This window comes from Nocardiopsis sp. CNZ308, assembly GCF_004217075.1.
The window spans coordinates 4,655,838-4,712,674 of sequence record NZ_SHKJ01000001.1; the positions used below are offsets into that span (position 1 = coordinate 4,655,838).

48 protein-coding genes and 1 tRNA gene (2 of these 49 cut by a window edge) are annotated in these 56,837 nt (G+C 74.1%); 23 read left to right on the forward strand and 26 right to left on the reverse strand.

Annotated elements, in window-relative coordinates:
* The 4 genes from EV372_RS20095 to EV372_RS20110 form a co-directional block, all read right to left on the reverse strand.
* Positions 1–2,972 carry the 5' portion of a pyruvate carboxylase gene (locus EV372_RS20095; RefSeq protein WP_130397251.1) on the reverse strand. Its footprint begins 409 nt before the window's first position, so only the first 2,972 of its 3,381 coding nucleotides appear in the window; the start codon lies at positions 2,970–2,972; the stop codon falls past the left edge of the window.
* A gap of 306 nt (positions 2,973–3,278) precedes the next feature.
* On the reverse strand, positions 3,279–3,866 hold the full coding sequence (locus tag EV372_RS20100) for a DUF488 domain-containing protein (RefSeq protein WP_130397252.1): 588 nt from the start codon (positions 3,864–3,866) through the stop codon (positions 3,279–3,281).
* 5 nt (positions 3,867–3,871) lie between these two features.
* Complete coding sequence (locus tag EV372_RS20105) at positions 3,872–4,093, reverse strand: hypervirulence associated TUDOR domain-containing protein (RefSeq protein WP_130397253.1); 222 nt, start codon at positions 4,091–4,093, stop codon at positions 3,872–3,874.
* A 94-nt stretch (positions 4,094–4,187) separates the two neighbouring features.
* Positions 4,188–4,859 (reverse strand): TetR family transcriptional regulator, encoded by a 672-nt coding sequence (locus tag EV372_RS20110; protein ID WP_130397254.1) that lies wholly within the window; start codon positions 4,857–4,859, stop codon positions 4,188–4,190.
* A 122-nt stretch (positions 4,860–4,981) separates the two neighbouring features.
* Between EV372_RS20110 and EV372_RS20115 the strand changes: the two genes are divergently transcribed.
* The 3 genes from EV372_RS20115 (at position 4,982) to EV372_RS20125 (ending at position 6,756) form a co-directional block, all read left to right on the forward strand.
* Complete coding sequence (locus EV372_RS20115) at positions 4,982–5,455, forward strand: hemerythrin domain-containing protein (protein WP_130397255.1); 474 nt, start codon at positions 4,982–4,984, stop codon at positions 5,453–5,455.
* 156 nt (positions 5,456–5,611) lie between these two features.
* Complete coding sequence (locus EV372_RS20120; protein WP_130397256.1) at positions 5,612–6,094, forward strand: hypothetical protein; 483 nt, start codon at positions 5,612–5,614, stop codon at positions 6,092–6,094.
* Between the two features lie 89 nt (positions 6,095–6,183).
* Positions 6,184–6,756, forward strand: a complete 573-nt coding sequence (locus EV372_RS20125) for a suppressor of fused domain protein (RefSeq protein WP_130397257.1) — start codon at positions 6,184–6,186, stop codon at positions 6,754–6,756.
* 67 nt (positions 6,757–6,823) lie between these two features.
* Here EV372_RS20125 and EV372_RS20130 read toward each other — a convergent pair whose 3' ends face one another.
* From EV372_RS20130 to EV372_RS20140, 3 genes are all read right to left on the reverse strand, one after another.
* Positions 6,824–8,479, reverse strand: coding sequence for a glycoside hydrolase family 10-like protein (locus EV372_RS20130; protein WP_486484005.1), 1,656 nt, complete (start codon positions 8,477–8,479; stop codon positions 6,824–6,826).
* Between the two features lie 233 nt (positions 8,480–8,712).
* Positions 8,713–9,807, reverse strand: a complete 1,095-nt coding sequence (locus EV372_RS20135; RefSeq protein ID WP_165436008.1) for a hypothetical protein — start codon at positions 9,805–9,807, stop codon at positions 8,713–8,715.
* A 141-nt stretch (positions 9,808–9,948) separates the two neighbouring features.
* Positions 9,949–10,992 (reverse strand): LacI family DNA-binding transcriptional regulator, encoded by a 1,044-nt coding sequence (locus EV372_RS20140; RefSeq protein WP_130397258.1) that lies wholly within the window; start codon positions 10,990–10,992, stop codon positions 9,949–9,951.
* 440 nt (positions 10,993–11,432) lie between these two features.
* Here EV372_RS20140 and manD point away from each other — a divergent pair, with 440 nt between their 5' ends.
* The gene (gene manD, locus EV372_RS20145; RefSeq protein ID WP_130397259.1) at positions 11,433–12,647 is read left to right on the forward strand and encodes a D-mannonate dehydratase ManD; all 1,215 of its coding nucleotides are present in this window, start codon (positions 11,433–11,435) and stop codon (positions 12,645–12,647) included.
* A gap of 214 nt (positions 12,648–12,861) precedes the next feature.
* Here manD and aztD read toward each other — a convergent pair whose 3' ends face one another.
* From aztD to aztB, 4 genes are all read right to left on the reverse strand, one after another.
* Entirely contained in the window at positions 12,862–14,064 is a 1,203-nt protein-coding gene (gene aztD, locus EV372_RS20150; RefSeq protein ID WP_130397260.1) for a zinc metallochaperone AztD, read from the reverse strand.
* A 79-nt stretch (positions 14,065–14,143) separates the two neighbouring features.
* Positions 14,144–15,109 carry a zinc ABC transporter substrate-binding protein AztC gene (aztC, locus tag EV372_RS20155; protein WP_130397261.1) on the reverse strand — a complete coding sequence of 322 codons (966 nt, stop codon included), beginning with the start codon at positions 15,107–15,109 and terminating at the stop codon, positions 14,144–14,146.
* Positions 15,103–16,302 (reverse strand): ABC transporter, encoded by a 1,200-nt coding sequence (locus EV372_RS20160; protein ID WP_130397262.1) that lies wholly within the window; start codon positions 16,300–16,302, stop codon positions 15,103–15,105. The genes aztC and EV372_RS20160 overlap by 7 nt, the downstream gene beginning before the upstream one ends.
* Positions 16,292–17,188, reverse strand: a complete 897-nt coding sequence (aztB, locus tag EV372_RS20165; RefSeq protein ID WP_130397263.1) for a zinc ABC transporter permease AztB — start codon at positions 17,186–17,188, stop codon at positions 16,292–16,294. The genes EV372_RS20160 and aztB overlap by 11 nt, the downstream gene beginning before the upstream one ends.
* 63 nt (positions 17,189–17,251) lie before the next feature.
* Here aztB and aztA point away from each other — a divergent pair, with 63 nt between their 5' ends.
* The 4 genes from aztA to EV372_RS29485 all read left to right on the forward strand — a co-directional run bounded on the left by aztA (position 17,252) and on the right by EV372_RS29485 (position 21,240).
* Complete coding sequence (gene aztA / locus EV372_RS20170; protein WP_130397264.1) at positions 17,252–17,941, forward strand: zinc ABC transporter ATP-binding protein AztA; 690 nt, start codon at positions 17,252–17,254, stop codon at positions 17,939–17,941.
* 217 nt (positions 17,942–18,158) lie between these two features.
* Complete coding sequence (locus tag EV372_RS20175; protein ID WP_165436009.1) at positions 18,159–19,412, forward strand: MFS transporter; 1,254 nt, start codon at positions 18,159–18,161, stop codon at positions 19,410–19,412.
* A 248-nt stretch (positions 19,413–19,660) separates the two neighbouring features.
* Complete coding sequence (locus EV372_RS20180; protein ID WP_130397265.1) at positions 19,661–21,028, forward strand: L-lactate MFS transporter; 1,368 nt, start codon at positions 19,661–19,663, stop codon at positions 21,026–21,028.
* A gap of 83 nt (positions 21,029–21,111) precedes the next feature.
* On the forward strand, positions 21,112–21,240 hold the full coding sequence (locus EV372_RS29485; RefSeq protein WP_275101188.1) for an MFS transporter small subunit: 129 nt from the start codon (positions 21,112–21,114) through the stop codon (positions 21,238–21,240).
* Between the two features lie 159 nt (positions 21,241–21,399).
* On the opposite strand, the gene EV372_RS20185 is transcribed toward EV372_RS29485, so the two are convergent.
* The 5 genes from EV372_RS20185 to EV372_RS20205 form a co-directional block, all read right to left on the reverse strand.
* Positions 21,400–22,293, reverse strand: coding sequence for a shikimate dehydrogenase (locus EV372_RS20185; protein WP_130397266.1), 894 nt, complete (start codon positions 22,291–22,293; stop codon positions 21,400–21,402).
* Positions 22,290–24,359 (reverse strand): TIM barrel protein, encoded by a 2,070-nt coding sequence (locus EV372_RS20190; RefSeq protein WP_130397267.1) that lies wholly within the window; start codon positions 24,357–24,359, stop codon positions 22,290–22,292. The genes EV372_RS20185 and EV372_RS20190 overlap by 4 nt, the downstream gene beginning before the upstream one ends.
* Positions 24,360–24,393: 34 nt before the next feature.
* A complete protein-coding gene (locus EV372_RS20195; RefSeq protein WP_130397268.1) occupies positions 24,394–25,386 on the reverse strand; it encodes a DctP family TRAP transporter solute-binding subunit in 993 nt (330 codons plus the stop codon).
* Between the two features lie 85 nt (positions 25,387–25,471).
* On the reverse strand, positions 25,472–26,746 hold the full coding sequence (locus tag EV372_RS20200; protein WP_130397269.1) for a TRAP transporter large permease: 1,275 nt from the start codon (positions 26,744–26,746) through the stop codon (positions 25,472–25,474).
* Entirely contained in the window at positions 26,743–27,297 is a 555-nt protein-coding gene (locus EV372_RS20205) for a TRAP transporter small permease (protein ID WP_130397270.1), read from the reverse strand. Before EV372_RS20205 ends, EV372_RS20200 begins: the two co-directional genes overlap by 4 nt.
* A gap of 148 nt (positions 27,298–27,445) precedes the next feature.
* On the opposite strand from EV372_RS20205, the gene EV372_RS20210 reads away from it, so the two are divergent.
* Positions 27,446–28,447, forward strand: a complete 1,002-nt coding sequence (locus EV372_RS20210; protein WP_130397271.1) for a LacI family DNA-binding transcriptional regulator — start codon at positions 27,446–27,448, stop codon at positions 28,445–28,447.
* A 119-nt stretch (positions 28,448–28,566) separates the two neighbouring features.
* On the opposite strand, the gene EV372_RS20215 is transcribed toward EV372_RS20210, so the two are convergent.
* Entirely contained in the window at positions 28,567–30,039 is a 1,473-nt protein-coding gene (locus EV372_RS20215; protein WP_197044284.1) for a potassium/proton antiporter, read from the reverse strand.
* A 47-nt stretch (positions 30,040–30,086) separates the two neighbouring features.
* Between EV372_RS20215 and EV372_RS20220 the strand changes: the two genes are divergently transcribed.
* Complete coding sequence (locus tag EV372_RS20220) at positions 30,087–30,911, forward strand: universal stress protein (protein ID WP_130397272.1); 825 nt, start codon at positions 30,087–30,089, stop codon at positions 30,909–30,911.
* 129 nt (positions 30,912–31,040) lie between these two features.
* Here the strand turns inward: EV372_RS20220 and EV372_RS20225 are convergent, their stop codons facing one another.
* The 4 genes from EV372_RS20225 to EV372_RS20240 all read right to left on the reverse strand — a co-directional run bounded on the left by EV372_RS20225 (position 31,041) and on the right by EV372_RS20240 (position 34,003).
* Positions 31,041–31,520: an SRPBCC family protein gene (locus tag EV372_RS20225; protein WP_130397273.1), complete on the reverse strand. Its 480-nt coding sequence runs from the start codon at positions 31,518–31,520 to the stop codon at positions 31,041–31,043.
* Positions 31,517–31,846 carry an ArsR/SmtB family transcription factor gene (locus EV372_RS20230; protein WP_130397274.1) on the reverse strand — a complete coding sequence of 110 codons (330 nt, stop codon included), beginning with the start codon at positions 31,844–31,846 and terminating at the stop codon, positions 31,517–31,519. Before EV372_RS20230 ends, EV372_RS20225 begins: the two co-directional genes overlap by 4 nt.
* Before the next feature lie 126 nt (positions 31,847–31,972).
* Positions 31,973–33,202, reverse strand: a complete 1,230-nt coding sequence (locus tag EV372_RS20235) for an MFS transporter (protein ID WP_130397275.1) — start codon at positions 33,200–33,202, stop codon at positions 31,973–31,975.
* A gap of 204 nt (positions 33,203–33,406) precedes the next feature.
* The gene (locus EV372_RS20240; protein WP_130397276.1) at positions 33,407–34,003 is read right to left on the reverse strand and encodes a TetR/AcrR family transcriptional regulator; all 597 of its coding nucleotides are present in this window, start codon (positions 34,001–34,003) and stop codon (positions 33,407–33,409) included.
* Positions 34,004–34,204: 201 nt separating this feature from the next.
* On the opposite strand from EV372_RS20240, the gene EV372_RS20245 reads away from it, so the two are divergent.
* From EV372_RS20245 to EV372_RS20305, 13 genes are all read left to right on the forward strand, one after another.
* Positions 34,205–35,206, forward strand: a complete 1,002-nt coding sequence (locus tag EV372_RS20245) for an aldo/keto reductase (protein WP_130397277.1) — start codon at positions 34,205–34,207, stop codon at positions 35,204–35,206.
* A 153-nt stretch (positions 35,207–35,359) separates the two neighbouring features.
* Positions 35,360–35,725 carry a VOC family protein gene (locus EV372_RS20250; protein WP_130399015.1) on the forward strand — a complete coding sequence of 122 codons (366 nt, stop codon included), beginning with the start codon at positions 35,360–35,362 and terminating at the stop codon, positions 35,723–35,725.
* Between the two features lie 139 nt (positions 35,726–35,864).
* A complete protein-coding gene (locus EV372_RS20255; protein WP_130397278.1) occupies positions 35,865–36,647 on the forward strand; it encodes a phosphoribosyltransferase in 783 nt (260 codons plus the stop codon).
* Between the two features lie 84 nt (positions 36,648–36,731).
* A complete protein-coding gene (locus tag EV372_RS20260) occupies positions 36,732–37,391 on the forward strand; it encodes an alpha/beta family hydrolase (protein WP_130397279.1) in 660 nt (219 codons plus the stop codon).
* Positions 37,388–38,686, forward strand: a complete 1,299-nt coding sequence (locus tag EV372_RS20265) for an erythromycin esterase family protein (RefSeq protein ID WP_130397280.1) — start codon at positions 37,388–37,390, stop codon at positions 38,684–38,686. The genes EV372_RS20260 and EV372_RS20265 overlap by 4 nt, the downstream gene beginning before the upstream one ends.
* Positions 38,687–38,974: 288 nt before the next feature.
* Entirely contained in the window at positions 38,975–40,807 is a 1,833-nt protein-coding gene (locus EV372_RS20270; RefSeq protein ID WP_130397281.1) for an outer membrane protein assembly factor BamB family protein, read from the forward strand.
* A gap of 111 nt (positions 40,808–40,918) precedes the next feature.
* Positions 40,919–40,992 (forward strand) — tRNA-Pro (locus EV372_RS20275).
* Between the two features lie 581 nt (positions 40,993–41,573).
* The gene (locus EV372_RS20280; protein WP_130397282.1) at positions 41,574–43,013 is read left to right on the forward strand and encodes a GntT/GntP/DsdX family permease; all 1,440 of its coding nucleotides are present in this window, start codon (positions 41,574–41,576) and stop codon (positions 43,011–43,013) included.
* Between the two features lie 133 nt (positions 43,014–43,146).
* The gene (locus EV372_RS20285; RefSeq protein ID WP_130397283.1) at positions 43,147–44,322 is read left to right on the forward strand and encodes a CaiB/BaiF CoA transferase family protein; all 1,176 of its coding nucleotides are present in this window, start codon (positions 43,147–43,149) and stop codon (positions 44,320–44,322) included.
* Positions 44,322–45,191, forward strand: a complete 870-nt coding sequence (locus EV372_RS20290; protein WP_130397284.1) for an HpcH/HpaI aldolase/citrate lyase family protein — start codon at positions 44,322–44,324, stop codon at positions 45,189–45,191. Before EV372_RS20285 ends, EV372_RS20290 begins: the two co-directional genes overlap by 1 nt.
* 16 nt (positions 45,192–45,207) lie before the next feature.
* Positions 45,208–46,221: a LysR substrate-binding domain-containing protein gene (locus EV372_RS20295; protein ID WP_130397285.1), complete on the forward strand. Its 1,014-nt coding sequence runs from the start codon at positions 45,208–45,210 to the stop codon at positions 46,219–46,221.
* A 615-nt stretch (positions 46,222–46,836) separates the two neighbouring features.
* A complete protein-coding gene (locus tag EV372_RS20300) occupies positions 46,837–47,403 on the forward strand; it encodes a type I-E CRISPR-associated protein Cas6/Cse3/CasE (RefSeq protein WP_130397286.1) in 567 nt (188 codons plus the stop codon).
* Positions 47,404–47,903: 500 nt separating this feature from the next.
* On the forward strand, positions 47,904–48,752 hold the full coding sequence (locus EV372_RS20305; protein ID WP_130397287.1) for a SigB/SigF/SigG family RNA polymerase sigma factor: 849 nt from the start codon (positions 47,904–47,906) through the stop codon (positions 48,750–48,752).
* 126 nt (positions 48,753–48,878) lie between these two features.
* Here EV372_RS20305 and EV372_RS20310 read toward each other — a convergent pair whose 3' ends face one another.
* The 5 genes from EV372_RS20310 to EV372_RS20330 all read right to left on the reverse strand — a co-directional run.
* Positions 48,879–52,187, reverse strand: coding sequence for a right-handed parallel beta-helix repeat-containing protein (locus tag EV372_RS20310; protein ID WP_130397288.1), 3,309 nt, complete (start codon positions 52,185–52,187; stop codon positions 48,879–48,881).
* A 66-nt stretch (positions 52,188–52,253) separates the two neighbouring features.
* The gene (locus EV372_RS20315) at positions 52,254–53,948 is read right to left on the reverse strand and encodes a hypothetical protein (RefSeq protein WP_130397289.1); all 1,695 of its coding nucleotides are present in this window, start codon (positions 53,946–53,948) and stop codon (positions 52,254–52,256) included.
* A gap of 72 nt (positions 53,949–54,020) precedes the next feature.
* Positions 54,021–54,371 (reverse strand): hypothetical protein, encoded by a 351-nt coding sequence (locus EV372_RS20320; RefSeq protein WP_130397290.1) that lies wholly within the window; start codon positions 54,369–54,371, stop codon positions 54,021–54,023.
* A 47-nt stretch (positions 54,372–54,418) separates the two neighbouring features.
* A complete protein-coding gene (locus EV372_RS20325) occupies positions 54,419–54,757 on the reverse strand; it encodes a YbaB/EbfC family nucleoid-associated protein (protein WP_130399016.1) in 339 nt (112 codons plus the stop codon).
* Positions 54,657–56,837: the 3' portion of a hypothetical protein gene (locus EV372_RS20330; RefSeq protein WP_130397291.1), read on the reverse strand. It continues 1,287 nt past the right edge of the window; only the last 2,181 of its 3,468 coding nucleotides appear in the window; its start codon lies beyond the right edge, outside the window — the gene reads right to left on this strand; the stop codon is at positions 54,657–54,659. Before EV372_RS20330 ends, EV372_RS20325 begins: the two co-directional genes overlap by 101 nt.

The window sequence follows — 56,837 nt, forward strand, 5'->3', positions numbered from 1 at the left end:
AGGCCGTAGAAGAAGTCCGCGCTGGAGAGCACGCTGGTGTCGCCGTAGGCCGCCCGGTGCTCCTCGAACTCCCGCGTCGGACCGGGGAAGAGCAGCCGGTTGAGCGTGGCCCTCCGGTCCTCGGCCAGCCCCGCGCGGTCCTGCTCGCTCAGCTCCTGGGCGGGCCGCGCCTCGGAACGCCCCTGGAGCGCCCGCGTGCGGAGGGGCTCGGGCCACCCGCCGGGCGGGACGCCCAGCTCACCGCGCAGGAACCCCACCACCGAGTCCGGGACGTCGAAGCGCCCGGGATCGGCCTCGAAGTCGGCCGGGGAGACCCCCGCGCCGACCAGGTGCAGCGCCAGGTCGCCCACGACCTTGGAGGAGGGGGTGACCTTCACCAGGTGCCCGAGCATCCGGTCGGCGGCGCCGTACATCGCCTCGATCTCCTCGAAGTGCTCGCCCAGCCCCAGCGCGACCGCCTGTGTGCGCAGGTTGGACAGCTGCCCGCCCGGGATCTCGTGGTGGTACACCCGGCCCGTGGGGGAGGACAGCCCGGCCTCGAAGGGCGCGTAGACCCGGCGTACCGCCTCCCAGTACGGCTCCAGCTCGTTGACCGCGTCCAGGCTCAGGCCCGTGGCGTGCTCGGAGTGGTCGAAGGCGGCCACGATCGCCGACAGCGACGGCTGGGAGGTGGTGCCCGCCATCGACGCCACCGCGCCGTCCACCGCGTCCGCCCCGGCGTTGACCGCCGCCAGGTAGGTGGCCAGCTGCCCGCCCGGGGTGTCGTGGGTGTGCACGTGCACCGGCAGGTCGAACTCGCTGCGCAGCGCCGTGACCAGCTTCGCCGCGGCCGGAGCGCGCAGCAGGCCGGCCATGTCCTTGATCGCGAGCACGTGCGCGCCCGCGTCCACGATCCGCTCGGCCAGCTTGAGGTAGTAGTCCAGCGTGTAGAGCTTCTCGCCGGGGTCGGACAGGTCCGAGGTGTAGCACAGCGCCACCTCGGCCACCGAGGTCCCGGTCGCGCGCACGGCCTCGATGGCCGGACGCATCTGCTCGACGTCGTTGAGCGCGTCGAAGATCCGGAAGACGTCCACGCCCGTCTCGGCGGCCTCGCGCACGAACGCGTCGGTCACCTCGGTCGGGTAGGGGGTGTAGCCCACCGTGTTGCGCCCGCGCAGCAGCATCTGGAGGCAGATGTTGGGCACCGCCTCGCGCAGCGCCGCCAGCCGCTCCCAGGGGTCCTCGGCCAGGAAGCGCAGCGCCACGTCGTAGGTGGCGCCGCCCCAGCACTCCAGGGACAGCAGCTCGGGCAGGGTGTGCGCGACCGCGGGCGCCGCGGCCAGCAGGTCGCGGGTGCGCACCCGGGTGGCCAGCAGCGACTGGTGGGCGTCGCGGAAGGTGGTGTCGGTGACGCCCAGGTTCGGCGACTCGCGCAGCCACCGCGCGAACCCCTCCGGACCCAGCTCGGCCAGGCGCTGGCGCGAACCCGGGGGCGGCGGTCCGGCGGGCTCGGGCAGCGGCGGCAGCTTGGTGGCGGGGTCCACCAGCTGGGGGCGCTCCCCGTGCGGCTTGTTCACCGTGACGTCGGCCAGGTAGGTGAGCAGGCGCGTGCCGCGGTCGGCGGAGGGCCGCGCGGTCAGCAGGTGCGGGCGCTCCTCGATGAAGGAGGTGGTGATCCGCCCCGCCTGGAAGTCGGGGTCGTCCAGCACCGCCTGGAGGAAGGGGATGTTGGTGGCGATGCTGCGGATGCGGAACTCGGCCACGGCCCGGCGCGCCCGGCTGACCGCGGTGGCCAGGTCGCGGCCCCGGCAGGTGAGCTTGACCAGCAGCGAGTCGAAGTGCGGGCTGATCTCGGTGCCCGCCGCGGAGGTGCCGCCGTCCAGGCGGATGCCCGAGCCGCCGGGGGAGCGGTAGGCGCTGATGGTCCCGGTGTCGGGGCGGAAGCCGTTGGCGGGGTCCTCGGTGGTGATGCGGCACTGGAGCGCCGCGCCGCGCACGTAGACGCCCTCCTGGGAGATGCCCAGGTCGGACAGGGTCTCGCCGGAGGCGATCCGCAGCTGGGACTGCACCAGGTCCACGTCGGTGATCTCCTCGGTCACCGTGTGCTCGACCTGGATGCGCGGGTTCATCTCGATGAAGACGTGGCTGCCGTCCGCGCCGACCAGGAACTCGACCGTGCCCGCGTTGCGGTAGCCGATCCGGCGGGCGAAGCGCACCGCGTCCGCGCAGATGCGGTCGCGCAGGTCCGGGTCGAGGTTGGGCGCGGGGGCCAGCTCGATGACCTTCTGGTGGCGCCGCTGGAGGGAGCAGTCGCGCTCGTAGAGGTGCACGACGCCGCCCTCGCCGTCGGCGAGGATCTGCACCTCGATGTGGCGGGGGTCGACCACGGCGCGCTCCAGGAACACGGTGGCGTCGCCGAAGGCGGCGGAGGCCTCGCGCATGGCGGCCTCCACCGCCTCCCGCAGCCGCTCGGGCTCCTGGACGCGGCGCATGCCCCGCCCGCCCCCTCCGGCCACGGCCTTGACGAAGAGCGGGAAGCCGATCCGCTCCGCGGCGGAGACCAGGGCCTCCACGTCGTCGGAGGGTTCGCTGGACTCCAGGACGGGCACGCCCGCCTCCCGGGCGGCGGCCACGGCGCTGGCCTTGTTGCCGGTCAGTTCCAGCACGTCGGCGGGCGGGCCCACGAAGGTGATCCCGGCGCGCTCGCAGGCGCGGGCCAGTTCGGGGTTCTCCGACAGGAAGCCGTAGCCGGGGTAGACGGCGTCGGCCCCGGCCCGGCGGGCGGCGCCCACGATCTCGTCCACGGACAGGTAGGCGCGCACCGGGTGGCCGGGCTCGCCGATCTGGTAGGCCTCGTCGGCCTTGAGCCGGTGCAGGGAGCCGCGGTCCTCGTGGGGGAAGACGGCGACGGTGCGGGCGCCCAACTCGTAACCGGCGCGCAGCGCGCGGATGGCGATCTCGCCCCGGTTGGCCACGAGCACTTTGCGGAACATGGCGCACTCCTCCTGGTCGGTCAGGCGTGGTGCCGTGGGCGCAAGAACCGGCACCGTCGCCGGGGGCCCGCGGCCGGGTGGAACACCCGTACGTTAACCAGAAGAGGGTTCGGCGCGACCCACCGGGGCCGTCCTTCGCGCCGAGTACGGCTTCCGGCGGGCGTTCCGGGGCGTCGGCGTGTCGCGCGGGACGGGGCGCGGGGAACCCCGGCGGGTGTTCCGTGCCGTTCGCGTGCCCGACCGGGTCGTTCCGCGTGCGCCGGTGACGCCTCGGCGCGGCGCGCCCTTCCTCGGGCCGGGCTCGCGTCACGCCCGGGGGGACCCGTCCTCCCGGGCGTCCCCGTCGCCGTTCGCGTCCGAGGACCGCGCCGGGTAGGTGACGGTGCGGTCGGTGTGCACGACGGCCCCCGGAGTGAGCCGGGCGGCGTCCACGCGGTGGGCGGCCATGACGTGGAGGACCTCGTGGCCGCGGGCGAGCAGGTGGTCGGCGATGATGCGCCGGTGGCACCGCCACCACACCGCCTCCGAGCACATCACGGCGGCGCGGTGGTCCGCGCCCGCCTCGCGCAGCCGGGCGAGCCCCGATCCGAACTCGGCGGAGAGCCCGTGGTCGGCGTAGTTGTGGAAACCGCGGTTGCGCCAGAACCCGTTGACCTCGGGGGCCACGTCCCTGGCGACCGGGCGCCGACCGCCGAGTTCCGCGACGCGCGAGTAACGTACGCCGACACGGCGCAGGGATTCGGAGAGGACGTCCTCGTCGAACTGCGGGTTGCGGCGTGAACCCGGGAGTTTGCGCACGTCGACCACCACGTGCACGCCGTTCTCGTGCAACAGTGCGGCGAACTCCCCGAACGTGCGGTCGGAGTGGCCGACGGTGAGGAACGGCGGCGCCATCGCGGCTAGCCGTCGCCGGACACGCGGGTCAGGGCCCCGTCCTTGTGCGCGGCGACGTGGTCGGTCCTGTCGCTCTTGATCTCGTACTGGGGCTCGTCCTCGGAGGCGCGGCGTGTACGGCCCCTGAACGCGAAGTCGCTGGTGTGGACCCTCGTGATCGTGCCGGACACCCGTCCTGCCTCGGAGTTCCAGCTGACATGGTCACCGACGTGGAAACGGCGTGTCATCTCCTGCGCCCTCCCTCCGGTCGTGGTGGGACGGGTCCTCGCCTACCCCGGACGGCCTCGGTGTATGCGGGCGGGGCTCCCGGCGCCCGCCGGTTCAGTCGAAGGGCGCGAGCGTGTCCGGTGACAGCGTCAGCGCGCGGGGCAGGGCGTCGAAGGCGGCGGTGACCTCGGCGACGAGCGTCGCGGCGTCGCCGGTGCGGTCGCTGTGCCGGTAGGCGCGCACCCAGTTCATGCTCCCGCAGCGCACCGCGGCCAGGGCCATCTCACTGACCAGCCGCAGCCGCACGTCCGCCCGGCTGTCGGCGCCGGTCTCCTCCTCCAGCAGTTCGGTCAGCCGCACCCGGAGGGCCTGGACGGCGCCAGCGTGGTGCGCGTTCAGCACCGGATTGTGGGCGACCAGCTTCCGGGTGGCCAGGTAGCGCTCGGTCCAGTCGTCCGGCAGGCCGCGCACCGCGTCCGCGTAGCAGTCGCGCAGGAGGGGCAGGACGGGGCCGGTGACGCTCATGCGCTCCACCTCGGCGGCGTAGGCCTCCCACAGTTCGCCCTCGGCGGCCAGGGCGACCTCCTCCTTGGAGGAGTAGTAGCGGAAGAAGGTGCGCACCGACACCTCGGCCGCGGCCACCAGGTCGTCCAGCGTGGTCTGGTCGAAGCCCCGCTCCAGGAACATCCGAAGCGCGGTGTCGGCGAGCACTCGCCGCGTGCGCAGCTTCTTGCGTTCGCGCAGGGGGAGCGCGGACTCCTCGTCGTGGAAGGGCTCGGCGGTCATCGGGCCAGGATACGGCGGTCTCTCCTGGGCCGGGAAAAACCCGTTGCCTGATGTGCCAGTCACTGGCATTATGCCATCACTGGCATTTTTCGGATGCCTTCCCCTCCACCGAGAGAGAGCACATGAGCGACCGGACCGCCGCCCCCGTCCCCGAGGGACAGCGCATCGAGGCGCTGGGCGACCAGCTCGTCAAGATCCACGACATGCTGCGGGGCGAACTCGCCTCGCTGCGCCGCGACCTCGCCGGGGGAGGCGCCCCCTCCGGCGTCCCGGCGCCCCTGGACGAGCAGCTGCGCAAGAAGTGCCTGTCCTTCTGCGACTTCCTGCACGGCCACCACACCGCCGAGGACGAGGGCGTGCTGCCCGGACTGGCCAGGAGCCACCCCGGGCTCGCGCCCGTCCTGGAGCGCCTGACCCGGGAACACGTGCTCGTCAGCCGGTCGCTGGACCGCATCCGCGCGCTCCTGGAGGGCGGGGAGGCGGCCGGGCTCCGCGACGAGGTCGAGCGCCTGGCCGCCGAGGTGGAGGCGCACCTGGACTACGAGGAGCGCCAGATCGTGGAGGCGCTGAACTCCTACGGCCCCGTCACGCTCTGAGAACCGCCCCGTCGCGCGACGCGGGGTCGGCCGCGTCCCCGCCGACCCGTGCGCGCACCCGCGGGGCCGGCCCCGGATCGGCCTCCGCTGGAGCCGGGTCTAGTCTTCCCACCAGAACGGGGCGCTCACGCTCCGCCCAGGAGAGGGAGACCGCTGGTGCGGAACACGGTACGGGTACCCCCCTGGCTGAGGACGACCCTGTGGGCGACGCGGTGGCTGATCGCGCTCGTGGTCCACTTCGCGGTCCTGGTGGCCCTGCTGATGGCGTGGGGGACGGTCTTCCCGCACCTGCACTACGGGACCATAGTGCTGACCACGGGCTCCGGGATCGTCTACGCGCCCTTCCACCTCCTGGCCCTGGTCGTACCGCTGTGCACGGCGGGCGAGTACATGGCCGACACGCGCGGCGGCAACCGGGTGGGGTGGTCGCTGCTGCTGGCGGTGGTGCCGCTGCTCCTCGGGGCCGTGGTCCTGTACCTCCTCGTGCCCCTGGTGTGGGTGGTCTACATCATGTACTTCGCTTCCGGGATGCTGTTCAGCGTGACGGCCGTCTACTCGGCTCTGCCCAACCGCTCCGGCCGGGACGCGGAGGAGCGGGCGGAGGCCGCCGACGCCAGTGACGGCGTCGGGACGCCGTAGTCTGGCCGTTCCAGATGTCCGTATACCGGGTGCTTCGGGAGGGCGACGCCCCCCCCGGCGGCCGGAGGCACAGCGAGGGGTCGGGTTCCTTGGCGACCGGGGAGGACGCGCGGATCGCCGCGCTGGAGCGGCACGTTCGGGAGTTCTGGCGGGGGCACGCCGTGGAGCCCGTCACCTGGGAGGACAACCCCGTCCTCGACCTGGTTCCCGGCTTCGCCACCTACCGGGTCGCGCCCAGGAACGAGGGCGAGGGCTGGACCTACGTGACGGTCGGCTCGTCCGTCCACGAGGCCGGGGGCGGCACCGAGTTCTTCCTCGTGGCGCCGACCGCGGAGCGGGCCCACGCCGAGACCCTGGGCATGGTGAGCCACCTGCACTCCTTCGAGGAGTACCGCCTCGACGTCGGTTCCGTCATCGACCTCGGCGGCCCTTGGACGGACGGCTCCCGCATGGACCACCTGCTGGTGAGCCCGCCCTATCCGTACGGACCCGCGTTGGAGTGGGCGCCCGAGGAGGCCGGGGGAGCGCGGTTCCTGTGGTTGCTGCCGATCCACCGCAGTGAGGCGGCCCTCATCGGAACCGAGTCGCTCGACGCCTTCGAGGAACTCCTGGAGGCGGAGGGCGTCAACGTCCTGGACCTGGACCGCCCTCCTCTCTTCTGAACGCCTTCAAGAAGCGCGAGGACCCGCCGCCCCTTCCGGGCGGCGGGTCCTCGCGGAGGGTCTCGGGTCAGCCGCGCGGGTCGGCGACCCCGCTCACGGGCCCCTCGACCCTGTAGTCGTCCAGCGCCGTCACCACGTACGCGGAACCGGCCTCCTCGCCGCCCTCCTCGGCCTTCGCGGCGTCCTCGGCGGTGTGGCCGGAGTCCTCCAGCGAGGTCCCGCCGGTCACGCCCACGAGGTTGTCGGACGAGAGCACGCCGCAGTACTCCTCCGGGTCGCCCGAGTCCGCCCGCGCGGCCTCCCGCGCGTCCAGGCGGTAGACGGCGTAGAAGCGCGCGTCCTCCACCCGCTCCCACTCCACCGCGGTGTGCTCGTCCGCGACCTCGGCGGTCACGTCCTCCACGGCGCCCGCCAGGGACCGGCCTCCGCGGTCCCCTCCCGCCAGGGGCGGCAGGGCGGGGTCGCCGTAGTGCTCGTCGGCCAGGCGGGCGTAGGCGTCCTCGGCCACGCCCGTGAGGGAGGTGAAGGAGAAGTAGACGTCGCCGTCCACCTCGGGGTGGTCGGAGGAGTAGTCCAGCTGGGTGCTCAGCGCGTCCTCGCCGGTCCAGCCGCGGTCACCGACCCGGTACGCGCCCTGGCCGACGTACAGGTCCACGTCCGTGCCCTCGACCTGCTCGGCCCACCACGGCAGCAGCTCCTCGTAGTCGGCGGCGTCGAAGCCCCGCTCCCAGTACAGCTGCGGGACGACGTAGTCGACCATCCCCTCCTGGATCCAGGCGCGGGTGTCGGCGTGCTGGGCCTCGTAGGACTCCAGGCCCGAGGTGTCGGACCCGGCGGGGTCGTTCTCGGCGTTGCGCCAGATGCCGAACGGGGAGATTCCGAAGCGCACCCAGGGCTTGGCCTCCTCGATGCGCTCGTGCACACCGCTGACGAAGTCGTTGACGTTGTCGCGCCGCCAGTCCTCGCGGTCCTCGAAGCCGTCGCCGTACTCCTCCCACGTCTGGTCGTCGTCGAACTCCTCGCCGTCCTTGGGGTAGGGGTAGAAGAAGTCGTCGAAGTGCACGCCGTCGATGTCGTAGCGCTCCACCACGTCCATGATCACGCGGGTCACCCACTCCTGGACCTCGGGCCTGCCCGGGTCCAGGAAGCCCTCGCCGCCGTAGCGGACCAGCCAGTCGGGGTGCTCCCTGACCGGGTGGTCCTCGGCCAGCTCCCCGATGTCGGAGTCCATGCCGACCCGGTAGGGGTTGAACCAGGCGTGCAGCTCCAGGCCGCGCTCGTGCGCCTCGGCCACCGCGTACTCCAGCGGGTCGTAGCCGGGGTCGCCGCCCTGCTCGCCGGTGAGGTACTTCGACCACGGCTCCAGGTCCGACTCGTAGACGGCGTCGGCGGTGGGCCGCACGTGCAGGAACACGGTGTTCAGGCCGAGGTCCACCGCCTCGTCCAGGCGCTGGTCCATCTCCGCCCTCTGCTCCTCGGCGGACAGGCCCGGCTCGGAGGGCCAGTCGATGTTGCCGACCGTGGTCAGCCACGCCCCGCGCATCTGCCGCTTGTCCTGGGCGGCCTCGCAACCGGCCGCGCCGGGGCCGGGAAAGGAGCCGGTGGGGGAGTGGGCGGCGCCGACGAGGGCGTATCCGGAGATCATGATCCCCGACGCGGCGGCCGCGGCCACCCACCGGGAACGCCAGCGCGGTGAGAGGCCGACTCGTCGTTCAGGGGTCAAGGAAACTCCTCTGAGCTGCGTTGACATCCGTTTGACGTCACGTCGGGCATCAGAGTAGGCGAAGAAGTAACGTTTTGGACAACATGGGCGGTTTTGGTGGTTTGAATCTCACCTGCCGGGGAAAAGCAACCACCCCCATCGGGAGCGGTGACTCGACCCGGTCCGTCCGCCGGGACCGCCCGCGGGGAAGGCCCTTCCGCCGTGGGCCGGAACCGCCCGCCCCCGGGCACGCCTCAGGCGGGGACGAGCGCGCCCGCCAGCAGGAGCACGGACACGAGGGCGACCACGGCCCCGACCGCCACCAGGTAGTGGCGGGGCCGGGTGGTTCCGGGCATCCACGCCAGGACCGCGAGCACGGCGACCAGGGCCGTGGCCCCGATCGGCAGCAGCAGCCGCCAGGCGCGGTCGAGGGAGTCCAGCGGCAGGTAGGGGTTGGCGCCGTACAGCGCCAGCACCAGGGCCGGAAGGCCGATCACCGCCGCCCCGGCCCCGACGGCCAGGGTGAACCGCTCCTGCGCCTCGGCCCCCTGGGCCACCGCGAAGCTCGACATGCCGCCCAGCAGCGCCTGGAGCCGGTCCGCCTCCTCGGCCAGCTCGCGCTCCATCGCCTCGCAGTGCCGTACGCCCGCGCGCAGCCTCGGCATCCACGCGGGCCCCTCGTCCGGCTCGGGGGCCGACTCCTCCCGCAGGCGCAGGTAGGCCGCCCTGTCCCACGTCCAGACCCCCAGCCCCGCGCGGACCGCCTCCAGCGCCTGGTCGCGCGCCCGGCCGACGGCGGTCGAGAGTTCCACCGCCGCCGCGAGCAGGGGCCGCAGCTGCCCGCCCGCCCGTCCCGCGAGGTGGTCGGCCATGTGCTGCTCCAGCTCGTAGCGCAGCTCCCGCAGCCGCAGCACCTCGTTGCGCGAGGACTCCGCGAACGCCTTGGCCATGGTCACCGCCCGCGAGCGCGCGTCCCCCGCGATCCCGTGGGCGGGTTCGGACAGCGAGGCGGCGAGCGCGTCGTCGGGGCTCCCGGCGGCGGGCCGCTCCTGGCGCCAGCCGCCCTCCTCCGACCACACCGCCCGCACGGCCAGGGTGACCACGGGCACCTCGTCCTGCCCGGTGCGGACCCGGATCCGGCCGACGACGACCCGCCGCCGACCGAGGGGGCCGACCACCCGCAGCAGCGGGACGGTCAGGGACGTCCCGGAACGCGGGGAGGAACCGTCCGACTCGGGTGAGTCCCCGGCGGCCCTGGCCCGCGCGTGCAGGATCCGCGCCTCGATCCCGTGCCCCTCCCGGCGGGGTTCGCCCGCGAGCACCCTCCGCCGACCATGCCTGGATTCCATGGCAGGAGACACTAGTGACCCGGCCTGTCGGCGTTTCCCCCGGCCCTGGAGGAACACCCGGGTCCGTTGAGGGACGTCCCCGCTCCGGTCCGGGAACGTCCCTCCCGGTGCGGGTCGGCGCCCTGCCCCCCGAGTCCGCGCTCAGGCTCCGGGCGGCGCCGTGGACTCGCGCACCACGAGCCCGGGAGGGGCGATCGCGGGCACGTCGGCCGGCGCCCCGTCCAGCGCGGCCACGAGCGTCAGCGCGGCGGCCCGCCCGAGCCCCACCAGGTCGTGGCCGACCGTGGTCAGCCGAGGCTGCACGAGCGCGCCCAGGGGCAGGCCGTCGTGGCCGACGACGGACAGGTCCCGGGGCACCTCCAGCCCCCGCCTGCGCGCGGCGCTGATCCCGGCGATCGCCATCATGTCGTTGGCGAACAGGATCGCGGTGGGACGCTCGGCCGCCGACAGCGCCTCGTCGGTGGCCGCGGCCGCCCCCTCGGTGGTGAAGTCGGGGACCGTCAGCACGACGGCGGACAGCCCGTGCCTTCGCACCTGCTCCTCCACGATCCGGCGGCGGAACCCGGTGTGCACGCGGTCCTCGGGGCCGCACACGTAGGCCACCCGCCGGTGCCCCAGCGAGGCCAGGTGCCGGACCGCCTCGACCAGCCCCCGTTCCTGGTCGGGGGCGAGCACCGAGGCGACCGGGTCCTCGCGCCAGGGCATGCCGATCAGCACCGAGGGGAGCCCGAGCCGCCGCAGCAGGTCGAACCGGGGGTCGCGGACCAGGCTCTCGGTGAGGATGACGCCGTCCACCCGGCGCTCCTCGGCCAGACGCCGGTAGGCGCGCCGTTCGGCGTCCTCCTCCTCGCCCACGATGTGCAGCAGCAGACCGTAGTCCAGGGGGGCGAGTTCGCGCTCGATGCCCGAGATCAGCACGCCGAAGTGCGGATCGTAGGACAGCAGGTCGGGGGAGCGGCGCGAGACCATGCCGATGGCCCGGGTGCGGGCCCCGCGCAGGGCCACGGCCGCGGCCGAGGGCGACCACTGGAGCTTGTCCACGGCGTCGAGGACCCGCCGGCGGGTGGGCTCGGCGATGCGTCCCTTGTTGTTGACCACCTTCGACACGGCCGAGACCGACACCCCCGCCAGCGCGGCGACGTCGGAGATCGTGGGGCGGCCGGTGGATCCGCGGACGGCAGTCATGGCGCCTTCCTACCGGACGGGGCGCCGGGGGCTTGCTCGCGCACCAGTGCCGCTCCCTTCGCTGTGGCGGACCTCCCCGTGCCCGCGCCGCCGTTCCCGGGGGTCGCGGGCACGGGCGGGACCGGGGCGCGGACAGGTGGCCCGTGGGTGTGTGGAGGGCTTCCCCGCGCGTGCCGGGGAGCCCTTGGGAAAACGATGAACCCGAACGTTTCGGCGGACCCTACCGCAGTAGAAGCGGTTTTTCCAGGTCTCGACACCCCAGTGGGAAAACGATATACCTACGACGTCAGGCACAGCGCGGGGAGTTGACGGCAAAGCGCGGCGCGACTCCGCCGGGCTCACCAGGGCCCCGGTCCGCGGGGGCGTGCCACCGTCCGGCCGCCCCCGCGGCCCGGTTACGCCGGGTGTCGCGGTACACCCCCACCCACGAGGAAGCACCCATGAGGATCACCTCCGCCGACGTCATCGTGACGTGCCCGGGACGCAACTACGTCACCCTCAAGATCACCACCGAGGACGGGACCACCGGCCTCGGCGACGCCACCCTGAACGGCCGCGAACTCTCCGTCGCCTCCTACCTGCGCGACCACGTCTGCCCGCTGCTCGTGGGCCGCGACTCCGGCCGCGTCAACGACATCTGGCAGTACCTGTACCGCGGCGCCTACTGGCGGCGCGGCCCCGTCACCATGACCGCGATCGCCGCCGTGGACTGCGCCCTGTGGGACATCCTCGGCAAGCAGGTCGGCAAGCCCGTCCACCAGCTGCTCGGCGGCGCCGCGCGCGAGGGCGTCATGGTCTACGGCCACGCCAGCGGCCAGTCCGTGGACGACCTCCTGGAATCGGTCGGCGGCTTCCTGGACCAGGGGTACCGGGCGGTGCGCGTGCAGGCCGCCGTCCCGGGCCTGGAGAGCACCTACGGGCTGCACCACCCCGGCACCGGCCACACCTACGAGCCCGCCGACGCGGCGATGCCCACCGACAACGTCTGGCACACCCCCGCCTACCTGGACTTCGCGCCCCAGATGATGAAGGCGGTCCGGGAGAGGTTCGGCTACGGCTTCCACCTGCTGCACGACGTGCACCACCGGCTCTCCCCCCTGGAGGCCGCCCAGCTGGGCAGGTCGCTGGAGCCCTACCGCATGTTCTGGATCGAGGACCCCACCCCGGCCGAGGACCAGGAGGCGTTCCGCACGATCCGCCAGCACACCACCACCCCGCTGGCGGTGGGGGAGGTCTTCAACACGATCTGGGACTGCCAGCACCTGATCACCGAGCGGCTCATCGACTACATCCGCATGTCGGTCTCGCACAGCGGGGGCATCACGCACCTGCGGCGGATCTTCGACCTGGCCGACCTGTACGGGGTGCGCACCGGCTCGCACGGCGCGGGCGACCTGTCGCCGGTGTCGTTCGCCGCGGCCCTGCACCTGGACCTGACCGTGCCCAACTTCGGCATCCAGGAGTACATGGGGCACCTGGAGCCCGCCAGCGAGGTGTTCCGGACCTCCTACACCTTCGCGGACGGCTACATGCACCCGGGCGACGCGCCGGGTCTGGGGGTGGAGATCGACGAGGAGGCCGCGGCCCGCTACCCCTACGAGGCCCGGTACCTGCCGGTCAACCGCAGGCTCGACGGCTCGATGCACGACTGGTGAGGCGTCGGCCCCGGCCCGGTGGGTCCCGGTCCCGTTCCCTGGACCGGCCCCAGCTCGCGGGGGTCCGGTTCGGGCGCGCACGGGTCCTCCCCGTGTGCGCCCGGCGCCGCCCGGCATCCGGCAGCCGCGCTGCGCCCGACCGGTGCGTTCCGGTACCGGGACACACGCCGGGGCGGGCGCGCGGGGAACGCGCGCCCGCCCCGGACAAGGGCGTCTAGGACGCGACGCCGCTGAGCTCGTTGGGCTCGGCGTCCAGGGTCACCGAGGCCGTGACCTCACCGGACTCCAGGTCCAGGGCGTGGACCCGCTTCGTGGCGGGGTCGCTCACGTAGGCGGTGGCGCCGCGCACGAACAGCGCCGGGCGGGGCTGCTGCCACTCCAGCGGCTCCTGCCACTCGTCCATGACCTCGATGCTGTCCACGACCTCGCCCGCCTCGGGGTCGATCACGTGCAGGCTGCCGTCGGTGCCCAGGACCAGGGCCTCCCCCTCGGGGCCGCGGCCCAGGGAGCGGAAGGTGTAGCTGGCGGGCAGGTCCACCAGGGTCAGGTCGCCCGCGGCGGTGTCCACGAGCGCGACCCGCTCGGGGCGCTCCAGCTCGGCGTCGGGGTCGGTCTTGTAGTCGCCCAGCACGATCGGCGACTCCTCGCTCCCGGCCTGGTTGCCGATGCGCCCGTAGTCGTCGGGGCTGTCCACCTTGGTGAACCCGCCGTCCTGGTAGACCAGGACGCCGTCCTCGCAGCCGATGACGACGGCCTCGCCCTCGGCCGTGGTCTCGCCGTGCACGCCCGGGCACTCCTCGCTGCGGGCGACCTCCTCGCCGGAGGCGTCCAGGACGACGGCGCCGACGCGCTCCTCCTCGTCGCCCAGGGTCAGCAGCATCTCGCCGTCGGCCAGCTCCACGGCCACGCCGTGGTGGGCCTCCTCCGCGTTGGTCACGTCGGTCTCGGGCAGGCCGTCGCCGAGGGAGCCGGTGTCGAAGGCGGTGATCTCGCCGCTGCCGTCGGCGAACAGCACGGTCCGGCCCGCGTGCCGGACGACGTGGCCGGGGGTGTCGGCGGGGAAGACGGTGTCGGTCAGCTCCGCGCCGGCCGCGTCCAGGACCTGGAAGCCCTCCGAGGTGGAGACCAGCACGTGCCGGTCGTCGCCCGCCGGGTTGATCCGGTTGAAGCCCTCCAGGGCGATGTCCTGGACGACCTCCAGGGTCTGGCCGTCCAGGACGTACAGGCCGCCGTCGTAGGTGGTGACGACCGGGTTCTCCACCACGGCCTCCGCGGCGCCCTGCTCCTCGCCGCCCTGCTCCTGCGGGGCCTCCTCTCCGGTGCCGCAGGCGGTCAGCAGCAGTCCAGCGGACAGCAGCGCGGGCAGCGCCGCCCGCGCGGGGAACCGCGTCGTCGCGTTGTTCGTCGGGGTGTTCACGTTTCTCTCTTTCGGGGTGGAAGGGTCCGCCGCGGGCGGGGGGAGGGACCGCCGCGGTCGTGCCGGGACTGGGGCCCGGTCACTCGCCACGCAGTCCGGTGGCGATGGCCTCGGTGTTGGAGCGCATCATCTCCAGGTAGGTGGCCGCGCCCCCGCCCTCCTCGCTCAGGGACTCGGAGAAGAGGGGGACGACCTCGATGCGTACGCCCGCCTCCTCCGCCATGGCCGTGGCCAGGCGGTCGGGCTGGGAGGAGTCGGCGAAGACGGCTTCGACGCCCGCCGCGCTCACGGCGTCGGCCAGGGACTTGAGGTCGGAGCTGCTGGGCGAGGCCAGGGTGGTGCCGCTGGGGATCACGGCGCCCACGACCTCGAACCCGTAGCGTTCGGCGAGGTAGCCGAAGACGTGGTGGTTGGTGACCAGGTTGCGGTCCTCCTCCGGGACCGCGGCGAACTCCTCGGCCATCCACGCGTCCAGCTCCTCCAGCTGCGCGGTGTAGGCCTCGGCGTTGGCGCGTACGGCCTCGGCGTCCACGCCGTCCACCTCGGCGACCACGTGTTCGGCGATCAGCTCGACGGCCCGGACGACCCGCCGCGGATCGGTCCAGAAGTGCGGGTCGGGCTCGCCCTCGTCCTCGTTGTCCGCGGCGTCACCGCCGGGGGAGAAGGCCAAGGGGTCCACCTGGGCGCCGACCTCCAGGGCGGGTATCCCGGCCTGCTCGGCGGCGGCGACGTTGCGCAGCACGCCCTCCTCCAGGCCGAGCCCGTTGTAGACCACGAGCGCCGCGTTCTCCACGAGCGCGGCCTCCCGCGCGGAGATGCCGAAGGAGTGCGGGTCGGCGTTGGGCTTCATCAGGACGGTGACCTCGGCCTCCTCGCCCACGACCTCCCGCGTGAGGTCGCCCAGGATGTTGGTGGTCACCACGATCCCCTCGCCCCCGTCCTCCTGCGAGGAGCAGGAGGACGTGCCGAGCAGGACCGCCCCGGCCAGGGCGGACGCGGTCGCGGCGCGCAGGAGCGCCTTCGGAGCCGTCACGGCGGTCACCATCCCGTCTCGACCATGAGGTGCGGCGCGATGCCCGGGTCGAGGGTGCGCGCCACGCGCAGGTCGTCGTTGTAGTCGATCTCGTGCACCACACCGCGCCCGGTGTCGTTGACGTAGGCGCGGCTGGTGTCCGCGCGGATGACGGGGGCGTGCGCGGTGCCGGTGCCGTCGAGCAGGTCGGCGGAGGCCAGTTCCCCGCCCGAGGCCGGGTCCAGGGAGTGCAGGGTCCCGTCGCCGGTCAGGGCCAGGACGGGGGCGCCCTCGCCGACGGCCGTCGCGGTCACGGCTCCCTCCAGCTCCAGCGCGGTCCACCCGGGTTCGGCCAGGTCCAGGACCCACAGGTCGCCGCCGGTGGAGACCGAGGCCAGGGTCGCCGAACCGGGACGGTGCCCGAACTCCTCGACCCGTTCATCGGAGCCGCCGGGGTAGTCCACCACGTCGCCGGAGAACACCCCGTCCTCCTCGGTGACGTGCAGGGCGCCCTCGGCGCAGCCGATGACGGCTCCGCGCCGGGTGACGGCCTGGCCGAGGGGGTCGGTGCAGGCGGCGTCGAGCGTGGCGACGGGGGAGCCGTCCCGGTCACGCACCTCGACCCCGCCCCCCGAGCCGCCCCCGACCACCAGGAGGTGCTCGGCGAAGGGCAGGACCACCGCGGCGCCGTCGGGGAGGGCCGCGGCCTCCTCGACCGACCCCTCCTCCAGCGCGGACCGGTCGAGCACGGCGGCGCCGTCCGGCCCGGTCAGCGCGGTCAGGGCGGTGTCGGAGGCGACCCGGCCCGCGGCCAGGCCCTCCACCGCGCCCGCGAGTCCGACACCGGTCCGGTAGTAGTGCTTGTGGTCCCCGTGGTCGACGGTCCACGCCCCGCTGTCCACCACGGTGGTCATCCGGTGGTCGGATGAGTGCAGGTACGCGAAGCGGCCGTCCCCGGCGATGCCGTCGAGGCCCTCCACCGGGTCGAGCTCCGTCGTCTCCTCGGTGATCAGGTCGAGCACCCGGACGTCTCCGCTGGCGGGGTCGGCGACCACGAGGCGGGACTGGGGCTCGGCGGTCTCCTCGGCGCCCTCGACGTAGCCGTGCGGGACCTCCTCCTCCGGCTGCTGTTCCGTGCCCTCCTGCGCGGCGCCGCAGCCGGTCAGCAGGACGAGGGCGGACAGTCCGGCCGCGCCCAGCGCGCCTGTGCGGTGTTCACGCCTCATGTGTCATCGGCCTCTCCATCTGTACGGGGTGGTCGGGGGTGGTGTCGGGGATCGGGTCGGGGGAGCCGCGCCCGCGGGAGCGCACGGCCGCCGCGAGGGCGGAGGCGAAGAAGAACGCTGTGGCCGTGGCGGCGATCGTGGCCCCGGCCGCTGTCTCCCAGTGCCAGGAGACGAGCAGGCCGAGGAAGGTCGCGGCGCTGCCCAGTACGGCCGCGCCGAGCATGATCGCGGGCACGCTGCGCGCCCACAGGGCCGCCGCCGCCGGGGGCGCGATGAGCAGCCCGAACACCAGCAGCGTGCCGACCACGTGGAACGAGGCGACCACGGCCAGGGTGACCAGGCCGAGCAGGACGCCGTGGGCGGCCCGGGGCGCCAGCCCCAGGGTGGCGGCCTTGCGCGGGTCGAAGGCCAGGGCGAGGAACGCCCGGTGCCCCGCGACGGCGACGACCAGGGCCGCGGCCAGTGCCAGGCCCAGGTGGACCAGGTCCTGTTCGCGCACCGCCAGGACGTCCCCGAACAGGAAGCCCGTGAGGTCGACCGCGAAGGAGGACGAGTGCGAGACCAGGATCACGCCGAGTGAGAGCATCCCGACGAAGAGCAGTCCGATGCTCGTGTCCTGGGACAGCCGGGACGAGCGGCCCAGCGCGGTGACGCCCGCGGCCATCGCCCCCGCGGCCAGGGCCGCGCCCAGCATGAGGTTCTGGCCCAGCAGGGACGCCAGGGCCACTCCGGGGAGCATCCCGTGCGACATCGCGTCGCCGAGGAAGGCCATGCCGCGCAGCACCACCCAGGTCCCGGCGACGGCGCAGATGAGGGAGACCAGAATGCCTCCCCACAGCGCACGCTGCACGAACACGACCCCGAACGGGTCGAACAGAGCTTCCATAGTGGGACACTGTATAACGATAACCATTGTCATTTGCACATCGGGGTGAGCGTGAGGAACGGGATGAACCGTCTGGAACTGGACGGTGTGTACGCCGGATACGGGCGCGAGGACGTCCTGCGGGGCGTCGACGCGGCCGTCCCGGAGGGTGCGGTCACGGCACTCGTGGGACCCAACGGGTCGGGCAAGTCCACGCTGCTCGGCCTCATGGCGGGCACGGTCAGGGTCCGCCGGGGCGGGGTCCGGGCCTCGCGTCCGACCCGCCCCGCCTTCGTGGTCCAGCGCAGCGCCGTCCCCGACGCCCTGCCGGTCACCGTGCGCGAGGCCGTCTCGATGGGGAGGTGGGCCCACCGGGGGTTCTGGCGGCCGCTGACCCGGCGCGACCGCGCCGTGGTCGCGGAGTGCCTCGACCGCCTGGACGTCGCCGACCTGGCCGAACGCCGCCTGGGGGAGCTGTCGGGCGGTCAGCGCCAGCGGGTGCTCATCGCCCAGGGCCTGGCGCAGGAGGCCGACCTGCTCCTGCTGGACGAGCCGTCGGCCGGGCTGGACCACCGTGCGCGCGAGTACGTGCGCCGCGTCCTGGAGCGGGCCCGCGCCGACGGGGTCACCGTCGTGCACGCCACCCACGCCCCCGACGAGGCCTTCGACGCCGACCACTGCCTGGTGCTCGCGGGCGGGCGGATCGCGGCCTCGGGGCCGCCGGAGGAGGCCGCCCGGGCCTGGGAGGGCGCGCGGGGAGCCGGGTTCCGTTAGGGGGACCGGGAGGACGCGGCCGGGTGGCGGCGGGAAGGCGTCATCCCAGGTCATGAGGGCGTGGGCTCCGGAGGCCGGGGGCGCGGCCGTGTCCGGGGAGCGCACGGCGCGGAGCCCCGGGGCCGCGGCCGGGTGCGGGGGAGGACGCCCCCGGGACCGGGCGGTCGCGGTCCGGGGCGGTGGACACCGCGGACGCCGCCTTCCCTAGGCTGGCCGGGTGCTCGTACGGAACCGTTGGGCCGTCCTCTCGGTCAGCATGGTGGCGCAGGTGGCCAGTGTGTCGGCGATGTTCGGCGTGCCCGTCGTGCTGCCGCAGCTGAGGGAGGCCTTCGGCGTCACCACCGCGCAGGCCGGGATGCTGGCCGGTCTGCCCTCGCTCGGCCTGCTCCTCACGCTCCTGGTGTGGGGCCTGGTGATCGACCGGTTCGGGGAGCGGCCGACGATGGCGCTGAGCCTGGTGCTCACGGCGTGCGCGCTCGGCCTGCTCTGGGCGGTCTCGGGGCTGTGGGGGGCCGTCGCGGTCCTGCTGCTGGTGGGCGCGGTCGGCGGCCCGGTCAACGCGGCGAGCGGACGGCTGGTGCTGTCCTGGTTCTCCGAGCGTGAACGCGGCCTGGCCATGGGCGTCCGCCAGTCGGCGCTGCCGCTGGGCGTGGGCGTCTCCGCCCTGGCGCTGCCCTGGGCGGCGGGCGCCTGGGGGTTCGTCGGCGCGATGACCCTCCCTGCCGTGCTCGCGCTCCTGGCGGTCCCGTTCGTGCTGGCGATGCCCGCCTCCGCCCCCGGGCGGCCCCCGGCACCGGAGGAGACCGGGGACGCCGCCGCCGACGCCGCGCACGCCGTGCACGCCGAGCCCTCCGCGGGCGCGGACGCCGCTGACACCGGTGAAGCCGCCGCGCGCCCCGCGGCCGGGTCGCCCTACCGGCACGGGCACATCTGGCGGGTGCACGGGGTGAGCATGCTGCTCGGCGTCCCGCAGATCGCGCTGATGACCTATGCCGTCATCTACCTGGTGCAGGAACAGGGGTGGAGCCCGCCCGCCGCGGGCGCGGTCGTCGCGGTGGCGCAGGTGCCCGGGGCGGCCGGGCGGCTGCTGCTGGGCGTCTGGTCCGACCGGACCGGGGACCGGATGCGCCCGGTGCGGTGGCTGGCGGTGGTCTCGGGGGTCTGCCTGGTGCTGCTCGCGGCGCTGCCGTGGGCCTGGGCGTGGACGGCCGTCCCGCTGCTCCTGGCCTGCCTGGTCCTGACGATGTGGCACAACGGCCTGACCTTCACCGCCGTCGCCGAGACGGCGGGGACCTCCTGGGCGGGGCGGGCCCTGGCCGCGCAGAACTGGCTCCAGGCGGTCAGCACCACTCTGACGCCGGTGCTCATGGCGGCGGTGATCACCCTCGCGGGACTGCCCTTCGTCTTCGCGGTGAGCGCGCTCTTCTCCGCCGCGGCCGTCGCCGTGGTCCCGGTGGCGCGGGGGCGTTGAGGGAAATGGGGTGTTTGACCGGTTTGTGGCCACTGAGGGCTTGATCATGACGCGTTCATCACATAAGTTCGCTTCCGGCACAGACGTTCGACATTCGCACGATCACTCTCCGTGAGGGGGCTGCTCTCGACAGGGTGGAACACCCCGCCCAGCCCGGTTCCCGGCAACCCCGGGAGGATCCCGGACCGGCAGGAGCGGCCCCGGCGTCCGCGCCCCCACCGCGACAAGCAGAACACGAAGCGGGATCCATGACGCGCACCAGTCCCCTGACCTCGTTCCTCGACTACGAGAGGAGCATCGCGCCACCCGGCTACAGCCGGTGGCTCATCCCGCCCGCGGCCCTGGCGGTACACCTGTCCATCGGCCAGGTGTACGCGTTCAGCGTCTTTCGCAACCCGCTGGTCGAGCGGTTCGACACCTCGCTGACCGCGATCGGGATCATCTTCAGCATCGCCATCGTCATGCTCGGCCTGTCGGCCGCGTTCGGCGGCAAGTGGGTGGAGCGCAACGGCCCGCGCAAGGCGATGTTCGTCTCCGGCCTGTTCTGGTCCGGCGGGTTCGCGGTCGCCGCGCTCGGCGTGGCGACCGGCCAGCTCTGGCTGGTCTACCTCGGCTACGGCTTCCTCGGCGGGCTCGGCCTGGGCATCGGCTACATCTCGCCGGTCTCCACCCTCATCAAGTGGTTCCCCGACCGGCCCGGCCTGGCCACGGGCATCGCGATCATGGGCTTCGGCGGCGGCGCGCTCATCGCCTCGCCGCTGTCCTCCGAACTCCTCCGGCGCTACGCCGACACCCCCGCGGACGCCATCGCGCCAGCGTTCCTCACCCTGGGCGCGGTCTACTTCGTGGTCATGATGCTGGGCGCCTTCACCGTGCGCGTCCCCCCGGCCGGCTGGCGGCCCCCGGGGGCCGCCGCCGAGGAGCCGAAGGGCGCCTCCGCTGGAGTGTCCCCGGCGCTGGAGGGGGTGTCGGTGGAGACCGCCGTGCGCACCCCGCAGTTCTGGCTCCTGTGGACCGTGCTCTTCTGCAACGTCACCGCGGGGATCGGGATCCTGGAGCAGGCCTCGCCCATGGTGCAGGAGTTCTTCACCGGGGTCGGCCCGGCCGAGGCGGCGGGTTACGTCGGCTTCCTCTCCCTGTGCAACATGCTCGGGCGGCTCGTGTGGTCCTCGGCCTCCGACGCGATCGGCCGCAAGCGCGTCTACATCGGCTACCTCGGCCTGGGCGGGCTCCTCTACCTGCTGATCGCCGTCGCCGGAACCAGTTCGATCGTGCTGTTCGTGGCGCTGACCGGCGTCATCCTGTCCTTCTACGGCGGCGGCTTCTCCACGGTGCCCGCCTACCTGAAGGACCTGTTCGGCACCTTCAACGTGGGCGCCGTCCACGGCAGGCTCCTCACCGCCTGGTCGCTGGCCGGGGTCGCCGGACCGATGATCGTCAACGTCATCGCCGACGCCCAGATGGCCGCCGGACGCGACGGGGCCGAGCTCTACGGGCTCTCCCTCTACGTCATGGTCGGCGTCATGGCCGTGGGCTTCCTCGCGAACATGCTGGTCCGGCCCCTGCCCGAGCGGGTCCACCAGCGCGACCGCGAACGCGTCGCCGGGCGGAGCTGAGCCCGGGCCCGGGGGCGGGTCCGCGACGGATCCCGCCCCGGAACCCCACACACGCCTCACCGGTCACCGAGGAAGGGCCACACATGTCAGGCAACCGGACCACCAACGCCTCCACCGTCACCGCGATCCTGCTGTGGGTGATCGTGCTCGCCGCCCTGGCCTACGGGGTGGCGCAGACCGCGGTGGACGCCGCGGCGCTCTTCGTCTCCTGAGGACCGACGCCGCCCCCCGTTCCCACCAGGCGGTACGCCGCCGCGTCGGCCCGCCCACCGCCCCGCCCCCGCGGGGAGCGGTGGGCGGCGGTCGTCGTGCACGCTCCCCTCCGGGAGCCCCGGCGTTCCGCCCGCCGCAGGGTCAGGGCCGAGCCCGGTTCAGGACTCCGCGAGCAGGGTGTGGAAGTGCGCGAGCATGCGCCCGGCGTCCGCCTCCAGGCCCGTGAACAGCCCGAAGGCCTCGCTGGCCTGGAACACCGCCATCTCCCCGCCCGTCAGGGTCGGGCACCCCCGCTCCGCGGCCCGGCGCAGCAGTTCGGTGCGCAGCGGCCGGTAGACGACGTCGGCCACCCACATCGACGGGCGCAGCAGCCCGGCGGGGACCGGGCTGCCCGGGTGGTGCGCCATGCCCGTCGGCGTCGCGTTGACCATGCCGTCCGCCGCCGCCAGGAGCGGGCCGAGCCCGTCGGTCCCGTACGCCGGGCAGCGCGCCCCGGGGAAGCGCCCGCCCATCCGCGCGGCCAGGTCGCGGGCGCGGTCCACCCGCGTGTCGACCACGGCCACCTCCCGCGCGCCCGCCACGAGCAGGGCGTAGACCACGGCCGCCCCCGCCCCGCCCGCGCCCAGCACCACGACCCGGTCCAGGGGAGCCCCGGGCAGGCCGCGCTCCAGGCAGCGCGCGAACGCCGACCAGTCGGTGTTGTGCCCGACGGCGGAGCCGGACCGGAACACCACCGTGTTCACCGCGCCCAGGGTGGCCGCCTCGGGCGTGAGGCCGTCCAGCGCGGGCAGCACCAGCTGCTTGCACGGGTGGGTGATGTTGAGGCCGTTGAAGCCCAGGTGGCGTGCGGAGGCCACCAGGCCGCCGACCGCCTCCGGGGCCAGGCCCAGCTCCGCCAGGTCCACGGTCCGGTAGATCATGCGGTGCCCCAGCTCGGCGGCCTCGCGCTCGTGCATCGCCGGGGTCAGGGAGGGGCCCACGCCCGTGCCGATCAGCCCCACCAGCGAGGAACGGGCGCGCGCCCGCGTCTCCCGGGCCGTCGCCGCGGTCACCGGTCCGCCTCCGCCCGCCGGTCAGCCGTGTGCCGGGCCTCCGCGCGCCGGTTCTCCGTGCGCCGGGCCTCCGCGCGCTGCGCCGCCATGCGCGGGGAGCTGTTGGCGGCGCCGTAGCCCCGGTACCCGCCCCCGCGCTGCACCACCTCCAGGAAGAGCCGCCCGTCCAGCATCGGCGTGTAGAAGTGCCAGAACTCGCCCTCCCCCGACCGGTCGTACAGGATGCCGGACTCGCGCATGAGTTCGAGGGTCACCGGCTCCAGGTCCGTGCGGCAGGCCAGGTCCGCGTAGTAGTTGTCGGGGATGCGCAGCGGCTCGGCTCCGCCCCGCCTCATCGCCCGCGCGACCGCGAACACGTCCTCGCACCCGAAGGCCACGTGCTGGGGTCCTCCCCGCGCGTCGTCGGGGCCCCGCCCCAGAAGCGGGGCGTTGAGGGCGATGCGCGGCGCCGCCCCGCCCAGGCTCAGCGCGCGGCTGCGCACCAGGCCGTCCGGGGCGGCCAGCTCGGTGCCGTCGTCGGGGTCCAGTCCCAGCACCGAGCGGTAGAACAGCGAGGCCTCGTCGAAGTGGTCCAGGTGCTGGAACAGCCCCACGTGGTCGATGCCGGTCAGGGCGGCCTCCCCGCCCCCGCCCGGCTCGCGCGCCGGGACGGAGAAGTCGGCCAGCCAGTCCTCCCCCTCGGCGGGCCCGCCCGGACAGAAGAACACCGAGGTCCCGTCGGGCGCGGCCACCGCGTGCAGGACCGACTCGGCCGGGTCGCGGCGCCGGGGCAGCGGCGGCGCCAGCAGGCGCTCGGCCCGCCGCATCGCGCCCTCGGCGTCGGCCACGTCCACGCCCAGGGCCGTCACCGCGGCGTCCCCGCTCCAGGTGTGCCCCAGCTGGGGGTCGGTGGCGCTGAGCAGGACGCGCGCCCGCCCGTTCTCCCACAGCTGCACCGGCTTGGACCGGTGGTCGCGGGTGTGCGCGAACCCCAGTCCCCGCAGGGCGTGGCGCACCCGCGGCGCGGAGTGCTCGGGGGCCGCGACCTCCACGAAGGCGTAGCCCCGGGTCCGTGCGGGGCGGGGCAGGCGGAGCAGTTCCACCGTCGCACCGCTTCCGCGCGACGGGGGCGCGCCCGAGCCGGTCCGCGCGCCGCCTCCCCGGGGCGGGGCCGTGGCCGTGCCGCCTGCTCGGGACGGAGCCGGACCGCTGCCGCTTCCGGTGTCCGGAAGGGTGACCGCGCCGTCCCCGGCACCCGGGACCGGTGCCGGAATCCGCCTACCGGCCTCGTCCTCCAGCACCGCCAGCGACCGCAGCGCGTCGGCGGCCGTGCGCCGCGGGTCCGAGGCCCGGAACACGTCGTTGAACACCTCCAGCGACAGCGGCCCGGTGTAGCCCGCCGCGAGCACGTGCCCGGTGAACCCCGTCAGGTCGAAGGCGCCCTGGCCGGGGAAGCACCGGTGGTGGCGGCTCCAGTGCAGCACGTCCATCGGCATCAGCGGCGCGTCCGCGAGCTGGAGGAAGAAGATCCTCTCGCCCGGGATCGCGCGGATGCCCGAGGGGTCGTGCCCCCGCGACAGGATGTGGAAGCTGTCCAGGCACACCCCGAGCCCGGGGTGGTCGGCCATCCGGACCAGCCGCCAGGCGTGCCGGTAGTCGTTCACCCGGCGCCCCCACGCCAGGGCCTCGTAGGCGATGCGCACCCCGAACGGCGCCGCCGCCTCGGCCAGGCGGTGCAGCTGCGCGGCCGAGCGCGCGTCGTCCCCGGTCGCGGCGGGCGCGACGCTGGAGCACACCAGCAGCACGTCCACGCCCAGCTCCACCATGAGGGCGAACTTGGCCTCGGCGCGCCGGAGGTTGCGCTCCAGCTGCGCCTCGTCCACCCCCTCGAAGTCGCGGAAGGGCTGGTAGAGGTCGATGCTCAGGGACAGCGAGTCGGCCAGGGCCCGGACCTCGCGGGGCGGCAGCGCCGACCCCACCAGGTCGTTCTCGAAGATCTCCACACCGTCGAACCCGGCCCCGGCCGCGGCTTCGAGCTTCTCCTCCAGGGTGCCGCTCAGCGACACGGTGGCTATGGAGCGCCGCATGGTCGTGCCCTCCCCTCCTCGTCGTTCGCCGTGCCTACTCGGTCTCCTGGAAGGACTCGTAGAGCGCGAGCTGCTCCCCGTCCAGGTTCTGCGCGAAGTGGTCCTGGACCCGGGAACGGAAGGCCTCCACGTCCACGTCGTCGACGATCTCGATGGTTCCCTCGGCCCGCCACTCCTCCAGGATCCGCTCCTCGGCCTCCTCGATACAGGCCCGGTTCTCCGCGCGGACCTCGCTGACGGCCTCCTGGAGCACCCGCCGCTGCTCCTCGGTCAGCGCGTCCCACGTCTGCCCTGAGACCACGATCATCTGCGAGCCGACCTGGTGGCCGGTGAGGCTGATGTGCGACTGGACCTCGACGAAGTTGTCGCCCTCGATGGTCGGGACCGGGTTCTCCTGGCCGTCGGCGGTGCCCTGCTGGAGGGCGAGGTAGACCTCCTCGAAGGCCACGGTGGTCGGCTCGGCGCCCAGCGCCTCGGCGTTGGCCAGGTAGATGGGCGAGTCCGGGAAGCGCATGCGCAGGCCCTCCAGGTCCTCGGGGCGCCGGATGGGCTGGTTGGCGGTGAAGTGGCGGTCGCCGAAGTACCACACGTCCAGGATCCGGGCCCCGGTCGCCTCGGCGAAGCCGTCCTTGAGCTCCTGGGAGTTCTCTGAGTCGAAGTAGGAGAACAGGTGGTCGGCGTCGCGGAAGGCGTAGGCGGCGTCCAGGGCGCCGATCGGCCCGTAGGAGGAGCCCAGGGCCGCGGAGCCCTGCACGTCCATGTCGATGTCGCCGGACATCACCGAGGCGAAGGTCTCGGTGTTGTTGCCCAGTTGGCTGTTGGGGAAGGTCTCGACCGTGAACCCGGCGTCCGCGCCGTTCACGCGCTCGGCGACCAGGTCGATGCCGCAGCGGGTGTGCGGGTGGTCCTCGGGGTAGCTGTTGGCGAAGGTCAGGGTGGTCGCGTCGTCGGAGCCGCCGGCGCCGCAGGCGGTCAGGGCGAGCGCGGCCGCGGGGAGCAGCGCCGTCCAGCGGGTGATGGTGCGCATGGGGTTCCCTCCTCGGGAGTGGGGGTCGTGGCCGGTCCGTCCGCGGCGGTCGGGTGCCGACCGGGTGACGCGGGACCGGCGGGCGTCACAGGTCCAGGAGCGCGGGCAGGAACAGGACCAGGTCGGGGGCGAGCGTCAGCAGCAGCAGGATCGCCAGCAGCGGCAGCAGGAAGGGCGCGGTCCCGCGGAACACCTCGTGCATGGGGGTGCGGGTGGCCGAGCCCAGGACGAACAGCACGCCGCCGATCGGGGGAGTGAGCAGGCCGAGCATCAGGCTGACGATGGCGATCACGCCGAAGTGGACGGGATCGGCACCCACCTGGACGGCGACGGGGAGCAGGACCGGGACCGTGATGACCAGGGCGGCGACGGGTTCGAGCACCGTGCCGACCAGGAGCAGGATCAGGGCCACCAGCAGGAGCAGGACGGTCGGGTTCTCGGTCAGGCCCAGCAGTGCCGAGGCCACCCGCTGGGGCACCTGCTCGCGGGCGAGCACCCAGCCCAGCAGGCCGGAGGCGGCCAGGATGACGGCGATGGAGGCGGCCGTGGTGGCGGTCTCCACGCCGATGCGCCACAGCGTCCGCGGGCTCAGGGTGCGGTAGCACAGGCCCAGGACCAGCACGTAGGCGACGCCGACCGCCGCGGCCTCGGTGGGGGTGAACAGGCCGCTGAGGATGCCGCCGAGCAGCAGCACGGGCGTGCCCAGCGGGCCCAGGGCCCGCACGGTCGCGGTGCGCACCTCGCCCCGCTCCGCGCGCTGCCCCGCGAGTTCCGGTCTGCCCCGCGTCCACAGGAACACGGCCAGGGTCAGCCCGCCCGCCATGAGGAACGCGGGCACCACCGCGGCGGCGAACAGCGCGGCCGTGGAGACGGCGGCCACGGAGGCGTACACGATCGCCGGGATGCTGGGCGGCATGACGGGGCTGATCAGGCTGGTGGACGCGGTCAGCCCCAGGGTGAAGCGCCGGGGGTAGCCCGCCCTGTTCATCGCCGGGACCAGCATCTTGCCCATGCCCGCGACGTCGGCCAGGGCCGACCCGCTGATCCAGGAGAAGCCCACGCTCACGCCGATGTTGACGTAGCCGAGGCTGCCGCGCACCCGGCCGAACAGCACCCGCGCGAAGCCGAAGAGCCGGTCGGCGATCCCGGTGTGGTTGGCGATCACCCCGAGCAGGACGAACAGCGGGACGGCCAGGAGGGGGAAGCTGTTGACCTCCTGGGCCGCCGTGCGCAGGCTCAGCCCGGTGGACTGCCCGCCGACCAGCATGTAGGTCAGGCACGGGCCCAGGATCGCGAAGGCGACGGGCACCCGCAGGACCAGCAGGACGAGGATGCCGAGGACGACCAGCAGCGCGCTCATCGCACCTCCTCCCCGGAGTCGGCCGTGCGGCCCTCGCGCCGCGGCGGCCCGGCGACCAGGAGGGCGTTGGCCAGGGCCCGCAGCGTCATGAGCGCCAGGCCGACGAGGGGGATCACGTAGGTCCAGGAGACGGGGATCCGCAGGGCCGGGGTCTGCTGGGGGGACCCGCCGAAGACGAGTTCGACGGCCTCCAGGACGCACACCGCGCCCACCGCGGCGACCACGAGGTTGGCCAGGATCCACACCGCGCGCAGGGCGCGGCCGTCGAGCAGGAAGTCCACGATCTTGAGGGTGATGTGCTCGTCGCGGCCCAGCAGGTAGCCGACGAGGGAGAAGGCGAGCCAGACCAGCCCGAGGCGGGCCAGTTCCCCGGTCCAGACCCAGCCGTCCACGGGCAGGTGGCGCTGGGTGGCCTGGAGGAGCATGAGGACGAGGATCATCGCCAAAAGCGCGACGCCGGTGACCAGTTCGGCGGTCTCCAGCCACCGCACCGGCGCGGGCCGGGAGGGACGGGGAGGTCGGTCTTCGGGGGCGGGGGGTCTGTCTGCCATCGGTTCCACTCAACGGTCGGACGCTGTCGGCGCAGGTCAGGGAATGTGACGGGGGTCACGCCCCTCGGTGTGGTGTGAACCCTAGGTTTCGCGTCCGAACGATGGCAAGCGATTGCCAAAAGTTGTCACAACGCGTAGAAGGTCCCCCATGAGCTCACCGAAGCGCACCACCATCTACGACGTGGCCCGGGAGGCGGGTGTGGCCGCCTCGACCGTCTCGCGGGCCCTGCGCAACCCGCGCCGCGTCAACGCCGCCACGCGCGAGCACGTCCTGCGGGTCGCCGAACGCCTCGGCTACCGGCCCAGCCCCCTGGCCACCGCGCTCCAGTCGGGGCGGACCGCGACCGTGGCGATGCTGGTGCCCGACATCACCAACCCCCACTTCTTCGGCACCATCCGGGGCGCCGAGCGCCGCGCCTCCGCGGCCGGGATCACCTTCATCCTCAGCGACACCGAGGAGTCGGCCGACAACGAGCGCACCAAGATCGAGCACCTGGCGCGCTCGGTGGACGGGTTCATCCTCGCCGCCAGCCGCATGTCCGACGAGGGCATCCTGGAGCTGGCGGGGGAGCACAACCTGGCCCTGGTCAACCGCGAGGTGCGGGGCCTGCCCAGCGCCGTGGTCGACACCCGGGTCGGCAGCCGCCAGATCGTGGAGCACCTGGCCTCGCTGGGCCACCGGTCGCTGGTCTACCTGTCGGGGCCGCACCAGTCCTGGCTGGCGGGGGAGCGCTGGGAGGCGCTGCGCGAGGGCGCCGAGCTGCACGGGATCCGCGCCGTGCGCCTGGGCCCCTTCCCGCCCCGCCTGGTCGGGGGCGGCGCCGCGGCCGACGCCGTGCTGGTCACCGGGGCCACCGCCGTGGTGGCGCACAACGACCTGCTGGCGATCGGGGTCCTGCGCCGCCTGGCCGAGCGGGGCGTGCACGTGCCGGAGCGGATCAGCGTCGTGGGCTACGACGACATCTTCGGGGCCGACTTCTGCGTGCCCCCGCTCACCACCCTGGCCGGGCCCCAGGACAAGGCGGGCCGCTCGGCCGTGGAGCTGCTGCTGGAGAACCGGTCGCGCTCCACCGCCCGCGCGCCCGAACGGCGGGTCATGCTCCCCTCGCACCTGGTCATCCGCGCCTCCACCGGACAGGCGCCCGCCTGAGGGGCCGACCGGGGAGCGGCCGTGGACGGAGGGCCCCGTCCGCGGGCGGACGGCGGGGGCGGCGCCCGGCCCGGGTGATGAGCGGTCGCGGACGGCGGGGTCCCGCCCGGCGGCCCGTGTCAGGCCCCGCCCGCGCTCTCGCCCTTGGCCCAGGCGGTGACCAGCCTCTGGGCGTCGGGGCGTCGCGGCATGGCCACGATGAGCAGGTCGTTCTCCCGGATCCGTGTGTGCGCCGAGGGCACCAGCACCCGCTTGCCCCGCAGGATCGTGGTGACCAGGCCGTGCGGCGGTTCCAGCTCCCCGAGCCGCCTGCCCACGATGTGGAGCCCCGGCGCCGCGCGCACCTCGATCAGCTCGGTGCCCAGGTCGCTGATGGGCACGTCCGCCACCACGGGTTCGAGCGAGTGCCCGCCCCGGGTCAGCCCCAGCAGGCCCGCGGCGGTGCGGATGCTGGTGCCCTGCACCGCCGCGGAGACCAGCACGACGAAGAAGACGACGTTGAAGATCAGGGCTCCGTCGGGGTATCCGGCCACGAAGGGGAACGTGGCCAGCACGATCGGCACGGCCCCGCGCAGACCGGCCCAGCTGACGAAGGCGGTCTCCCGCCACGTGTAGTCGAACCACACCAGGCACAGCGCCACCGTCACCGGTCGGGCGACCAGCACCAGGACGGCGCTGACGGCCAGCCCCGAGAGCGCCACCCCCGGCAGGTCGGAGGGGAAGACCAGCATCCCCAGCAGCAGGAACAGCCCGACCTCGGCGGTGCTGGACAGCCCCTCGTGGAAGGTCCGGATGCCCCGCCGGTGCAGGGGCGCGCGGGCGCCCACGACCAGCCCGGTGACGTAGACCGCCAGGAAGCCCGAGGCGCCCGCCAGGGCCGCGGCGCCGTAGGAGACCCCGGCCACTCCCAGCGCCAGCACCGGGTAGACCCCCGCCGGTCCCAGGTTGACGCGGGTCAGCAGCCAGCTTCCGGCCAGCCCCGCCACGGCGCCCACGACCAGGCCCCCGACCAGCTGCATGAGGGCGAACAGCGCCCACTCGGCCGGTGACGGCGTGTCCTGCCAGGTGGCGATGAGGCCGATGGTGAGCAGGATGGCGATGGGGTCGTTGGCGCCGGACTCCACCTCCAGCAGGGAGGCGACCTTGCGGGGCAGCGGGGCCCTCCGTAGCATGGCGAACACCGCCGCGGCGTCGGTGGAGGCCGCGACCGCGCCGATGAGCAGGGCGGTCAGGGGGCGCACGTCCAGCAGCAGGTACGTGCCCGCCGCCAGGATCAGCGCCGTGCCCGCCACCGCCACCGTGGCCAGCGCGAACCCGGGCGCGGCGGCGCGCCGCAGGTCCCCGGGCTTGGTCGTCAGGCCGCCCTCGAAGAGGATGAGGATCAGTCCGACGGCCCCGCCGATCTGGGCGATCTCGGGGTCGTCCAGGCGGATCAGTCCGAGCCCGTCGTCGGCGATGAACATGCCCAGCGCCAGGAACAGCAGCAGGCCGGGCAGCCGGATGCGGTTGGCGAAGCCCGAGGCCAGGATCGCCGCCACCAGCAGGAGTCCGGCCGCCAGGATCCACCCGTCGGCGGGCAGGTGCACTGTCATGGTCCCCCCGTCGTCGGCTCTGGGACGCGGTGGAGGGGGGAGTGCCGATGGCCGCCGGTGATGAGGACGGCACCGCACGGGCCCCCGCCCGCGCCATCACCCGGTTCCTGGTGCCCCTGGACGGCACCGCCGGTGCGGCGGCCGCCCTGGGCCCCGCGCTGCGCGCCGCCCGCGTCCTGCGGGTCCCCCTGGAACTGCTGACCGTGCGCGACCGAGTGAACCGCGCGTGGGCCGAGGACGTCGACGCGGTCGCCGCGGGCCTGGACTACGACCGCGTCGAGGTGTCCATGGTCGGCTCCGGCTGGCCGGGGGACGTGATCGTCGACGCGGTCGCCGAGCAGCCCGGAACGGTCGTGTGCATGGCCACCCACGACCGGGACCGGTTCTCACGCCTGGTGGCGGGCAGCGTCACCGGACACGTGCTGCGCCGGGCCGCCGCCCCGGTGCTCATGATAGGTCCCGGGTACCTGTGTGACGAGGGAGGCGGGGCCGGTGGCCGCGCCCTCGTGTGCCTGGACGGCGGTTCCCGCGACGCCGACACCCTCGCCCTGGGACAGGGGTGGGCCCGCCAGTTCGGGCTGGAGGTGGAGCTGGTGCACGTGGCCTCGCCCGGCGGGGCGGCCGTGGCCGAGGCGCGGCTGTCGGGGGCCGCCCGGAGGCTGGAGGCGGACGGCCTGGCGGTGCGGACGACCGTGCTGACCGGCACCGATCCGGCGGGCGACATCACCGGGCTGCTCCACCGCCGCCCCGGTGCCCTGGCGGTGCTCGCCAGCCGCGCCCGGGTGGGGATTCCCAAGCTCGTCCTGGGCGGCGTCAGCTCGCGGATCCTCGCGGCCAGCCCCCGCCCCGTCCTCCTCACGCGCTCCTCCTGAGGCGGGCACCCCGGCGGGCTGACCGGAAGCGCCACAGGTGTTCCCCGAGGGGCCCTGGCCTCGGTGGTCTCGTACCCGTGGCTGGTCGCGACCGTCCGACTCCGCCGCGAGGCGCGAGACCACGGTGCGTCAGTCGGTGGCCAGGGTCTGGCGGTAGTGCGCGATCAGCGCCTCGTCGGGACCGGCCTGCGTCCGCTCCGCGCGTCCGTCCAGCACGGCGGCGAGCGTGCGCAGGCACACGTCCCACCCGGCCGCGGTGTCGGCCGTCCAGGCAGGGTCGGCGACGGTGTTGGACAGGCGCAGCACGCACCCGTCGCCGTCCTCCTCCAGGGTCCAGCGCAGGTCCTCGCCGTCCCAGCGGAAGGCCAGGACGTGCGGCGGCGCGAACTCGGTGATCGGCGCGGTCCGCGGTTCCTCGCCGGGGAAGGTGAGCGTGAGGGCGCCGCCCTCGCGCGCGTCGATCGCCACCCGGCACGGGAACCACCGGCTGAGCGCCTCGTCGGTGGTCAGTGCGGCCCACACCGCCGGCAGCGGGTGCGGGTAGCGGCGGGTGAAGTGCAGTACGGGTGCGCCGGGCGTGCTCGCGTCGACGCGGACCTCGGTGCTCATGGCTGCTGCCCCTCCTGTGGGTGCGTGGAGTCCAGGTAGTCGCCCAGTTCGTCCAGCCGGTCCGTCCAGAACGCCCGGTAGGGGCGCAGCCAGTCGTCCAGGTCGCGCAGCGCCTCGGCCCGCAGGCGGTAGCGCCGCCCCTGCCGCTCGGCGGTCTCGGAGACCAGCCCGGCGGTGCGCAGCACGCGCAGGTGCTTGGAGACGTTGGGCTGGCTCATGTCCAGTCCGGCGACCAGGTCCTTGACGAGCAGGCCCTCGCTGCGGCGCAGCGCGTCCAGGATGCGGCGCCTGCTGGGCTCGGCCAGGACGGCGAACAGATCGGGCATACACCGAATATGCCTTCTCAGTTATATAACTGTCAAGGCATTGAAGAGGGTGTGTGCCCCGCTCCCCGGTGGGGCGGTCTGCGGGGAGCGGGGAAGGCCGTGCCGGGTCGGGGCGCCCGGTCGGGCTCAGGCGTCCGTGGGGTGGGCGGCCCGGTCCTCCTCGACCGGCCGCGGCGCGGCCGGGGGCGGCACGTACAGGTCGGTGGCCTCGTGGCCCACCCTGCGCGCGGTCAGGGCCGCGGGCACCATGGCCAGCAGCGCGAGCAGGGCCAGGCCGACGCCGACCCACAGCGGTGCGCGCAGGCCGAAGGCGTCGATGCCCATGCCGCCGACCCAGGAGCCGACGACCACGCCCATGGTGATGAACGAGGAGTGGACGGTGTTGACCAGGGCGCGCGGGTTCCCGGCGCGCTGGACGCGGGTGATCATCGCGGGGTTCAGCGTGATGCCCACCAGGCCGATGCCCGCCATCGCCAGCAGGGCGGGGACCGGCAGGTCCGCGAAGAGGGCGAAGACGCCCAGGAAGACCGTGTTGAGCGCCAGACCGGCCACGATGACGGTCACGGTGTGGGACATGGCCAGGCGGCCGACCACGATGTTGCCGATGACCGTCGCCCCGCCGTAGCCCAGGAGCAGCAGCGGCACGATGTCGCGGGAGAACCCGGTGACCTCGGTGAGGATCGGCGTGAAGTAGGAGAACGCCGCGAAGGTGGCGCCGATGATGAGCGTGGAGGTGGCCATGACCGTCCACAGGCGCGGGCGGCGGAACACCTCCAGCTCGGAGCGCAGGGCTCCGGCCTCCTCGGCCTTCTCCAGGCGCGGCAGCGCGAGCATGGTGGCCACGGCCACGACCACGGTCAGTACGCCGACGGCGGCGAAGGCGGCGCGCCAGCCGAACTGGCCGCCGATGAGCGTGGACAGCGGCAGGCCGAGCAGGGTGCCCACCATGAGGCCCTGGAGGGCCACACCGGTGGCGCGCCCGCGCAGGTGCGGCGCGGTGACCTGCGCGACCGCCGACAGGGCGACGCCGAAGAAGGCTCCGGCGGCCGCTCCGGTGATCACGCGGGCCACGAGCATGGGCCAGTAGGAAGTGGAGAGGGCGGCCAGCGCGTTGCCGACGAAGAAGATGGCGAAGAGCACCATCAGGGCGTGGTTCGTGCGCAGCCGGAGCACCGACAGGGTCGCCAGCGGACCGCCGAGCGCCATCGCCAGTGCGAACGCGGTGATGAGGTAGCCGATCTGCGGGATGGTGGCCCCCAGGTCCTCGGACATCTGCGGCATGAGTCCACCGACGAGCAGCTCGCTGGTGACCATGGCGAAGATGCCGAGCGCCATGAGGTAGACGGACTTGGGCATGGGAGGTTCCCTTCCAAGTTTTGTATTGTTCAGACCAAAAAAAGGACGTACGGAGAGGCAGAAGAGGAGATGTGCGGCGGACAGCGCGGCGGCACCGGCGCGGAGACGGAGGGGCCGCGCGGGCGAACGGGGTCGGGGGTGGTCGGGTCGGGGGATCGGGTCCGGGGGCGGAGGGAGGAGTGGGAGGGGCGGGAGCGGCGCGGGTCAGGGGCGGAGCGCCTCGATGCCGGTGGAGGCGATGCCCTCCAGCACCGTGCGCCCGGCGCCCGACTGGGCCGCGACCCTCATCCCGGAGATGAGAGAGACCACGTACCAGGCCAGGTCGCCGGGGTCGCGGTCGGCGGCGACCGAGCCGTCGAGCTGGCCGTCCATGACGGTCAGACGCAGTGAGGACAGGCGTTTGCGCAGGTCGGCCTCCACCACCTGGGCGACTTCCGGATTGCGCGAGGCGATCGTGGTGATGGTGTTGACGGTGAAGCAGCCTGCTCCGCGGCCGCTCTCCCTGTTGGCCGCCTCGTCGGCCACGATCACGGCGAGCAGCGCCCCGATCCGGTCCAGTCCGCTGCCCTCGGCGGAGTCCAGCACGGTTCCCTGGCGAGCGGTCATGGTGGTGACGTAGTGGGAGAGCGCCCGGCGGAACAGGTGCTCCTTGGAGTGGAAGGTGTTGTAGAGACTGCTGCGGGTCAGTCCGGTCGCCTGGCACAGGTCGGCCGTGGAGGTCCCGTCGAAGCCCTTGGCCCGGAACTCTTCGTAGGCGGCCCGGATCACGTGCTCCTCGTCGAACTGGCGTGGTCTTCCCATGCTCCAGACGGTACCAGTTTATGGACTGATCGTCACAAAAAACCGGGGACGGAACCGGGGTGCCGTTCGGGGCCGTGGAAGTGGTAGGCCAGGGGCGCGGGCGCTGGGACCGCGCCCGCCGGACGCCGTCCGGAGCGGCCCCCTCCACGGGACCGGGCATCCGACCGGCACCGTCCACCAGCGCAGAGGGAGAGACAGGCGATGGAACACAGTCCCGGTACGCGGGTCCGGCTGGGCGGGTCCCCGGTCGAGCTCAGCCCCCTCGGGCTGGGCACCGCCCCGCTCGGCAACGGCGGCTACCGGGAGGTGGACGAGGAGGACGCGGCCGCGACGGTCCTGGCGGCGTGGGAGGCGGGCGTGCGCTACTTCGACACCGCTCCCCACTACGGCCTGGGCCTGGCCGAGCGCCGCCTGGGCCGCGCCCTGGCCGGTCTGCCCCGCGAGCAGTACACGGTCTCGACCAAGGTCGGCCGCCTGCTGGAGCCCACCCCGCACCGCGCCGGGCGGCTGGACGACCAGGGCTTCGCCGTTCCCGCCGCGTACGGGCGGCGGTGGGACTTCAGCGCCGACGGGGTGCGCCGCTCCCTGGAGCGGAGCCTGGAGCGGCTCGGCCTGGACCGGGTGGACGTGGTGCTCCTGCACGACCCCGACCACCACTGGGAGCAGGCGGTCGGCGAGGCCTACCCGGCCCTGCACGAGCTGCGCGACCAGGGCGTGGTCGGCGCGATCGGCGCGGGCATGAACCAGGCGCGCATGCTGGAGCGCTTCGCCGTGGAGACCGACGTGGACGCCGTGCTGCTCGCGGGCAGGTACACGCTGCTGGACCAGGGGGCGGCGGCCACGATGCTCCCGGCCTGCCTGCGCGCGGGGGTGTCGGTGATCGCGGCCGGGGTGTTCAACAGCGGGATCCTGGCCGTGGACGAGCCCTCCGCCGACGCCACCTACGACTACGCGGCCGCTCCCGGGCCGCTGCGCGACCGGGCGCTGCGGATCGCCGCGGTGGCCCGCCGCCACGGGGTCAGCCTGCCCCAGGCGGCGATGGCCTTCTGCGCGCGCCACCCGGCGGTGGCCGGGGTCCTGGTGGGTGCCCGCTCGGCCGGGGAGATCACGCACGACGCCCGCCTCCTGGCGGCCCCGGTCCCCGAGGACCTGTGGGCGGACCTGGAGGCCGAGGGCCTGCTCGTCCCGGGAACCGCGTCCTGACCCCCGCGGCCCGAGCCCCCAGGCGGACGGACGCGAGGACCGCTCCGCCCGCCCGCACCGGTCGCGGGGTCTCCCGGAGCCGCGGGCCCGCGTCGTAGGGTGGCCCTGCGGTCCGCGGCCGCGGACCGCAGGGCCTACCGAGGGGAGCGCCACGTGCGCCTGGTCTGGGTACTCGACACCAACGACCTCCATGCCGCCGCCGACTTCTGGTGCGCCGCTCTGGGCTTCGAGCGCGAGGAGGGCCAGCACCCGGTCTACCTCGCGCTGAAGGACCCGGACGGGCGCTGGCCCGACCTGGTCCTCCAGAAGGTGCCCGAGCCCCGCTCCGGCAAGAACCGGATGCACCCGGACCTGGTCGTCCACGACCTGGACGCGGAGGTCGAGCGGCTGCGTGCGCTGGGCGCGGAGGTGCTGCGCCCGGCCTACGAGGAGGACGGCCACCTGCTGGTGGTCCTGGCCGACCCCGAGGGCAACGAGTTCTGCGTGGTCGAGCGCCTCGACGGCACCCTGGGCGGGTAGCGCGAGCCCGGTCCGCGTCATGTGTGCGCCGCAGGCGCCGGGGTAGCGCTCACCACACGGCCCGCGCGCCGCCGAACCGCGCGGACGCGGGCCGTCGCGCCACGGGATCCAGACGACGCGACCGGGTGAGGTGGCACACGTGTTTCGGGACCGGCGGGAGGCGGGCGAGCGGCTCGCCCGCGCGGTGGCGGAGCGGGCGGGACCGCGCCCGCGCGTGCTGGCCCTGCCCCGGGGCGGTGTCCCCGTGGCCAGGCCCGTCGCCGACGCGCTCGGCGTGCCGCTGGACATCGTGGTCGCGCGCAAGATCCCCGCCCCCGGCAGCCCGGAGACGGCGATCGGGGCGACCACCGCAGAGGGCCCCGCGCTGTTCGACCAGAGGGCGCTGGACCTGCTGGGCATCCCCGAGGGGCGCCTGGCCGAGATGGTCGGGGCCCAGCGGGTCGAGGCGCGGCGCAGGCTGCTGGCCTACCGCGGGGAGGACCCCGAGCCCGAGGTCACCGGATACGACGTCGTGGTGGTCGACGACGGCCTGGCCACCGGGATGAGCGCCCGGGCGGCGCTGACCTCGGTGCTCGCCCGGCGCCCCGCGTCCCTGACGCTGGCCGTCCCCGTGGGCGCGCCCGAAGCCGTCCGCGCGCTCTCCGACGTCTGCGACCGGGTCGTCTGCCTGGAGACGCCGCCGGACTTCGGCGCGGTCAGCCTCTGGTACGCGAGGTTTCCCCAGGTCACCGATGACGAGGTGCGCGGCCTGCTGGTGAGGCTTCCCCGAGGCCCCGGCAGCTCCAGTGACCCCGACGGCCCCGGCCCCGGTGGCCCTAGCCCCGGCGACTCCGCGGGCCCCGGCGGCTCCCACGGCTCCGGCGGTCCCGGCGGCTCCCACGGCTCCGGCGGTCCCGGAGGCGGCCCTCCCGGCCGTCCCTGACCGTCACCGGCCGCCGCGCACGCGGCGGACGACACCGGGTCGGCGCGCCGCACGGGAGCCCGGCCCCCACGAAGGGAGAGGACCATGACCGCCGTCGACGTGACGATACGCACGACGGACGCGCTACTCGACGGGCGGCTGGCCGTGTTCCCCGGGGCGACCGCGGTCGTGGCCTTCGCGCACGGCAGCGGAAGCTCACGCCACAGCCCGCGCAACCGGGCCGTCGCCGAGGAGCTCAACCGGGTCGGGGTCGCCACGCTCCTGCTGGACCTGCTCACCCCGGAGGAGGAGCGCGCCGACAGCGCGACCGGGCGGCAGCGCTTCGACATCGACCTGCTCACCCGGCGGCTCACCGGCACCGTGGACTGGCTGGCCGGACACGAGGACACCGCGGGGACGCCCATCGGCCTGTTCGGCGCCAGCACCGGCGCCGCCGCCGCGCTGAGGACCGCGGCCGAGCGCCCCGACCTGGTCGCCGCGGTGGTCTCGCGCGGCGGCCGCCCCGACCTCGCGGGCACCGAGGCGCTCCAGGTCGTGCGCGCCCCCACACTGCTCATCGTCGGCGGCGCGGACACCGAGGTCCTGCGGCTCAACGAGGACGCGGCCGACCGGCTCAGCGCCCCGCACCGGATCCACGTCGTCCCCCGCGCCACCCACCTGTTCGAGGAACCGGGGGCGCTGGAGGAGGTGGCCGACGCCGCCTCCGGCTGGTTCGCGGGCATCCTGGGCGAGGCGGAGCGATGAGCCCCGGGACCGGCCCGGACGCCCTCCTGCGGTTGTCCGGCCCGAGGTCGCTGGACCCGCTCCTGGAGCGGATCGGCGACGCGCGCTACGTGCTGCTGGGCGAGGCCTCGCACGGCACCGCCGAGTTCTACCGCTGGCGGGCGGAACTGACCCGGCGGCTGATCGACGAGGCGGGCTTCTCCTTCGTCGCGGTGGAGGGCGACTGGCCCGACTTCCAGCAGCTGCACTGCGGCGTCGTGGGCGCGCCGGGGGCGCCCGAGGACCCCAGGCAGATCCTGGAGGGCTTCCGCAGGTGGCCGCAGTGGATGTGGGCCAACACCGAGGTGCTGGAGTTCGCCCGGTGGCTGCGCGAACACAACCTGGGACGCGCGCCGGAGCGGCGCGCCGGATTCTTCGGCCTGGACGTCTACAGCCTGTGGGAGTCGCTGTACGCGGTGCTGGGGTGGCTGCGCGAGAACATGCCCGAGCAGGTGGAACCGGCGCTGAACGCCTACCGCTGCTTCCAGCCCTACGGGGAGGACCCCCAGGCCTACGCCCGCGCGACGCGGCTGGTGCCCGAGAGCTGCGAGGCGGAGGTCGTGCGCCTGCTGGCCGGACTGCGCGAGCGGGCGGGGGAGGCCTCCTCCGCCGAGGACCTGGCCGAGTTCGCCGCGCGCCAGAACGCCGAGGTGCTCGCGGACGCCGAGCAGTACTACCGGGCGCTGGTGCGCGGCGGCCCCGAGTCGTGGAACGTCCGCGACCGCCACATGGCCGACACGCTCGACCGGCTCATGGAGTACCACGGGCCCGGAGCCAAGGCCGTGGTGTGGGAGCACAACACCCATGTCGGCGACGCGCGCGCCACCGACATGGCCGCCTCGGGCATGGTCAACGTGGGGCAGCTGGTGCGCGAGCGCCACGGCGACGAGGGCGTGGTCCTCGTCGGCTTCGGCACCTACGAGGGCCGGGTCATGGCGGCCCGGGCCTGGGGAGGGACCCCCGAACCGATGCCGGTGCCCGCGGCGCGCCACGGGAGCGTGGAGGCGCTGCTGCACCAGTCGTTCGAGGGGGAGACGGGCCTGCTGCTCCTGACCGGCGACGGGGCGGTCGATCCGTTCGCGGGAGAGGTCCTGCCGCACCGCGCCGTCGGCGTCATCTACCACCCCGGACGCGACGGGCTGCGCAACTACGTGCCGACCGTGCTGGGGGAGCGCTACGACGCCTTCGTGTTCGTCGACCGCACCCGCGCGCTCACGCCCCTGCACGAGGTCGAGGAGGACTCGGGCGAGGAGGGGACCTGGCCCAGCGGCCAGTGACCCGGCCGGGCCCCGTCCCTGACCCGGCCGCGCCCGACGCCGCGAGCGGATCGCGACCGCGTGCGGGGTCTCGCGCCTGTGCGCACGGGTTGCGACCGGACCTCTGGAACCGGGCGGGCACCGGGCGCCCCGCCGTCCGGATCCCGTCCGCTGCTAGGTTGTCCGCGGACATGACCGACGGTGCGGCCGTGCGGACACGGCGCCGCCGTCTCCGGCGCGGCCCCGGAGCCGGGGAGAGCAGTGGACGGGGCAGGGGAGCCGGAGCGGCGCCGACACATGAGGAGCGCCTTGGCGTGGTCCGGGGCGGGGCTGCTCGCGGGCGCCCTGCTCCTGGCGGCCGCCACGGTGACCCGCGGCTGGGGAAGGTACGAGGACGGCCTGCTGGAGGAGACCGGCGGCTGGTGGATCCCAGGGGCGGCCGTCGCCGGACTGGCCCTGTTCTACGGGATCCGCTGGAACCTGACGCGTTCCCGCCGCCTCGACGACGATCCCGAGGGCCGGGCGTACGCGGTCTGGCTCGCCCTGGCCGCCCTCGGCGGCGTGTACCCGGCCGTCGCGGGCTTCCCGCGCGACTCCTTCCCGGCCACCGCGGAGACGGCCTGGCACTACGACCCCTCGCCCGCGGCGGCGGCCATGTGGCTCGTCGTCTGCGCGGTCGTGCTGGGGTGCCTGTTGATGCTGGCGTCGGTGCGGCCGCAGAGTCCCGCGCCACTGCGCCGCTCACTGCCCTTCGCCGCGGCGGGCGTCCTCACCGTCGTACTGGTCAGCGTGCTGGTGGGCGTGACCGCCTTCCCCCGGGAACCGCACACCACCGCAGCGGAGGGCGGCGACCCGCCACCGGTGCCGGAGACGGTCAGCCGGGTGGGGTGGAGCTGGGCGCCCCCGATGGGCGCGCGGATCGAGGAGGTCCGCGCGGGCACCCACGGGCCCCTGGTCCTGCTCGGCGACGGCGCGGTCTCCCTGGACGGTGAGACCGGCGAGGAGCGGTGGTCCTTCCGGCGCCCGCGCGACCACGGCCGGAGCGTGTGGGCCGACGACGCGCACGTGTACGTGCGCTACGTCCGCGGCGGTGTTCCCGAGGGCGCCGAACCCGGCGCGGACGGGGAGCCGGTGGAGCGGACCACGGCGGTGCTCGACATCGCGACCGGTGAGGTCACCGGCGAACACACCGCGCTCCAGCAGGACGGGTGGGGCGGTCTCGTCGCGATGACCCCCGAGGCCCGGGTCGGACTCGTCCGGACGGGGCCCGGCGGCTCGCTCGCGTTGAGCGCGAGGTCGCTGGACGGCGGAGAGGAGCTGTGGTCGCGCACGCTGGCGGAGGCCGACGACGGCCGGGCCTGCCGCCACGAGGACCCCCTGCGGTACGGCGACCTCCTGGTCACCCTGCACGGGTGCGCCCCCGAGCGGCAGAGCGGGCTGGGGGACTATTCGGACTACGAGAGCTTCTTCGACCTCTTCTCGGGCGAGAACCGGGTGGAGGTCGCGGTCACGGCGGTGGACCTCACCACCGGGGAGGAGGCTTGGCGCCACACCTGGGTCACCGAACCGGGGGAGACGGCACCCGAACCGGTCGGAGGCGGTCACCCGGCCGGAGAGGGTGACCCGGTGGTCGTGCTGGAGCAGTACGACGCCGATCCGGCCCTGCGCGTGCTCGACGCGGCCACCGGGGAGCGGATCGACCGCCTTCCCGAACTCGTGGCGGACGAGGACTGGGGCAGGGACGAGGACTACGGAGGGGAGAGCGTGGTAAGGGCCGACACCGCGGGCGGCGTGCTCCACGAGGACCTGCGCGACGGTTCGCTGCTCCACCGCGTGGACGCCTCCGGCGAGATCACCGCGACGGCCGACCCGGGCGACCTCCTCAGCGGGCTCGCCAGCATGGCGAACGTGGTCGCGCTGGAGGACGCCGTGGTCATCCCGCGCGTCCCGGCCACCGCCTGGGGCGAGGAGAGGTCGGTCGAGGTGGCGGTCGCGCCCTTCGGCGAGTCGGTGTCCCGGGACACCGCGCGGTGGATCGCCCCCGAGGGCCAGGTGCTGGTCGACGTGCTCGCGGTCCCCGGAGCGGTCGTCGTGCACACGGGCGAGGACGAGGAGTCCCTCGTCGAGGGGCTGGTGCCCTGAGCGGGCCCTTCGCGTTCGGCGTCCGCGGCCCGGTATCCGGTTCGAGAGCCCTGCCGGATGCGATACAGTTTCACCTGTTGGCGGCGCCGGGAACGGCGTTCGCGCAGCGGACGGGACGTAGCGCAGTTTGGCAGCGCACTTGACTGGGGGTCAAGGGGTCGTGGGTTCAAATCCCGCCGTCCCGACAGAGGAATAGCAGGTCAGCGAGGGGTCCACCGGAAGGTGGGCCCCTTTCCGCGTTCCCGGTGGGGTGGAAGCGGGGCTGCGACCGGGGCGTGTGGGCCGTCAGTCCGCGCCGTCGAGCGCCCGTGCCGTTGACCGGCCTGCCACCGGCTGCCCCCGGCCGCGCGGAGCACCGCCGCGGCCCGTTGCGAAGTCATCGGCACAGCCCGCCGTCCGGGGCGTTCGCGCCGGTATAAGCGCTGCTTATGAGCCCCATGGAGACGGGCCCCTACCCGGCGGTACCGACTTCGTGTTGCATGGTCGGGTCTGTGGCGCGGACCACAGGGCGACGCGTCCATCCGCAGCCACGCGGCGCAGCGCCGTTTTCGTCGCTCCACGGGAGGGCGTGCCTGCGATACGGCTCTGGAGCACCCCGGGGCGGACCCGCTCACGCCGCTCCACCGCGGATGTGCGAGCGTTTCCGCCAAGGCGGCCGCGCTTCCGCGCGGCTTCAGGCGGTGGAGAGACCGGACCGGTCGCGGTCCGCCTCAGTGACACGGAGCCTGACACCGCCCCCCATCAGGTCTGAACGGAAAAGAGCCAGATGACTGACACCTTGGTCGTGGCGCACACGGCGATAGCGATCATCGGCGTGGTGCTGCTGATCCTGGCCGCCCGCGTCGAGCCGGTGATCGCACTCGTGATCGGGTCGATCTACCTGGGACTCGCGGCCGGGCTGGGGTTCGAGAACACCATCTCGACCATCGCCCAGGGCTTCGGCGACATCATGACCGAAGTCGGGCTGCTCATCGGATTCGGCGTCCTGTTGGGGTCGCTGCTGTTCCGCATGGGCGCCCTGCAGAAACTGGTGGAGCTGCTGCTGAGACTGCTCGGTCCCAGACGGCTCCCCTACGCGCTCGCCTCCGTGCTGAGCACGGTCTTCCCGTCCATCTACGTGGACGTGCAGCTCGTGCTCGCCGCCCCGCTGGCCCGCTCCGCCGCGCCCGGCCTGGGCCGCAACGGCGTCGGCATGATGGGCGGCGCGCTCAGCACCGGCATCCTCGTCGGCTACGTGTTCGTGATCCCCGGTCTGGGAACCGTGTCGATCGCCGGTCTGCTGGGCGTCCCGCTCGGCACGATGCTGCTCTACGGCTTCGGTGTCGGGCTGGCCACGGCGGTGCTCACCGTGTTCCTCTACGGCGTCCTGCTGAGGTTCGGGTTCTGGAACCCGGACAAGGACGAGACCGCCCCGGTGGCGGTCGGCGCCCACGAGCCCGCCGGTGCCGCGCAGCCCGTGGGCGCCGCGCCCGGCGGCAGCGGCAGCGGCGGCGTCAGCGACGGAGCCGGCGACGACGGCACGGCGAAGGTCGCCGAGACGGCGCCGCGGACCCCGCCGCTCTACGTCTCCCTGCTGCCCATCCTCGTCCCGCTGGTCATGATCGCCGCCGGGGCGATCGCCGAGGCCGCGGGCGTGACCTCTCCCGTGGTCGCCTTCTTCGGCGACCCGGTGCTGGCGCTCTTCGTCGGCCTGGTCGGCGCCTACCTGCTGTCGCGGGGCGTGCTGGGCAACGCGCGCACCAACGACGCGCTGGGCGAGGGACTCAACACCACCGGGCAGATCCTGCTGGTCACCGGCGTGGGCGGTTCGCTGGGCGCGGTGATCGGCGAGACGGCGCTGGAAGGGGTCCTGGGCGGCCTGTTCTCCGCCGATGCGGGCACACCGGCGCTCGTCGCGGTGCTGCTGGCCTGGCTGGTGGCGGCCGTGCTGCACGTGGCCATCGGCTCGATCTCCGTCGCCGCCATCGCGGCCGCGGGCATCCTCGCCCCGATCATGGGCAGCCTGGACCTGCCGCCCGCGGTCCTGGGGCTGTCCATCGGCGCGGGCGCCCTGTTCGCGCTCCACGTGAACAGCAACTTCTTCTGGATGTTCCAGTCGCTGCTCGGTGTGACCACCCGGGGCACGCTCAAGGCGCTGACCTTCGTGACCTCACTGGCCTCGGTGGTCTCGCTGGTCATCGTCGTGGGCATCAGCCTCGTCGTCTAGCAGGGACACCGCCGCGAGTCGCGGCCACCGTCCCTCCGGGCCGCCGCGTGCGCGCAGGCCCGGAGGGACGCGGCTCCCGGCGCCCCCCGCACCTGTGGCGCACCCGACCTTCCCACACACGCAGGAGAGAACCATGCAGCCGCTTCGCGGTGTCACCGTCGTGTCCCTGGAGCAGGCCATCGCCGCTCCCTATGCCAGCCGCCACCTGGCCGACATGGGCGCCCGCGTCATCAAGGTCGAGCGCCCCGGCACGGGCGACTTCGCCCGCGGCTACGACTCCCGCGTCAACGGCATGAGCTCGCACTTCGTGTGGGTCAACCGCAACAAGGAGTCCCTGACGCTGGACATCAAGGACCCGCGCGGCAGCGAGGTGCTGCGCCGGCTGCTGGCCCGCGCCGACGTCTTCATCCAGAACCTGGCGCCGGGGGCCGCGGCCCGCGCCGGGCTGGGCGCCGCCGAGCTGCACGCGCGACACCCCGGGCTCATCGTCTGCGACATCTCCGGCTACGGTTCCCCCGGCCCCTACGAGACGATGAAGGCCTACGACCTGCTGGTGCAGAGCGAGTCGGGCCTGCTGTCGGTGACGGGCAGCGGCGAGGAGATGGCCAAGGTCGGCATCTCGGTCTCCGACATCGCCGCGGGCATGTACGCCTACAGTTCGATCCTGGGCGCGCTGCTCGAACGCGCGCGCACAGGGAAGGGCGCGCACCTGGACGTGTCGATGCTGGAGGCCACCGCCGAGTGGATGGGCTTCCCGCTCTACTACACCTACGACGGCCAGGAGCCGCCGGCGCGCGCCGGCGCGGCGCACGCCACGATCTACCCCTACGGCCCCTTCGTCGCGCGCGATGAGCAGGTGGTCCTGATAGCGATCCAGAACGAGCGCGAATGGCGCGCGTTCTGCGAGCGCTTCCTGGAGCGCCCCGCGTTCGCCGAGGACCCCGCATACGCCACCAACGCCGCCCGCAGCGCCAACCGCGACACGCTCAGGGCGGTCATCGACCGGCGCTTCGCCGAGCTGGACGGCGACGAGGCCACCTCCCTGCTCGCCGACGTCCCGGTCGCCTACGCCCGGGTGAACACCCTCGCCGACGTGTGGAACCACCCGCAGCTCGCCGCGCGCGGGCGCTGGCACGAGGTGGACACGCCGACGGGGCGGGTCCCGGCGCTGGCGCCGCCCGGCCCGCGCGACCCGGCCCCCCGCATGGACCCGGTCCCCGACCTGGGCGAGCACACCGACGCCATCCTCGGCGAACTGGGGATGACGGCCGAGGAGACCGGCGAGCTGCGGTCCGGCGGGGTGGTCTGATGGCACCGCGGACGGACGCCGCCGCGCACGCGGACGCGCTCACGTCGGCCGTCACCTGGCTGTTCGTGCCCGCGTCCCGCCCCGACCGGTTCGCCAAGGCGGTGCGCAGCGGCGCCGGCGCCGTCATCGTCGACCTGGAGGACGCCGTCCCGGCCGACGGCAAGGACGCCGCGCGCGAAGCGCTGCGGGCCGGATGGCCGAGCGTCGTCGGCTCCCGTCCACCCTCCGGCGGCGCACCCGCCGTGGCCGTGCGCGTCAACGCGCGCACCACCGCGGAGTTCGCCGCCGACGCGCGGCTCTGCCGCGAGCTGGGGCCGGACGCCGTCGTCCTGCCCAAGGCCGAGTCCGGCGACGACGTGCGGGCCGCGGCCGAGGCGAGCGGGGCGCCGGTACTACCGCTGATCGAGTCCGCCCGCGGTCTGGTGGGGCTCTCCCGGATCGCGAGCCGTCCCGAGACGGTCCGGCTGCTGTTCGGCGGGATCGACCTGGCCCTGGACCTGGGCACCGCCGACGACGCCGCGCTCGACCCGTCGCGGAGCGACCTGGTGCGCTGGTCGGCGGCGTGCTCGCTGCCGCCGCCGGTCGAGGGCGTCACCACGGACGTGCGCGACGGCGCGGCCGCGGCACGCGACGCCGCCCGCGCCCGCCGCTGGGGGTTCGGCGGCAAGCTGTGCGTGCACCCCGCCCAGGTCGCGCCCGTGGGCACCGCCTTCGCCCCCGAGGCCGCCGAGCTGGAATGGGCGCGCGGCGTACTCGCCGCGGGGGACGGGGGCGCCGTTCAGCGCGGTGGTGAGATGATCGACCGGCCGGTCGTGGAGCGCGCCCGCCGACTGCTGCGGCGCGCCGAGGGGAGGGACCGGACCGTGTAGGCCGAGGGGACAGCCAGTGGACATCGCCCAGTTGCGGGACTTCATCGCGGTCGTCGACAGCGGGAGCTTCACCCGCGCCGCCTCGGTGCTGTTCGTCTCGCAGCCGGCGGTCAGCCAGCGGATGAAGCAGCTGGAGAGCGAACTGGGCGTGCGGCTCGTGCAGCGCGGCCCCCGCGGGGTGGTGCCCACACCGGCGGGGCGGACCCTGTACCGGGACGCCCAGCAGCTCATCCGCCGGTTCGACCAGATCGCCGAGGACGTGGCCAAGGAACCCCGGGCCATCCGCGGACCGGTGGCCGTCGGACTGCCCACCGCGGCCGCCGTCCACCTCGCTCCGGCGCTGTTCTCCTGGACGAAACGGCACTACCCGGGCGTCCGCCTGCGGCTGTTCGAGTCGGTGAGCGGATACATCCAGGAGCTGCTCACGGTCGGGCGGATGGACCTGGCCGTCCTCTACCGCGACGACGCGGCGCCCCGACCGGCCGAGACGCCGCTGTACTCCGAGGAGCTGTACCTGGTCGGGCGCTCGGACGCCGAGGAGCCGCCCCGGGACGACCGGGCAGCCGGGGCCGCAGGGACGGGCGCGACCGCCGCCGCGGCGTACGGGGACATCAGCCTGGCCGACATGCTCCGGGTGCCGCTGGTCGCCCCCGGATCGCGCAGCAACCTGCGCGTGCTCATCGACCGGGTCTTCGCCGAACACGGCGCGGTGCCCACGATCGCCGCCGACGTGGAGTCCCTGGGCACGATGGTGCGCATCGCCGAGAGCGGCGAGGCCTGCGCCCTGCTCCCGCTGTCCAGCGTCGAGGCGCTGCGCGGCACCCCCGACCTCATGGTGCGGCGGGTCGTGGACCCCGTGATCGAACGCCACATCGCGGTGTGCGCCGGTTCGGACTACTACGAGCCGCGGGACGCCGTGTCCGTCGTCCGGCACGGCATCGTGCAGGTGACGACCCGGCTCGCCGAGCGGGGGGCCTGGCCGGGGATCCGCCTGGCGGCCCGGACCGAACCGCGCGCAGACCGGCCCTGACCGGGGCGTGCGGGCCGCCGGTCCGCCCCGGTCAGGACGCCGTCCACCGGCGTCATCGCCGCGTTCGGCGGTCCGTGCCGGTGCTCTCCGGCGTCCGCCCGTCCCCGGGGCCGCGGGCCACCCGTGTGCCGCGGTCCCGGGCCGCCGTCACTCCACGCGGGAGAGGGCGTCGCAGAGCAGGTCCACGGCCGCCTGGGTGCGGTCCGTCTCGTCGAGGGCCTCCTCGGCCCCGGAGCCCGCGGGCAGCACCTCAGCCGCAGCCGATCCAGGCGAGGGTCCGGCCGACGGAGCCCTTTTCGGCCGGAGGCCGCTGGACGGGCGTCTGACCGGGGAGGGGGTGGCCCTGCCGCTGCCCGGGGGGAGGCTGGTGGCCGGGGGGAGGCGCCTGACGGGGCTGCCGGGGAGGGTGGGGGCCCCGGGGAGGCGGGGCGCCGTGTTCGTGCATGGTGCGTACTCTAGCCATGCCCGACGACGGTGCCGTGGGGCCGTCCGACCCGGGGTCCGGTGCCTCGTACAGTGGGAACTCCGTTCCGGGCGGAGGCGATCCTCGACGGCCCGCGACCGAACACGAACACCGACCCCCGCCCCGGCGGGGACGCCCCGGAGGGGAACTCCTTGTACCTGTCCCGCATCAACCTCGACCCCAAGCGCAGCGCCCGGATGGACCAGTGGGCGGTCATGGGGCAGGCCGTGCGCAGAGCGGTCGATCCCGACCCCGAGTCCGACGCCCGCGTGCTGTGGGCGCGCACCTCGCCGAGCACGCTGGTGGTCAGCTCCGACACCGCCCCCGCCTGGGGCAAGGTCCCCGGCGCCACCTCCGCCGCCATCCACCCGATGCCGCGCTACTCCGAGGGCGAGACCGTCCGCTGGGAGCTCATCACGGCGCCCACCGCGCCGCGCGGAGCCGAATCCGCCGGTGAGGGGGCGCGCCCGCGCGGCAAGCGGGCCCCCCTTCCGGAGGAGGAGTTCGAGGGATGGCTGGACGGCAAGTTCGCGGGCGCGCTGGACGTCACCTCGGTGCGGTGGAAGCACGTGGGCGGCCGTCCCGCGCGGTACCACTTCACCGGCGAGGCCGTGGTGCGTGACAGCGAGGCGCTCCAGGAACTGTGCCTGGACGGTGTCGGCGCGGGCACGGCGACGGGGGCCGGGCTGCTCCTCGCCAGCCCGCTGACACCGAGGTAGCCCCGGGTCCCCGAGGCACCCCTCGCCCCCGGATTCCACCGGGCCCGGTGCCGGAGGCGGGCGCAGCGGACGCCTCGCGCACGTGTCGGTTCGCGTCCGGAGCCCGGAACCGTGCGACTGTGTATCCGACCGACGCGGGTCCCCCCGGCGGGGGAGCGGGTCGCGGTGCCTCGGGAGCACCGGGAGAGGGGGCACGGGACGAACGGGTGTCCCGTGTCGAAGTTGAGGAAATTATCGCTTTTTGCAAGATAATTGTCTTATTGTAAAACAATTTGCATTCGCGGCTTTTGCAGCCATACCTGAGGGAACCTAGTCTGTGCATCGCGGCTGTCCCGCCAGCCACAGGGCCACCGGCCCCGCGGGCCGCGCGCGGGATCGCGCCGCCGGTGTCCTGCCCAGGCAGGTACATGAGCACACAGGACAGAGCACCGGGGGGTTTCCTCTTGTCCACGTCTCTCACCGAAACACACACGTCAACGACCGTCACCGACCGACTGCCCGTGATCCCCAGGCCGCGCAGGCCGGTCGAGGGGGCCGTCCCCGAGGCCACGGAGACCGAAGATGTCCGGGAAATCGGGGAGGTCCGCCCCGAGGAGCTGATCTCCCAGCTGCGTGACCTCGCCGACGACGACCCCAGGGCCGACGAGCTGCGCGAGCGGGTGGTCGTGCTCTACCAGCCGTTGATCAACAAGATCGCGCGCCGCTACGGGGGGCGCGGCGAGCCGCTGGAGGACCTGAAGCAGACCGCGATGGTGGGGCTGGTCAAGGCCGTGCGCGGCTACGACCCGGCCCGCGGCAAGCCCTTCATCTCCTACCTGCTGCCCACGGTGACGGGGGAGATCAAGCGGCACTTTCGCGACCACACCTGGGCGGTGCGGGTGCCGCGCCGCCACCAGGAGAACCGGGTGAAGCTGCGCCGGGTGACGGGGGAGTTCCAGCAGCGGCACGCGCGCACGCCCACGATGGCGGAGCTGGCCCACGAGATGGGGCTGCCCGAGGCCGAGGTCAGCGAGCTGGCGCAGGTCTCGGAGTCCTACCGGTCGCTGTCGTTGGACGCGCCCGACTCCTCCGACTCCGAGGGGCAGGAGGGCACGCGCCTGGAGGACCACCTGGGCAGTGAGGACGCGGCGCTGGACCGGGTGGTGGAGCGCGAGTCGCTCAAGCCCGCGCTGGCGAGGCTGCCCGCACGCGAGCGGGAGATCCTGCGGCTGCGGTTCTTCGGGGACCACACCCAGTCCGAGATCGCGGACCGGTTGGGGTACTCCCAGATGCACGTGTCCCGGCTGCTGTCGGGGGTGCTGGAGCAGCTGCGCGAGGAGGTCGGCGGGCACGCGCCCGGCCACGGCTGAGTCCGTGCCCGGGCTCCCTCCCGGAGGACGGCCCCCATGGCGTCCTCCGGGAGGGAGCCCCCGGCCTTCCGTCCCGTCCCGGCACGGCGCCCGCCGGGCGCCCCGCCGCCCGCCCGGGCCGCGGGGTCAGCGGGCCGGGATGTCCTCGGGCAGCAGGGTGGTGAAGTCCTCCCGGGTGGCGTTCTGGACGCCGTTGACCAGGCGGCCCGCCTGCCGGGTGATCATCCGCTCCAGCACCTGGCGCGCGTAGCGGGCGTTGCCGAAGTTCACGTCGCGGACCACCCCCGAGAAGTGCTCGTGCAGGGCCGCCGTCGTCTGCTCACCGCAGGTGTACCCCGACCCCTTCGCCATCCGCTCGACGATGGTGACCAGCTCGTCGTCGCTGTAGTCGGGGAACTCCACCTGGTGGTTGAACCGCGAGGCCAGACCGGGGTTGGAGTCGAGGAAGCGCTGCATCTCGTTGGTGTACCCGGCGACGATGACCACCGCCTCGTCGCGGTGGTCCTCCATGAGCTTGACCAGGGTGTCGATGGCCTCCTGGCCGAAGTCGTTGCCCGCTCCGCGCGGCGCCAGCGAGTAGGCCTCGTCCACGAACAGCACGCCGCCCTTGGCCCGCTCGAACACCTCGGCGGTCAGCTGGGCGGTGTGCCCGACGTAGCGCCCGACCAGGTCCGACCGGGCCGCCTCCACCACGTGGTCGCTGCGCAGCACCCCCAGAGCGTGCAGGAGCTTGCCGTACAGACGGGCCACGGTCGTCTTGCCGGTACCGGGAGGACCGGCGAACACCAGGTGGTGGCTCATCGGCGCCACCTGGAGCCCCATGGCGCGCCGCTGCTGCGACATCAGCAGCAGGTTGGCCAGGTCGTTGACGGTCTCCTTGACGCTGGCCAGGCCCACCATGGCGTTGAGCTCCTCGCGCAGGGCCGCGATCCCGTCCGCCGTGCCGCCGAGCTGCTCCTCCTCGGCCGCCTCCCCGAGGTCCTCGGGCAGCAGGAGGGTGAGCGAGTCCGGGCTGTCGGGGATGGTCCCGCCCAGCCGGAACGCCTGGCGGTCGATCATCTCCTCGAACAGCTTGCGGGCCTCGCGGCCGTTGCCGAACGCCGGTCCCTTGGGCACCCGCTCGAAGTGGGCGAGCAGGGCCTCCTCGGTCTCCTCCGCCATCCGGTAGCTGTGGGAGACGCACATGTTGCGCACGATCTGCGTCAGCTCCTCCGGCGAGTAGTTGGTGAACTCGATGGTCCGGCTGAAGCGGGAGGCCAGGCCGGGGTTGGTGTCGAGGAAGCTCTGCATCTCCTCCGTGTACCCGGCGACGATCACCACGACCTCGTCGCGGTGGTCCTCCATGAGCTTGACCAGGGTGTCGATGGCCTCCCGGCCGAAGTCGGGGCCGCTGCCGCCGCCCTCGCTGCCGTTGGCCAGCGTGTAGGCCTCGTCCACGAACAGCACGCCGCCCTTGGCCCGCTCGAACACCTCGGTGGTCTTGATCGCCGTGCCGCCCACGTACTGCGAGACCAGGTCCGCGCGGGCCACCTCCACCACGTGCCCGTAGCGCAGCACGTCCAGTTCGGCGAGGATCTGCCCGTACAGCCGCGCCACGGTGGTCTTGCCCGTACCGGGCGCGCCGCCGAAGACCAGGTGGCGGCTCATGGGCGGCGTGGGCAGGCCCATCTCCGCCCGGCGCTGGGCCATCTGGTTGCGGGTGACGAGCGTCTTGACCTCGTGCTTGACCCCGGCCAGACCCACCAGCGCGTCCAGCTCCTTCATGGGGCCGACCTCCTCGGCCTCCTCGTCCCCCTCCCCGGAGGCGGGGACCTCCGGCATGGGGACGGGCGCGCCCGCCAGGTCGCCGAACGCGTCCGGGGCACCGTTGCCGCGGCTGAGCAGCTCCTCCGTGCGCATGCTCTGGCTGGCCACGGTCTGGCGCAGCCCGGAGCGGCCGTTCTCGCGCACCGAGCAGTCCTCCACCGCCACGTCCTCGGCGGAGTGCACGAGGATGCCGTCGGCGCCGTTGCCGAACACCTCGCACCGGCGCAGTGTGGCGCTCGCCTTGGCCGCCACCAGAACGCCGTTGCGGCGGCCGTTGTAGACCCGGGTGCGCAGGACCGTCGCCCTGCCCCCGGCCCGCACGGCGATGCCGTCGCCCGTGCACTCGGACACGTCGCAGTCGCGCACGTCGGCGGACGCGCCCGAGCCCACCGAGATCCCGGCGTCGCGGCTCCCGGAGATCTGCACGCCGGTCAGCAGGGGCGCACCGCCCTCCTCCACCGACACCGCGCTCTTGCCGGTGCGCTCCAGCGTCACGTCCTCCAGGCGTCCGCGCCCGCCCCTGCCGAACACCACGCCCTGGCTCCTGGTCCCGGTGATCGCGGTCGCGCGCAGGAACGGGGCGGCCTGCTCGACCACCACGCCGGGACCGGCGGTCTCGCTGACCAGTCCGCGGTCGAACTCCACGACGCTGTCGCCGCCCAGGCTCAGCCCCTGCCCGCCGCGCACGACCAGGCCGAGGAAGGTGGTGGAGGAGCGCTCCTCGGCGAGCACGGCGTTACCGCCCGACTCCTCCACCTCGCACTCGGTGAAGGTTCCGCGCGCCCGGCCGGACAGGTGGATGGCCACTCCCTTGGCGCGCGCCACGCGCACCCGCGCCACCTGCGGGTCCGCCCCGTTGTGCACGACGACGCCGCGTCCGCCCACGTCCTCGAACACGCAGTCCTCGACCATCGGGCGCGACCTGCTGGACACCACCAGCCCGTCGCCCTCGACGTCGTGCACGCGCGCGCCCAGCAGAGAGGTGGCCGACCCCTCCTCCAGCGCCACCGCGGGCTTCTTGGTCCCCGAGATCTCGCAGTCGCGGATCGTGCCCCCGGACTGCCCGCTGGCGAACACCCCGTTCCCCCCGGCGTCGCGCAGCACGCAGGAGCGGACCGTGGGGCGGGCCTGCTCACCGATGACCACGGCGCTGGTGTCGACATCCTCGACCACACAGTCCTCGATGACGCTCGGCCCCGAGGAGGTGATCACCACGCCCGCCCCCGCCGAGCAGGTGACGCGGCTGTCGCGCATGGCGAGCGCGCCCTCGCCGCGCACCGACACCGCGGTCCACGAGGCGCCCTCCACCTCGCAGTCGGCCATCTCCAGCTGTCCGAGGGGGATGTCCACCGCCGGGTAGTCGGCGTGGCGGCCGCGCAGGACCAGCCCCGACAGCTTGACCGCCTCGGCGCCCGAGACCACGGCGCAGCCGTTGGCGGTGGTGATCTCCACGCTGCCCAGGCCGTCGCGGGCCATCAGGGTGACCACGTCGCGCAGGACGAGGCTCTCCTCGTAGCGGCCGGGGGCGATGGTGATGAGGGCGCCGCTGTCAGCGGCCTCGACCGCCTCGGTGATCGTCGCGTGCCCGTCCTGAGCGTCGGCGTCGACGGTGAGGAGCTGCCTGGTCATCGGTGTCTTCCTAAGTCGGGGGAGGGCGGTGGCGGGGCGGCCGGAGCCGCCCCGCCGGGGGTGGGGTCAGGAGCAGGACGCGCGCACCGCCGAGGCGGCCACGTGCGAGCTGGCGTGCTCCTGGTCCGCGAGGGCGTCGGTCCCCGCGTTGGTGAGCTGGACGGTGAACTCCTCCGTGGGGGAGGTGAACCCGGTCACCTGGACCCAGCCGCCCCGGATCCCCGCCTGGTCGATCCCGAAGACCGCCACGGGAGACCCCTCGGCCGCGGGACCGGAGAAGAGCTGGTACTTCGCCTCCCCGGGGGAGATCCACAGCGGGCTCTCGTCGTCGGGCACGTGGACGTAGAGCTCGCACGCGACCCCCGCCTCCCCGGGGGTGAAGGTCCAGGTGGCGTACTGCCCGTTGCCCTGTTCCGGGTCGCCCGAGACGGGAAGGGCCTCGTAGCCGCCGTCACAGCCCTCCTGAGCGTACCCGCCGGTCCGTGTGGCCCAACTGGCGGTGCCCTCCGCGCTGTCCCAGCGCCCCTCGTTGGTGTAGGAGGCGCCGGGGGAGGCCTGGCAGCCCGGCCCCGCGACGGCGAGGAAGGGTTCGGGCTCCGAGGCCCCCGTCAGCGCGCCCGAGTCCGCCAGGACCGAGCCCCCGCCCTCCGAGGCCGGAGCGTCGGCGGGCGCCGAGCCGCCGCCCGCGGTGTCGCCGTTCCCGGCGGCCCCGCTCTCACGGGCGGTGTCCCCGGTGCGGGCGGTGTCGGCGAGGGGGGCGTTCATCTCCTCCGCGGCGGTGCCGGTCCCGGTGTCCCCGGTGCCGGTGTCGCTGTTGCCGGAGCCCTCTCCGGCCGCGGCCCCTTCGGCCTCCCCCTCCCCGGAGGTCCCGGCGCCCTCGTCTCCCGCGGCCGCCGTGTCCTCCCCGGCCGTCTGGTCCGCGCCCTCCTCACCGGAGGAGGGACCTGCGGCCGTGTCACCGCCTGCGGCCGTGTCACCGCCTGCGGCCGTGTCACCGTCCCCGGCCGCGGCGCCCTCTGCCCCCGGCTCCCCGGCACTCTCGGCGCCGGGCCCCCCGGCGGCGGTCGCCTCGCCGGCGCCGCCCCCGGACTCCGGGGCACCGGCGGCCGCCGTGTCCGGGGCCTCCTGAGCGGCCGGGGCGGTCTCCACGGGGTTGTCCCCACCGGTGGCGGCGTTGCCCGGATCGGGCATCGACGGGGCCGAGGCCCCGTCTCCGCTCACCTCGGGGACGTAGCCGGTCTCCTGGGGCACGCCGCCCTGCTGGGCCGCGGGTGCGGCGCCCGTGTCCGCCGGCGCAGCGACGGCTCCGGACTCGCCGCCGGCCGAGGCGCCCGCCTCGGCGGTCCCCGAGGTCTGGCCGCCGGTGCCGTCCGCGCCGCCCGAGCCCGCGGCGAGCGGAGTCGTGTCCAGGGTGATCCCGGGAACCCCCGCCGTCATGGCGAAGGGGGCGGCGACCAGCAGCAGGCCCGCGATGGCGGCACCCGCCAGGACGGGCTTGCCCGGGCGGTCCAGGGCCACCTCCGGGGCCTGGGGGGCGGCGGGCTCGTGCAGGGCGCCGGTGATCCGGGGGCCGGGCACGGCCTCGGCCACCCCTGCCCCCTCGGCCGCTGCGGACGGGGGAACGGCCCCGACGCGCGCCGCGGAGCCCACGGAACCGTCGGAGACCGTGCCGTCGGCTCCTCCGCCGAGCGCGGACCGGAAGTCGGGCGCCGGTGCGGGACGGCCCTCGGCCTCACCGCGAGCCTGCGCGCTCTCAGACATCGGAACTCCTTCTCGGGGGGCCCGTGCGGCCGCGGGAGCGGCCGCACGGGGAGGTGGGGGTGGGGTCGGGGGTCACCGGCGTCCTCCGGGCCCGTCCGGGCCGTCCACGTCCGGGACGGTGTTGATGTTGTTCTCCTCAGCGCGGCCGAACTTCTCCTTGGTGCCGCCGAGGATGGCGCTGGTGTCCTCCGCCGCGATGACCAGGAACCCCAGGTACTCGTCGATGGAGGTCTTGAGCACGCCCAGGGACTTGTCCATGTCGTCGGCGAACTTGTCCCCCGTGCCCCAGAGGGGGCCCAGGGCCTCCAGTTCGCTGCTCAGCCACTGCTGGAGTTCACGGGCGTACTCGGCCGCGTCGTTGACGCTCCAGCTGTTCCTGTCGATGCCGTCGAGGTCGGCGAAGAAGTCGCCGCCGGTCGTCATGTCCGTCTCCTCTCGTGGTCCTCAGCCGCGGGTGCGGCGCGGGGCGCCTAGTGCCGCGGGTTCTCGGAGGGGATGCCCAGCCGGTCGAGCAGCTTGAGCGGATCGAGGTCGCCGCTCATGACCTCCTCCGCGCTCGTCACGTCCGGCATGAAGGGGCTGTAGGCCTTCGAGACGCGCTCGGCCATCTGGCTCCGCGCCTTGTTGACCACCTCGGTGATGGCGGCGGCCAGCTCGGTGGGGGCCATGTCCCGGTAGGCCTGCGTGTGGAACTTCAGCTCGACCAGCTCACCCGTCGCGTTCACCTTCGCGCCCACGAGCCTGTTCTTGGCCACGACCTCTTCGGTTGCCGCCTCCAGGTTTGCGCTTGCGTCCGCCAGCAGGCCCATCGTCTTGTGAAGCTGTGCCAGTTCCTCTTCCATCTGGCGTTGCATCTGCGAACTCATGCCGGGTGGCTCCCTTCTTGCTCTGACCGGGTACGGGGCGTCCCAGTGCGGATCTCTGCGCGTCGGCCGTGGTGCCCCAGACCTTCTCGTCCTCGGAGAGCCACGTGGAGCGCTGGCGGTCGCGGTTGTTGTCGCCGCCGCCACCGCCCATACCGCCGCCCATACCGCCCATCATGGGGGGCATCATCGGCATGCCGCCCATGCCTCCCATGCCCCCGGCTCCGGCACCCGCGCCGCCGGTGCCCGCGCCGGGCTGGCCGCCCAGCCCTCCCACACCGCCGAGCCCGCCGGCGGTGCCGGGGGAGCCCGGCCCGCCGGAGGCCCCCTGGGGGCCTCCCGGCTGGTACTGGGTGCCGTCGGGGTTGGCGAACAGCGAGGAGCGGTCGGAGCTGTCGGGAGCGCCGGGGCCGTCACCGGAGTAGGGGCTGGGGCTGAGACCGCCGTAGTTGAGGCCGATGGCGTCGGGTGCCAGCGGCGGCGGCAGGACGTCCGGGGGTTCCTGCCCCGGGCCCGTGTAGTTGCTCGTGATCGGCTCCCCGGTCTCGGGGTTGATCGGGTAGGGCCGACCGGTCATGGGGTCGATGACGTAGGGCTCGCCGGTGATCGGGTTGATCGGTACGTCGCCGCCCGTCCCCGGGCCGTTGAGGCCCAGGTCCTCCGGCAGCGGCGGCGGCCGCAGCCCGTAGTCGTAGTCGTTGGAGGTGCCGGGTCCGTTGAGGCCGAGGTCGGGCGGGGGAGCCGGTATCTCGTAGTCGTAGTCGGTGGGCAGCCCGGTGACCGGGTCGATACCGACCGGCTGCCCGGTGACGGGGTCGATGGGCAGGACCTGCCCGGTCTCGGGGTCGTAGTTGATGGGCAGTTCGGTGTCGGGGTTGTAGGGCAGTCCGGTTTCGGGGTCGACGGGGAAGGGTGCGCCGGTCTCGGGGTTGATCGGGAGCCCTGTGGCCGGGTCGAACTCCAGGGAGCTGCCCCTCTCCCCGATGGGGATCGGTTCGCCGGTGACGGGGTCGATGGGCAGGGCCTGCCCGGTCTGGGGGTCGTAGTTGATGGGCAGCCCGGTGACGGGGTCGATGGGCAGGGCCTGCCCGGTCTCGGGGTCGTAGTTGATGGGCAGCCCGGTGTCGGGGTTGTAGGGCAGTCCGGTCTCGGGGTCGACGGGGAAGGGTGCGCCGGTCTCGGGGTTGATCGGGAGCCCTGTGGCCGGGTCGAACTCCAGGGAGCTGCCCCTCTCCCCGATGGGGACCGGTTCGCCGGTGACGGGGTCGATGGGCAGGGCCCGCCCGGTCTCGGGGTCGTAGTTGATGGGCAGCCCGGTGTCGGGGTTGTAGGGCAGTCCGGTCTCGGGGTCGACGGGGAAGGGTGCGCCGGTCTCGGGGTTGATCGGGAGCCCCGTCGCCGGATCGCGTTCCAGGGAGCCGTTGTAGCCCCCGCGGCCGCTTCCCGGGCCGTTGAGGCCGAGGTTCGGCGGCGGGGGCGGCGGGACGAAGGGCCCGTTCAGGCCGGGGTCGTTCACGCCGCCGCTGCCACCGGTGCCGGGCCCGTTGAGGCCGAGGTCGTTGGGGGGTGGGGGCGGCACGAAGGAACCGTTGTTACCCCCCTGGCCGAAGCCGGGCCCGTTGAGGCCGAGGTCGTTGGGGGGTGGGGGCGGCACGAAGGAACCGTTGTTACCCCCCTGGTCCAAGCCGGGCCCGTTGAGGCCGAGGTCGTTGGGGGGTGGGGGCGGCACGAAGGAACCGTTGTCGCCCCCCTGGCCGAAGCCGGGCCCGTTGAGGCCGAGGTTCGGCGGCGGCGGGGGAGGGGTTCCGATGCCGTTCGGCCCCTGGGGACCGTTGTCGCCCCCCTGGCCGAAGCCGGGCCCGTTGAGACCCAGGTCCGGGGTGGGAGGTGGAGGGCCGCCCAGGCCCTCGGGGTTGCCCGTGCCGGGCCCGTTGAGCCCGAGGTTCGGCGGTGGCGGCGGAGGGTCCAGGTACTCGTTCCCGGGGCCCTGGCCACCGGTTCCGGGGCCGTTGTACGGGAGCTGCGG

What these genes read in the sequence shown, in the direction of transcription:
- EV372_RS29485 (WP_275101188.1), top strand. Translation starts at nt 21,112, where the DNA reads ATGTCAGGCAACCGGACCACCAACGCCTCCACCGTCACCGCGATCCTG.
- EV372_RS20110 (WP_130397254.1), bottom strand. Translation starts at nt 4,859, where the DNA reads ATGACCGCCGAGCCCTTCCACGACGAGGAGTCCGCGCTCCCCCTGCGC.
- EV372_RS20230 (WP_130397274.1), bottom strand. Translation starts at nt 31,846, where the DNA reads ATGCCCGATCTGTTCGCCGTCCTGGCCGAGCCCAGCAGGCGCCGCATC.
- EV372_RS20105 (WP_130397253.1), bottom strand. Translation starts at nt 4,093, where the DNA reads ATGACACGCCGTTTCCACGTCGGTGACCATGTCAGCTGGAACTCCGAG.
- EV372_RS20195 (WP_130397268.1), bottom strand. Translation starts at nt 25,386, where the DNA reads ATGCGCACCATCACCCGCTGGACGGCGCTGCTCCCCGCGGCCGCGCTC.
- aztC (WP_130397261.1), bottom strand. Translation starts at nt 15,109, where the DNA reads ATGGTGACCGCCGTGACGGCTCCGAAGGCGCTCCTGCGCGCCGCGACC.
- EV372_RS20215 (WP_197044284.1), bottom strand. Translation starts at nt 30,039, where the DNA reads ATGACAGTGCACCTGCCCGCCGACGGGTGGATCCTGGCGGCCGGACTC.
- EV372_RS20240 (WP_130397276.1), bottom strand. Translation starts at nt 34,003, where the DNA reads ATGGGAAGACCACGCCAGTTCGACGAGGAGCACGTGATCCGGGCCGCC.
- EV372_RS20310 (WP_130397288.1), bottom strand. Translation starts at nt 52,187, where the DNA reads ATGACCAGGCAGCTCCTCACCGTCGACGCCGACGCTCAGGACGGGCAC.
- EV372_RS20285 (WP_130397283.1), top strand. Translation starts at nt 43,147, where the DNA reads ATGCAGCCGCTTCGCGGTGTCACCGTCGTGTCCCTGGAGCAGGCCATC.
- EV372_RS20260 (WP_130397279.1), top strand. Translation starts at nt 36,732, where the DNA reads ATGACCGCCGTCGACGTGACGATACGCACGACGGACGCGCTACTCGAC.
- aztA (WP_130397264.1), top strand. Translation starts at nt 17,252, where the DNA reads ATGAACCGTCTGGAACTGGACGGTGTGTACGCCGGATACGGGCGCGAG.
- EV372_RS20140 (WP_130397258.1), bottom strand. Translation starts at nt 10,992, where the DNA reads ATGACTGCCGTCCGCGGATCCACCGGCCGCCCCACGATCTCCGACGTC.
- EV372_RS20100 (WP_130397252.1), bottom strand. Translation starts at nt 3,866, where the DNA reads ATGGCGCCGCCGTTCCTCACCGTCGGCCACTCCGACCGCACGTTCGGG.
- EV372_RS20245 (WP_130397277.1), top strand. Translation starts at nt 34,205, where the DNA reads ATGGAACACAGTCCCGGTACGCGGGTCCGGCTGGGCGGGTCCCCGGTC.
- EV372_RS20115 (WP_130397255.1), top strand. Translation starts at nt 4,982, where the DNA reads ATGAGCGACCGGACCGCCGCCCCCGTCCCCGAGGGACAGCGCATCGAG.
- EV372_RS20210 (WP_130397271.1), top strand. Translation starts at nt 27,446, where the DNA reads ATGAGCTCACCGAAGCGCACCACCATCTACGACGTGGCCCGGGAGGCG.
- EV372_RS20235 (WP_130397275.1), bottom strand. Translation starts at nt 33,202, where the DNA reads ATGCCCAAGTCCGTCTACCTCATGGCGCTCGGCATCTTCGCCATGGTC.
- EV372_RS20315 (WP_130397289.1), bottom strand. Translation starts at nt 53,948, where the DNA reads ATGTCTGAGAGCGCGCAGGCTCGCGGTGAGGCCGAGGGCCGTCCCGCA.
- EV372_RS20280 (WP_130397282.1), top strand. Translation starts at nt 41,574, where the DNA reads ATGACTGACACCTTGGTCGTGGCGCACACGGCGATAGCGATCATCGGC.
- EV372_RS20135 (WP_165436008.1), bottom strand. Translation starts at nt 9,807, where the DNA reads ATGGAATCCAGGCATGGTCGGCGGAGGGTGCTCGCGGGCGAACCCCGC.
- EV372_RS20205 (WP_130397270.1), bottom strand. Translation starts at nt 27,297, where the DNA reads ATGGCAGACAGACCCCCCGCCCCCGAAGACCGACCTCCCCGTCCCTCC.
- EV372_RS20325 (WP_130399016.1), bottom strand. Translation starts at nt 54,757, where the DNA reads ATGGGCCTGCTGGCGGACGCAAGCGCAAACCTGGAGGCGGCAACCGAA.
- EV372_RS20265 (WP_130397280.1), top strand. Translation starts at nt 37,388, where the DNA reads ATGAGCCCCGGGACCGGCCCGGACGCCCTCCTGCGGTTGTCCGGCCCG.
- EV372_RS20180 (WP_130397265.1), top strand. Translation starts at nt 19,661, where the DNA reads ATGACGCGCACCAGTCCCCTGACCTCGTTCCTCGACTACGAGAGGAGC.
- EV372_RS20160 (WP_130397262.1), bottom strand. Translation starts at nt 16,302, where the DNA reads ATGAGGCGTGAACACCGCACAGGCGCGCTGGGCGCGGCCGGACTGTCC.
- EV372_RS20320 (WP_130397290.1), bottom strand. Translation starts at nt 54,371, where the DNA reads ATGACGACCGGCGGCGACTTCTTCGCCGACCTCGACGGCATCGACAGG.
- EV372_RS20225 (WP_130397273.1), bottom strand. Translation starts at nt 31,520, where the DNA reads ATGAGCACCGAGGTCCGCGTCGACGCGAGCACGCCCGGCGCACCCGTA.
- EV372_RS20290 (WP_130397284.1), top strand. Translation starts at nt 44,322, where the DNA reads ATGGCACCGCGGACGGACGCCGCCGCGCACGCGGACGCGCTCACGTCG.
- manD (WP_130397259.1), top strand. Translation starts at nt 11,433, where the DNA reads ATGAGGATCACCTCCGCCGACGTCATCGTGACGTGCCCGGGACGCAAC.
- EV372_RS20220 (WP_130397272.1), top strand. Translation starts at nt 30,087, where the DNA reads ATGGCCGCCGGTGATGAGGACGGCACCGCACGGGCCCCCGCCCGCGCC.
- EV372_RS20190 (WP_130397267.1), bottom strand. Translation starts at nt 24,359, where the DNA reads ATGCGGCGCTCCATAGCCACCGTGTCGCTGAGCGGCACCCTGGAGGAG.
- EV372_RS20200 (WP_130397269.1), bottom strand. Translation starts at nt 26,746, where the DNA reads ATGAGCGCGCTGCTGGTCGTCCTCGGCATCCTCGTCCTGCTGGTCCTG.
- aztB (WP_130397263.1), bottom strand. Translation starts at nt 17,188, where the DNA reads ATGGAAGCTCTGTTCGACCCGTTCGGGGTCGTGTTCGTGCAGCGTGCG.